The sequence below is a fragment of the Pantoea sp. Lu_F5_004 genome, from assembly GCF_051136245.1.
Taxonomy (GTDB): Bacteria; Pseudomonadota; Gammaproteobacteria; order Enterobacterales; family Enterobacteriaceae; genus Pantoea; species Pantoea agglomerans.
Genome location: NZ_CP194946.1, coordinates 1,086,450 through 1,144,120, shown reverse-complemented (window position 1 = coordinate 1,144,120; position 57,671 = coordinate 1,086,450). Strand labels below are relative to the sequence as shown.

At 56.7% G+C, this 57,671-nt stretch carries 54 protein-coding genes and 1 pseudogene (2 of these 55 cut by a window edge); 17 read left to right on the top strand and 38 right to left on the bottom strand.

Translation table 11 applies throughout. The features are described from left to right. Together dapE and ACR8BN_RS05415 are read left to right on the top strand one after the other, a co-directional pair. Positions 1-75, top strand: the final stretch of a protein-coding gene (dapE, locus tag ACR8BN_RS05420; protein WP_010671351.1) for a succinyl-diaminopimelate desuccinylase. The gene continues 1,053 nt to the left of window position 1, outside the view; 75 of the gene's 1,128 nt are visible here — the last part of the coding sequence; its start codon lies off the left edge, out of view; its stop codon occupies positions 73-75. Between the two features lie 22 nt (positions 76-97). Then, complete coding sequence (locus ACR8BN_RS05415) at positions 98-286, top strand: YpfN family protein (protein WP_003848800.1); 189 nt, start codon at positions 98-100, stop codon at positions 284-286. A 247-nt stretch (positions 287-533) separates the two neighbouring features. Here the strand turns inward: ACR8BN_RS05415 and ypfH are convergent, their stop codons facing one another. The 6 genes from ypfH to dapA all read right to left on the bottom strand — a co-directional run bounded on the left by ypfH (position 534) and on the right by dapA (position 7,068). Next, positions 534-1,214 (bottom strand): esterase, encoded by a 681-nt coding sequence (ypfH, locus tag ACR8BN_RS05410; protein WP_031592573.1) that lies wholly within the window; start codon positions 1,212-1,214, stop codon positions 534-536. Between the two features lie 73 nt (positions 1,215-1,287). Further along, positions 1,288-3,288 (bottom strand): tRNA(Met) cytidine acetyltransferase TmcA, encoded by a 2,001-nt coding sequence (locus ACR8BN_RS05405; protein WP_434747574.1) that lies wholly within the window; start codon positions 3,286-3,288, stop codon positions 1,288-1,290. Next, positions 3,288-4,154: a KPN_02809 family neutral zinc metallopeptidase gene (ypfJ, locus tag ACR8BN_RS05400; protein WP_010259999.1), complete on the bottom strand. Its 867-nt coding sequence runs from the start codon at positions 4,152-4,154 to the stop codon at positions 3,288-3,290. The genes ACR8BN_RS05405 and ypfJ overlap by 1 nt, the downstream gene beginning before the upstream one ends. 130 nt (positions 4,155-4,284) lie before the next feature. Further along, positions 4,285-4,998: a phosphoribosylaminoimidazolesuccinocarboxamide synthase gene (gene purC / locus ACR8BN_RS05395; RefSeq protein WP_010260002.1), complete on the bottom strand. Its 714-nt coding sequence runs from the start codon at positions 4,996-4,998 to the stop codon at positions 4,285-4,287. 145 nt (positions 4,999-5,143) lie between these two features. Beyond that, positions 5,144-6,175 (bottom strand): outer membrane protein assembly factor BamC, encoded by a 1,032-nt coding sequence (bamC, locus tag ACR8BN_RS05390; protein ID WP_434747386.1) that lies wholly within the window; start codon positions 6,173-6,175, stop codon positions 5,144-5,146. A gap of 14 nt (positions 6,176-6,189) precedes the next feature. Further along, positions 6,190-7,068: a 4-hydroxy-tetrahydrodipicolinate synthase gene (gene dapA / locus ACR8BN_RS05385; protein ID WP_115757922.1), complete on the bottom strand. Its 879-nt coding sequence runs from the start codon at positions 7,066-7,068 to the stop codon at positions 6,190-6,192. 143 nt (positions 7,069-7,211) lie between these two features. Between dapA and ACR8BN_RS05380 the strand changes: the two genes are divergently transcribed. Then, a complete protein-coding gene (locus ACR8BN_RS05380) occupies positions 7,212-7,793 on the top strand; it encodes a glycine cleavage system transcriptional repressor (RefSeq protein ID WP_010260011.1) in 582 nt (193 codons plus the stop codon). A 157-nt stretch (positions 7,794-7,950) separates the two neighbouring features. After that, positions 7,951-8,418, top strand: a complete 468-nt coding sequence (gene bcp, locus ACR8BN_RS05375; protein WP_010260016.1) for a thioredoxin-dependent thiol peroxidase — start codon at positions 7,951-7,953, stop codon at positions 8,416-8,418. A gap of 99 nt (positions 8,419-8,517) precedes the next feature. On the opposite strand, the gene ACR8BN_RS05370 is transcribed toward bcp, so the two are convergent. The 9 genes from ACR8BN_RS05370 to ACR8BN_RS05330 all read right to left on the bottom strand — a co-directional run bounded on the left by ACR8BN_RS05370 (position 8,518) and on the right by ACR8BN_RS05330 (position 17,154). Beyond that, positions 8,518-10,083 (bottom strand): sensor domain-containing diguanylate cyclase, encoded by a 1,566-nt coding sequence (locus ACR8BN_RS05370; RefSeq protein WP_031592571.1) that lies wholly within the window; start codon positions 10,081-10,083, stop codon positions 8,518-8,520. 161 nt (positions 10,084-10,244) lie between these two features. Then, the gene (locus ACR8BN_RS05365; RefSeq protein ID WP_193585843.1) at positions 10,245-11,075 is read right to left on the bottom strand and encodes a phosphodiesterase; all 831 of its coding nucleotides are present in this window, start codon (positions 11,073-11,075) and stop codon (positions 10,245-10,247) included. A 10-nt stretch (positions 11,076-11,085) separates the two neighbouring features. Then, positions 11,086-12,069 carry an ABC transporter ATP-binding protein gene (locus tag ACR8BN_RS05360; RefSeq protein WP_010260026.1) on the bottom strand — a complete coding sequence of 328 codons (984 nt, stop codon included), beginning with the start codon at positions 12,067-12,069 and terminating at the stop codon, positions 11,086-11,088. After that, positions 12,066-12,881 (bottom strand): ABC transporter permease, encoded by an 816-nt coding sequence (locus ACR8BN_RS05355; RefSeq protein ID WP_022624145.1) that lies wholly within the window; start codon positions 12,879-12,881, stop codon positions 12,066-12,068. The genes ACR8BN_RS05360 and ACR8BN_RS05355 overlap by 4 nt, the downstream gene beginning before the upstream one ends. Then, positions 12,878-13,753, bottom strand: a complete 876-nt coding sequence (locus ACR8BN_RS05350; RefSeq protein WP_134161065.1) for an ABC transporter permease — start codon at positions 13,751-13,753, stop codon at positions 12,878-12,880. Before ACR8BN_RS05350 ends, ACR8BN_RS05355 begins: the two co-directional genes overlap by 4 nt. Next, positions 13,753-14,775 carry an ABC transporter substrate-binding protein gene (locus ACR8BN_RS05345; RefSeq protein WP_039390818.1) on the bottom strand — a complete coding sequence of 341 codons (1,023 nt, stop codon included), beginning with the start codon at positions 14,773-14,775 and terminating at the stop codon, positions 13,753-13,755. The genes ACR8BN_RS05350 and ACR8BN_RS05345 overlap by 1 nt, the downstream gene beginning before the upstream one ends. Continuing rightward, positions 14,759-15,784, bottom strand: a complete 1,026-nt coding sequence (locus tag ACR8BN_RS05340; RefSeq protein ID WP_424998204.1) for a LacI family DNA-binding transcriptional regulator — start codon at positions 15,782-15,784, stop codon at positions 14,759-14,761. The genes ACR8BN_RS05345 and ACR8BN_RS05340 overlap by 17 nt, the downstream gene beginning before the upstream one ends. A 124-nt stretch (positions 15,785-15,908) precedes the next feature. Next, positions 15,909-16,517 carry a DsrE family protein gene (locus ACR8BN_RS05335; RefSeq protein ID WP_010671341.1) on the bottom strand — a complete coding sequence of 203 codons (609 nt, stop codon included), beginning with the start codon at positions 16,515-16,517 and terminating at the stop codon, positions 15,909-15,911. A gap of 31 nt (positions 16,518-16,548) precedes the next feature. Next, complete coding sequence (locus ACR8BN_RS05330) at positions 16,549-17,154, bottom strand: DsrE family protein (protein ID WP_434747385.1); 606 nt, start codon at positions 17,152-17,154, stop codon at positions 16,549-16,551. Between the two features lie 754 nt (positions 17,155-17,908). Here ACR8BN_RS05330 and ACR8BN_RS05325 point away from each other — a divergent pair. Further along, entirely contained in the window at positions 17,909-19,372 is a 1,464-nt protein-coding gene (locus tag ACR8BN_RS05325; RefSeq protein WP_039390812.1) for a beta-barrel assembly-enhancing protease, read from the top strand. A gap of 32 nt (positions 19,373-19,404) precedes the next feature. Next, positions 19,405-19,746 (top strand): arsenate reductase (glutaredoxin), encoded by a 342-nt coding sequence (gene arsC / locus ACR8BN_RS05320; protein ID WP_434747384.1) that lies wholly within the window; start codon positions 19,405-19,407, stop codon positions 19,744-19,746. Here arsC and hda read toward each other — a convergent pair. The 3 genes from hda to upp all read right to left on the bottom strand — a co-directional run bounded on the left by hda (position 19,743) and on the right by upp (position 22,608). Beyond that, positions 19,743-20,444 carry a DnaA inactivator Hda gene (gene hda, locus ACR8BN_RS05315; protein WP_195719715.1) on the bottom strand — a complete coding sequence of 234 codons (702 nt, stop codon included), beginning with the start codon at positions 20,442-20,444 and terminating at the stop codon, positions 19,743-19,745. The two genes, arsC and hda, sit on opposite strands and share 4 nt — an antisense overlap. 107 nt (positions 20,445-20,551) lie before the next feature. Further along, positions 20,552-21,835, bottom strand: coding sequence for a uracil permease (uraA, locus tag ACR8BN_RS05310; RefSeq protein WP_069025271.1), 1,284 nt, complete (start codon positions 21,833-21,835; stop codon positions 20,552-20,554). Between the two features lie 146 nt (positions 21,836-21,981). Continuing rightward, entirely contained in the window at positions 21,982-22,608 is a 627-nt protein-coding gene (upp, locus tag ACR8BN_RS05305) for a uracil phosphoribosyltransferase (protein ID WP_009088774.1), read from the bottom strand. Positions 22,609-22,837: 229 nt separating this feature from the next. Between upp and purM the strand changes: the two genes are divergently transcribed. Then, a complete protein-coding gene (gene purM, locus ACR8BN_RS05300) occupies positions 22,838-23,878 on the top strand; it encodes a phosphoribosylformylglycinamidine cyclo-ligase (RefSeq protein WP_031592563.1) in 1,041 nt (346 codons plus the stop codon). After that, positions 23,875-24,513, top strand: coding sequence for a phosphoribosylglycinamide formyltransferase (gene purN / locus ACR8BN_RS05295; RefSeq protein ID WP_064703337.1), 639 nt, complete (start codon positions 23,875-23,877; stop codon positions 24,511-24,513). The genes purM and purN overlap by 4 nt, the downstream gene beginning before the upstream one ends. A gap of 282 nt (positions 24,514-24,795) precedes the next feature. On the opposite strand, the gene pstB is transcribed toward purN, so the two are convergent. Genes pstB through ACR8BN_RS05280 form a run of 3 tightly spaced genes read right to left on the bottom strand, consistent with a single transcriptional unit; the run spans position 24,796 to position 29,294 of the window. Beyond that, the gene (gene pstB, locus ACR8BN_RS05290; RefSeq protein ID WP_010260068.1) at positions 24,796-25,563 is read right to left on the bottom strand and encodes a phosphate ABC transporter ATP-binding protein PstB; all 768 of its coding nucleotides are present in this window, start codon (positions 25,561-25,563) and stop codon (positions 24,796-24,798) included. 12 nt (positions 25,564-25,575) lie between these two features. Next, positions 25,576-27,210, bottom strand: a complete 1,635-nt coding sequence (gene pstA, locus ACR8BN_RS05285; RefSeq protein WP_307746574.1) for a phosphate ABC transporter permease PstA — start codon at positions 27,208-27,210, stop codon at positions 25,576-25,578. Continuing rightward, on the bottom strand, positions 27,207-29,294 hold the full coding sequence (locus tag ACR8BN_RS05280; protein WP_434747383.1) for an ABC transporter permease subunit: 2,088 nt from the start codon (positions 29,292-29,294) through the stop codon (positions 27,207-27,209). The genes pstA and ACR8BN_RS05280 overlap by 4 nt, the downstream gene beginning before the upstream one ends. A 150-nt stretch (positions 29,295-29,444) precedes the next feature. Here ACR8BN_RS05280 and ppk1 point away from each other — a divergent pair, with 150 nt between their 5' ends. The 5 genes from ppk1 to mgtE all read left to right on the top strand — a co-directional run bounded on the left by ppk1 (position 29,445) and on the right by mgtE (position 35,554). After that, on the top strand, positions 29,445-31,505 hold the full coding sequence (ppk1, locus tag ACR8BN_RS05275) for a polyphosphate kinase 1 (RefSeq protein ID WP_010260075.1): 2,061 nt from the start codon (positions 29,445-29,447) through the stop codon (positions 31,503-31,505). A 5-nt stretch (positions 31,506-31,510) separates the two neighbouring features. Then, positions 31,511-33,037 carry an exopolyphosphatase gene (ppx, locus tag ACR8BN_RS05270; RefSeq protein WP_010260078.1) on the top strand — a complete coding sequence of 509 codons (1,527 nt, stop codon included), beginning with the start codon at positions 31,511-31,513 and terminating at the stop codon, positions 33,035-33,037. Positions 33,038-33,078: 41 nt separating this feature from the next. After that, positions 33,079-33,693, top strand: coding sequence for a tellurite resistance methyltransferase TehB (gene tehB, locus ACR8BN_RS05265; protein ID WP_010671332.1), 615 nt, complete (start codon positions 33,079-33,081; stop codon positions 33,691-33,693). Positions 33,694-33,794: 101 nt separating this feature from the next. Further along, positions 33,795-33,980, top strand: a complete 186-nt coding sequence (locus ACR8BN_RS05260) for a YfgG family protein (protein ID WP_010671331.1) — start codon at positions 33,795-33,797, stop codon at positions 33,978-33,980. A 140-nt stretch (positions 33,981-34,120) separates the two neighbouring features. Beyond that, a complete protein-coding gene (gene mgtE, locus ACR8BN_RS05255; protein WP_010671330.1) occupies positions 34,121-35,554 on the top strand; it encodes a magnesium transporter in 1,434 nt (477 codons plus the stop codon). Between the two features lie 3 nt (positions 35,555-35,557). Here the strand turns inward: mgtE and ACR8BN_RS05250 are convergent, their stop codons facing one another. Next, positions 35,558-36,055, bottom strand: a complete 498-nt coding sequence (locus ACR8BN_RS05250) for a helix-turn-helix transcriptional regulator (protein ID WP_022624132.1) — start codon at positions 36,053-36,055, stop codon at positions 35,558-35,560. Between the two features lie 20 nt (positions 36,056-36,075). Continuing rightward, the gene (locus ACR8BN_RS05245) at positions 36,076-36,321 is read right to left on the bottom strand and encodes a hypothetical protein (RefSeq protein WP_434747382.1); all 246 of its coding nucleotides are present in this window, start codon (positions 36,319-36,321) and stop codon (positions 36,076-36,078) included. Between the two features lie 193 nt (positions 36,322-36,514). On the opposite strand from ACR8BN_RS05245, the gene ACR8BN_RS05240 reads away from it, so the two are divergent. Continuing rightward, positions 36,515-36,694 (top strand): hypothetical protein, encoded by a 180-nt coding sequence (locus ACR8BN_RS05240; RefSeq protein WP_022624131.1) that lies wholly within the window; start codon positions 36,515-36,517, stop codon positions 36,692-36,694. 30 nt (positions 36,695-36,724) lie between these two features. Here the strand turns inward: ACR8BN_RS05240 and ACR8BN_RS05235 are convergent, their stop codons facing one another. From ACR8BN_RS05235 to guaB, 3 genes are all read right to left on the bottom strand, one after another. Next, positions 36,725-37,498, bottom strand: coding sequence for a DUF3750 domain-containing protein (locus ACR8BN_RS05235; protein ID WP_434747381.1), 774 nt, complete (start codon positions 37,496-37,498; stop codon positions 36,725-36,727). A gap of 309 nt (positions 37,499-37,807) precedes the next feature. After that, on the bottom strand, positions 37,808-39,388 hold the full coding sequence (gene guaA, locus ACR8BN_RS05230; protein ID WP_275102832.1) for a glutamine-hydrolyzing GMP synthase: 1,581 nt from the start codon (positions 39,386-39,388) through the stop codon (positions 37,808-37,810). A gap of 68 nt (positions 39,389-39,456) precedes the next feature. Beyond that, a complete protein-coding gene (guaB, locus tag ACR8BN_RS05225; RefSeq protein ID WP_031594021.1) occupies positions 39,457-40,923 on the bottom strand; it encodes an IMP dehydrogenase in 1,467 nt (488 codons plus the stop codon). Between the two features lie 168 nt (positions 40,924-41,091). On the opposite strand from guaB, the gene xseA reads away from it, so the two are divergent. The 3 genes from xseA (at position 41,092) to ACR8BN_RS05210 (ending at position 43,919) form a co-directional block, all read left to right on the top strand. Next, on the top strand, positions 41,092-42,465 hold the full coding sequence (gene xseA, locus ACR8BN_RS05220; RefSeq protein ID WP_434747573.1) for an exodeoxyribonuclease VII large subunit: 1,374 nt from the start codon (positions 41,092-41,094) through the stop codon (positions 42,463-42,465). 111 nt (positions 42,466-42,576) lie between these two features. Then, positions 42,577-43,590 (top strand): M4 family metallopeptidase, encoded by a 1,014-nt coding sequence (locus tag ACR8BN_RS05215; RefSeq protein WP_010257519.1) that lies wholly within the window; start codon positions 42,577-42,579, stop codon positions 43,588-43,590. Next, entirely contained in the window at positions 43,587-43,919 is a 333-nt protein-coding gene (locus ACR8BN_RS05210) for a protealysin inhibitor emfourin (RefSeq protein ID WP_039390785.1), read from the top strand. Before ACR8BN_RS05215 ends, ACR8BN_RS05210 begins: the two co-directional genes overlap by 4 nt. Positions 43,920-44,192: 273 nt before the next feature. Here ACR8BN_RS05210 and ACR8BN_RS05205 read toward each other — a convergent pair whose 3' ends face one another. The 12 genes and pseudogenes from ACR8BN_RS05205 to pbpC all read right to left on the bottom strand — a co-directional run. Continuing rightward, positions 44,193-46,634: a glucose/quinate/shikimate family membrane-bound PQQ-dependent dehydrogenase gene (locus tag ACR8BN_RS05205; RefSeq protein ID WP_010257526.1), complete on the bottom strand. Its 2,442-nt coding sequence runs from the start codon at positions 46,632-46,634 to the stop codon at positions 44,193-44,195. A 312-nt stretch (positions 46,635-46,946) separates the two neighbouring features. Further along, on the bottom strand, positions 46,947-47,168 hold the full coding sequence (locus ACR8BN_RS05200) for a zinc ribbon domain-containing protein (RefSeq protein ID WP_083069229.1): 222 nt from the start codon (positions 47,166-47,168) through the stop codon (positions 46,947-46,949). A 61-nt stretch (positions 47,169-47,229) separates the two neighbouring features. Further along, positions 47,230-48,720, bottom strand: coding sequence for a ribosome biogenesis GTPase Der (gene der, locus ACR8BN_RS05195; RefSeq protein WP_010257536.1), 1,491 nt, complete (start codon positions 48,718-48,720; stop codon positions 47,230-47,232). Between the two features lie 174 nt (positions 48,721-48,894). Then, positions 48,895-50,076: an outer membrane protein assembly factor BamB gene (gene bamB / locus ACR8BN_RS05190; RefSeq protein ID WP_031594239.1), complete on the bottom strand. Its 1,182-nt coding sequence runs from the start codon at positions 50,074-50,076 to the stop codon at positions 48,895-48,897. 19 nt (positions 50,077-50,095) lie between these two features. After that, positions 50,096-50,713 carry a YfgM family protein gene (locus ACR8BN_RS05185; protein WP_039390780.1) on the bottom strand — a complete coding sequence of 206 codons (618 nt, stop codon included), beginning with the start codon at positions 50,711-50,713 and terminating at the stop codon, positions 50,096-50,098. Between the two features lie 39 nt (positions 50,714-50,752). Further along, a complete protein-coding gene (gene hisS, locus ACR8BN_RS05180) occupies positions 50,753-52,027 on the bottom strand; it encodes a histidine--tRNA ligase (RefSeq protein ID WP_010257545.1) in 1,275 nt (424 codons plus the stop codon). Positions 52,028-52,132: 105 nt separating this feature from the next. Beyond that, the gene (ispG, locus tag ACR8BN_RS05175; RefSeq protein WP_003848692.1) at positions 52,133-53,254 is read right to left on the bottom strand and encodes a flavodoxin-dependent (E)-4-hydroxy-3-methylbut-2-enyl-diphosphate synthase; all 1,122 of its coding nucleotides are present in this window, start codon (positions 53,252-53,254) and stop codon (positions 52,133-52,135) included. A 37-nt stretch (positions 53,255-53,291) separates the two neighbouring features. Next, positions 53,292-54,302 carry a cytoskeleton protein RodZ gene (gene rodZ, locus ACR8BN_RS05170; RefSeq protein WP_064703319.1) on the bottom strand — a complete coding sequence of 337 codons (1,011 nt, stop codon included), beginning with the start codon at positions 54,300-54,302 and terminating at the stop codon, positions 53,292-53,294. Then, complete coding sequence (gene pilW, locus ACR8BN_RS05165; RefSeq protein ID WP_434747380.1) at positions 54,292-55,026, bottom strand: type IV pilus biogenesis/stability protein PilW; 735 nt, start codon at positions 55,024-55,026, stop codon at positions 54,292-54,294. Before pilW ends, rodZ begins: the two co-directional genes overlap by 11 nt. Positions 55,027-55,106: 80 nt before the next feature. Beyond that, a complete protein-coding gene (locus ACR8BN_RS05160) occupies positions 55,107-56,276 on the bottom strand; it encodes a bifunctional tRNA (adenosine(37)-C2)-methyltransferase TrmG/ribosomal RNA large subunit methyltransferase RlmN (RefSeq protein WP_031594242.1) in 1,170 nt (389 codons plus the stop codon). A 187-nt stretch (positions 56,277-56,463) separates the two neighbouring features. Next, positions 56,464-56,895, bottom strand: a complete 432-nt coding sequence (gene ndk / locus ACR8BN_RS05155) for a nucleoside-diphosphate kinase (protein ID WP_003848684.1) — start codon at positions 56,893-56,895, stop codon at positions 56,464-56,466. A 175-nt stretch (positions 56,896-57,070) separates the two neighbouring features. Continuing rightward, a pseudogene (gene pbpC, locus ACR8BN_RS05150) lies at positions 57,071-57,671 on the bottom strand (peptidoglycan glycosyltransferase PbpC); it runs 1,738 nt beyond the window's last position.

Here is a 57,671-nt window from a genome sequence, read left to right as displayed (position 1 = left end):
GAGTGTGTGAAAGCCTCCGACCTGCAGATGCTGAGCCGGATGTACCAACGCATCATGGAACAACTGATCGCCTGACGGCGGTTCTAAGGAGCAGCAAATGGAATTTATTAAAGATTACTGGTGGATCCTGGTGATCCTGCTGATGGTTGGCGTGCTGATGAACGTTTATAAAGATCTGAAACGCATCGATCATAAAAAATTTATGGATAACAAACCTGACCTGCCGCCGCATCGTGATTTCAACGATAAATGGGATGACGACGACAACTGGCCGAAGAAAAAGTAAACGAAAAAGCCCCTGCATAGCAGGGGCTTTTTTATGGTTCTTCACAAAGTCAGCTCTCATCAGCGTTAAGATCGAGCTTGCGCAGAGAACACGGTCAGATCGGAAAGTCGCTAAAGCCATTCCCTGGCGCGGGACGCTTTCCTCCTCTGACCGTGTTCCCTGCGTGTTGAATTTATGCGTGGCGGTGGGATTACCCCGATTCGGCGTTGTCAGCAGTCTGAAATGCCCCTGCTACGCAGGGGCTTTTTTACATCATCACGATAACATCATCGTCACCCGGTTTTGCGCCGCTTAACGCCTCATCAAAATAGCGTTTTGGCACCGTATAACGCAGATGATTCAGCGCCAGCTCCATGCTGCGGTGATCGATGGCGTGCGCCAGATCGTCAACGATATCCAGGGTAACATCGCCACCGCAGGCGGTCAGCCGCTGCTCCGCCTGCTGCGCATGATGCAGCGGGATCTGCTCATCATAATCACCGTGGATCAGGTGAATGGTGGTGCGGGTACTGGCCTTTTCCGGCAGGGTGATAAACCGGCCATTAAACACCACCGCGCGGCCCGCCAGATCCGGATGCGCCTTAACCCCTTCCAGCACCATACTGCCGCCCTGCGAAAAGCCGATTAACGCTGTCGCTTCCGGCCGCACGCTGCTCTTTTTTTGCCAGTGGCGCACAGACTCAACAAACTGCGGCATGGCCGCATCAACCCGCTGCTGGACGGTCTGATCGTGCAGGTCGGTTTCGCCGAACCACTGACGACCCGCACCAGGCGAGCCGACGGACACCACCAGCGCGTCGGGAAACGTTCGGGCAAACCAGTTGCCAATCTCGCCCATTGAATCCGGATTATCGCCAACGCCATGGTAGAGCAGAAACAGCTGCGCTGTAGTGGCAGGCTGTTGAACGATTACATATTTCAGTGTCATGTTGACCTCCTGTATTCACTCTACGCCGCCTGGCACAAAATCATATAAGGATAATTTGAACCAGCTGGTCGAATTATTTCAACGGCAGGTGCAGCAAGGCCGCATCAACGCCCAGTGTCTGGAGGGCCGCTGCCGCCTGCTGACGCAGCTTAGCTATCAGCGCTTTGCGCCCGCTCACTCCCGCCTGCCGGGCCAGTTCGCCCAGGGCTGTGGGTGTGGCAACCGCCGCAGCCAGCAGCGGTAAAGAGGCTGAACTGGCCTGCACCAGACGCTGCAACACCGGCAGGCTCGCTTCCAGTGGCCGCTGCGCCCAGGCAAAACCCGCCGCCAGATGGATATCCTGCGCGGTCAATCCGTCGTCAGTAACCTGATCAAACTGCAGTTCCAGTGCGATATGCTGGCGCAACAGCGGCCAGTCTCGCGCCAGCTGTTCTGCCGCGCGGTGCTGCAATGCCTCACCCGCAGCAGAACAGGGCAACATGGCCATCGCCGCGTAGCAGCCGCTGCTGGCTTCGCGCTGACTGCCAATCCGCACCAGGCTAAAGCCACAGGCGCGCCAGAACGCCCAGAGAGATTCAGTGTAGCCGAAGCTGACGGAGAGGTAGTCATATCCGGCGGCCGCACTGGCCGCTGCCGCAACCAGTTGCTGTCCGGTTCCCAGACGACGTCGCTCCGCCGCCACGGCAATACGGCTGATGCGCAGCGAGCGCAATGTCGCCGCCTCAGCCAGACCGGCGTGGGCTGCCAGCGACTGCGCCACCAGATTCCCGCGGGGTCGCCGGGTGCCCGCCCAGACCGCCTGTGCCAGTGCAGGTTCAAGACCGCCCTCTTCCACCAGCCAGAGCGCGCCCTGTAACGCCGGCGCATCACCGGCCCGCCACAGCTGCATGCCCGGAGCATCCAGCAGGCGGCGCAGATCAAGTGGCGAGGTACGATAGTGCGCACTGGTCAGCAGACGATACGCGGCCTCCAGCGCACCGAAATCGTGGCGCTCAACACGATGAGGCGTTACAGGGCAATCGGGTGCGGGTGCGGCGGTATCGTCAAACAGCAGCGCCTGGTTCAGCCACTGCTCCAGCGGATCGAAACGCGACCAGCGCAGCGGCTCATCGAGCGTAAAATAGTGTGCATCAGGAAGCCCGGCGCAGAATTTAAGGATAAACCCGCGCCCGCTTCCTTCGTAGCCCTGTACGGTGGTGGTGAGCAATACGCGGGGATATCGACTGACCAGCGCCTGCAGCAGCGGTGTCGGGATCGCCGCCGCTTCATCCACAATCAGCCATTCCGCCTGCGGCGGCGTCTCCAGCGCCAGCAGCGCATCGGGTGCCATAAAGTGAAAAGCGTCAGCGGCAAAGGTGCTCAGCACCTCCGTTGAGGCTTTGGCCGGAGCCGTCACCAGACAATGTCCGTTCATTCGTGCCAGCATGCCCGCCAGCGCCGATTTACCGCGTCCGCGAGGCGCGGTCAGCACGGCAACCCCCGCTGGCAGCCTCATTAGCTGAGCGAGTATCGCCTGCTGCTGCTGCGGTGCCTGACAGTGCCACTGCGGCCAGTCCGGCTGCGCCGGAAACCGGCATGGCTGATGCTGCCGCTCCAGCAGCACCTGGTCATCCGCTAATATCAGCTGTTGCAGGTGGTGAACAAAATAAGGGGTGGCGATGGGTTCAGCGACATCGGCCCAGCGCAGGCTGTCGCTGTCAGGCTGCTGCGCCCACTGTTCCCAGGGCGGCACCAGCAGTAACAGCCAGCTACCGGCGGTGAGCGTGCCAGCCAGCGCAGCGAAAGCGTCGGCATGAAAGCCCTGACGGGCGTCAAACAGGGCATGACGAAATTCACGGCCAAGCAGCGTGCGCACCGCAGCAGGCTGTTTGTGCAGGACAGGCGTTTTATACTGACCCGGCCCTATATCTGAAGCAGAGAACAGCGGTTCCGGGCTCAACTCCAGCCAGTCTCCGGTCAGCGTTTCACGCCACGCCGCAGCCCGTAGTAAACACCAGGCCGGGTCGCCGCTGATCACCGCCAGACGACGCACACCGGCCTGCTGCATAAGCTGCGTAAGATGCTGCAGACTCATCAGTTGCTGGCGAAGGTGTTGCACTGTCCTGGATTGCCACCATCAAAACCGCGCTTGAACCAGGTGTAGCGCTGCTCAGACGTCCCGTGGGTGAAGCTGTCCGGCACCACGCGGCCCTGACCTTTCTGCTGCAGGCGGTCATCGCCAATTGCCTCGGCGGCATTCAGCGCTTCCTGCAGATCGCCCGCTTCAAGGATATTTTCCTGCTGCATATAGTGTCCCCAGACACCGGCAAAACAGTCCGCCTGCAGTTCCATTTTGACGGAGAGCTGATTGACCTGCGTCTGGCTGGCGCCCTGCTGCATCTCACGCACTTTCGGTTCAATGCCCAGCAGTTTCTGGACATGGTGGCCAACTTCATGCGCGACGACGTAGCCCTGGGCGAAGTCACCGTCCGCGCCGAGCTTGGTTTTCATCTCGTCATAAAAAGAGAGGTCGATGTAGACGGTCTGATCGGCAGGACAGTAGAACGGCCCCATGACTGACTGTCCGGTACCACAGCCGGTGCGGGTTGCGCCGCGATACATCACCAGCTTTGGTGCCACATACTGTTTGTTCATCTGCTGGAACAGTTTGCCCCAGGTGTCTTCCGTGGTGGCCAGGATCACCTTCGTGAATTTCGCAGCCTCATCATCATTGGCGCTGACGCTGCGCTGTTGCTGCTGGCTGGTCGGTGCAACTTCGCCACCTGTCAGCAGTGCGGTCAGGTCGTAACCGTAATAACCCGCGATAGCCACGACAATCAGCAGCACAATACCGCCTTTACCACGCGGCAGACGAATCTGGCGGCCTCCGCCGCCTAAACCGGACGATTGATCGCGACGGTCTTCTACATTGTCGCTTTCGCGACGCCCTTGCCAGCGCATGCTGTATTCCCTCAGTCATTTTTTCAGATGGCATGATTTTAGTTGTGTGAGGCAGCAATCACCAGCTTTACCCTGAAATGAAAAAAGGAGAGCCGGGGCTCTCCTTTTTCTTTCTGCGCGGCAGGCAAACTCAGTCGAGCTTCACGCCCAGCCGCTGTGCAACCGCTTCATAGGCTTCCACCACGCCGCCGAGGCTCTGGCGGAAACGGTCTTTATCCATTTTATCCAGCGTCTCTTTGTCCCACAGGCGCGCACCGTCTGGCGAAAACTCATCGCCCAGCGTCACTTCGCCGTTAAACAGACCAAACTCCAGTTTGAAGTCGACCAGAATCAGGCCCGCATCGTCGAACAGTTTGCTCAGCACCTCGTTGGCTTTAAAGGTCAGCTCCTGCATCCGCGCCAGGTTCTGTTTGCTGACCCAGCCAAAGGTTTCGCAGTAGGATTCGTTGACCATCGGGTCATGCTTTGCATCATCTTTCAGGAAAAGATCAAACAGCGGCGGATTGAGCACAATGCCCTCTTCCACGCCCAGACGTTTTACCAGCGAGCCTGCGGCGCGGTTACGTACCACGCACTCTACCGGCACCATCTCCAGCTTCTTCACCAGCGCTTCAGTATCTGACAGCAGCGCTTCCATCTGGGTCGGGATACCCGCTTCCTGCAATTTAGTCATGATAAAATGGTTAAACTTGTTGTTAACCATTCCCTTGCGATCAAATTGCTCGATTCGGGCGCCATCACCTGCTGATGTATCGTTGCGGAATTCGAGTATCAGCAGATCCGGGTTATCGGTGCTGTATACGGTTTTCGCTTTACCGCGATACAACTCAGCTCGCTTTTGCATCTTGTTCACTCCAGACTTGAAATAACGGGTGTTCAGCGGCCAGTGCCGCTGCGGCGATTGCCTTGACGCAATCGTTTACTTCGCCGCGCGCTATTATGCCAAAAACAAAATAAAAAGGCCGGAGAATCTCCGGCCTGGGGCAACTTTATTTGTTCAGCGCCGCCTGGAACACGGCCACCAGCGCATCATTCTGCGACTGGGTCAGCACATGCCCTTTCGGGTCGATGAATTGCAGACTGGTGCGGTTGTCGAGATCGCCGACCTGCACTTTGTAATCACCGTTTGGTAATTCCGGATCTTTCGCACCGACTGAATCCCAGTCGCTGCTGCTCAGTGACTTGTAGGTCACCTTCATGCTGCCGGTTGAGCGGGTAGTGTCGGTCACTTCCATCCCGACGCGTTTCATTGCATCGGGCAGACGCTGCCATGCCACGTTGTATGGCGTACGCAGGATCAGCAGTGGCAGGCCGGTATCATCTGCACCGCTCTGCACGTCAATGGACCCATTCACCCGACCAGAGGCCGCGTTTTCACTCGCCGTATCAATCTTGTCCATACCGGTGCTGATGTCATTCAGCATCTGCGCGGTGTAACGCTGGATCTGCACAGGCGAGGTAATGGTTTTACCGTCCTGCTGCAGCTCCAGCAGACGAACGGTTAACTGCTGCTGATAGCTCTGCGACTGCACGCTGATCTGGTAGCGGCCACGATACTGCTGATCTTCATCAGCACGGTTCCACTGCACCCAGTCCGTCGTCAGCTGCTGGCCTGCATCATTACGGGAGGCAATCGGGAATTTGTATGACTGCACCACGTTGACGACCTGCGACCAGACTGAACCGCGGCTGTTATCAATCATCAGCGCGCCGGTATTGTTGCTGAACTGAGCGCGGGTGCCGTTCATCAGCGCCAGCGGCTGGGCTGGCGGACGGATGTCGAGCTGCTTGCCGGTGGGTGCCTGACTGGTCGTGCGCGGCACGTCGAAATCACCACGCTGCACCGGCAGGATCATTCCGGCAGGCGCTTTCAGTTCATTTAACTGACTGGCTTCAAGATAAGATTCGTCACCGCTGACCTGGCGCTTATAACGCTGATCGCTTGAACAGGCCGACAACAGCATCAGGGTAGAAAGCCCCACCACTGTGGCTACTGTTGACCGCTTTACTGAGTAATTCATTCAAACTCCCTAAATTATCGCAAACCCGCTTTCACCAGCGCCTGCTCCACTTTCGGCTGGCCGGCTGCAGTCAGTGGCGTCATTGGCAGACGCAGCGTGTCGTTAGCGATTAATCCTAGCTGTTTCGCAGCCCATTTCACCGGGATAGGATTGGGTTCACAGAAAAGCGTCTGGTGCAGATGCATCAGACGCTGATTCAGGCGGCGTGCCCCGACGAAATTGCCCTGCTGTGCGAGTTGACACAGTTCGACCATTTCGCGCGCAGCCACGTTGGCCGTCACCGAAATGACGCCTTTGCCGCCCAGTTGCATAAAGTCCAGCGCAGTCGCGTCATCGCCACTCACCAGAATGAAATCTTCATTAACCAGCTCTTGGATCTGACTAACCCGCGATAAGTTCCCGGTTGCCTCTTTGATTCCGATAATATTTTTGATTTCGGCCAGGCGGGCAACGGTTTCCGGCAGCATGTCACAACCGGTACGCGAGGGAACGTTATACAGCATCTGTGGCAGGCTGGTGCTATTCGCAATCGCTTTAAAGTGCTGGAACAGCCCTTCCTGCGTCGGACGGTTGTAATATGGGGTCACGGTCAGGCAACCCACAACGCCGGAATTTTCAAAACGCTTAGTCAGAGAGATGCCTTCAGCGGTGGCGTTTGCCCCGGTTCCGGCAATCACCGGAATACGGCCATCGGCCAGCTCCAGGGTCAGCATCACCACATCACCATGTTCTTCATGGCTCAGGGTAGCAGATTCGCCTGTGGTGCCGACGGAAACGATCGCCGCGGTGCCGCTGGCGACGTGATAATCAATCAGTTTTTTCAGACTCGACCGGCAGACATTACCGCTGTCATCCATTGGCGTAACGAGTGCAACAATACTTCCCGTAAACATTGGCGATCCCCTCGACAAACAAGTGCTTCATGGTACGTTTTACACTTAGGGAAAAGCAAGCCAGCCACGCCATTCCCGCGCTTGTCAGCAGTTTTTTTTATGTTTACCTTATGGTTATTAGCGAAAGCAGAGGAAAAGCCATTTTGCCGCAATCTCAGCCCCATCATCTGGTGATCACCGCGCTCGGTGTTGACCGTCCGGGTATCGTCAACACCATTACCCGACACGTCAGCAGCTGCGGTTGCAATATTGAAGATAGCCGTCTTGCCATGCTTGGGGATGAGTTCACCTTTATCATGCTGTTGTCGGGCAGCTGGAACGCGATCACGCTGATTGAATCGACCCTGCCACTGAAAGGGGCAGAACTGGAACTGCTGATCGTCATGAAGCGCACCAATGCCCGGCTCCGTCCGCCGATGCCCGACACCGCGTTCATTCAGGTTGAGGTGGCTGATTCGCCGCATATTATTGAACGCTTTACCGATCTTATCGATAAGCATCAGATGAATGTGGCCGAACTGGTGTCGCGCATTACGCCAGCGCAACACAATTTGCCACCTACGCTCTATATTCAAATGACCGCTCACAGTCCGACGCGAACCAGTGGCACCCCGTTTGAGCAGGCGTTTAATACCCTGTGTCAGGAGCTGAATGCCCAGGGAACGCTGCGTCTTTACAGTGTGTCAGATGCCGACAGCAGCGAATCTGTAAGCGCGGTACGCTAAGCTTTGGTCAATTAACCGGAGTTATTTCTCCACATTACTGCCACTGAAAGGTGATCGGCTATGTGGTGAAATACCCCCTGATGGTAATTTTCCCTCTGGCCGTTTCTGACCGGATGGTGTATTACCCACAGCCTGAATAAGAAAATGGAGAGATGTGATGAATCCACTGAAAGCCGGAGATACTGCACCCGCATTTAGCCTGCCCGATCAGGACGGCGAACACGTGAATCTGACCGACTTCCAGGGACAGCGCGTTCTGGTGTACTTTTACCCGAAAGCGATGACACCAGGCTGCACCGTGCAGGCGTGCGGTCTGCGTGACAACATGGATGAGTTGAAAAAAGCGGGCGTGGAAGTGCTGGGCATCAGCACCGACAAACCGGAAAAACTGTCAAAGTTTGTCGAAAAAGAGCTGCTGAACTTTACCCTGCTCTCCGATGAAAACCATGAAGTCTGCCAGGCGTTTGGCGTCTGGGGTGAAAAAACGTTTATGGGGAAAACCTATGATGGCATTCATCGCATCAGCTTCCTGATAGATGCTGAGGGCAGGATCGAAAAAGTGTTTGATAACTTTAAGACCTCGAATCACCACGACATGGTGCTGGATTACGTCAAGTCAGCCTGATGTTGAGGGGCGCGGTAGCCTTAACGCCGCGCCCTGCTTAGCTGCCTCTTCCCCGCCCGTTTTTATCCTGCCGTTGCGAAATACTCTGAGTTCACGCGATTACGCGGCGGCCACGATAACGCAGTTGCGCCCGGCATTTTTCGCCTCATAGAGTGCCGCATCCGCCTGTTTTAAACTGCCTTCAAGCCCGGCATCCTGCGAACCATTCCAGGCCGCGACGCCGATAGACAAGGTAATGCGTCCCACGTCGGTGAGCCAGGCTTCTGCAATACCCAGTCGCACGCGCTCGGCGATAATCTGCGCCTCATCCAGCGCCGTTCCCGGCAGCAGCATCAGAAACTCCTCTCCGCCGTTGCGGCACACCACGTCAGACTGACGGGCGCTGGCACGCAGTGTGCTAGCGACCTGCTGAATTACCCGGTCACCCACATCGTGGCCCCAGCTATCGTTGACGTTTTTAAAGTGATCGATATCCAGCGCCAGCACCGAGAAAGGCTGGCGTAGCGTGCGGTAATACTCCAGTACCGCATTAAGACCACGCCGATTCAGCAACTGAGTCAGGGGATCGGTCTGGGCTTCCGAACTCAGACGACCGATCTTATCCTGCACCAGTCCGATGCCGGTGAGCAGCGCGCGCTTGACCTGCGCCGCCTCAAAATACCAGGCACTGATGCCGCCAATCTCTTTTGATACGCCCTGCGCATCCATCCGGCTGGCTTTGCGGGCCAGCTGGAACAGCGGGCGGGCAATCAGCCGTGCCAGCACCAACGCAACCAGCAGGGTCAGCAACGCGAACGGCACCGAGTTTTTCAGGACTTTCATTAACAGGCCTGAGAGCGGGTTCAGCGTGACGTTAATCGGCTTCAGCGCCACCACCGTCCAGCCGGTGGTCGGCACGACGGCATAGCCCGCCAGCTGCGTGGACTCACCTGCACCCGCAAGCATCAGCGAGCCATTGGTCTTCTCGTCACGCGGACTGACGATGGCGGGCAGAACTTTACCAATCAGCTGACGATTCTGGTGATACAACACCTCATTATTACTGTCGAGCACATAGACCGTGGTGCCATCACGGTAGAATTGTTCACCCAGTAACGCATTCAGAATGCTTTTTTTCTTCAGATAGATTGTGCCGCCGATGTAACCCAGATAGTCGCCATCGGGACTCCAGATTGGCCAGGAGACAAACACCAGCAGATTATTGGCTGCAGAAAGGGTCGGTTTACTGATGATCGGCTGCCGCAGCGTCAGCGCTTCGCGGGAGGCGTCACTGGTGACACGCATCCCTTTCAGCGTCAGGGATTCGGGCGAGATCGCTTTGATCGCGCCCTGCTCATCCACCACGGCCACCGAGTTGAAACTGGTGGTCTGCTCACGCAGACGATTGACTTCGCTATTCAGCAGCTCTTCATTATTAAAATCACGGCTTAGCTGGTTGGCGCTGTAGTGCAGCTGTGACTGCGCCAGCTGGAAAAAGATTTCACTGGTTGAGGCCAGCTTGGCGGCATAGGCCCGGTTAGCCTCAAGTGTGGTGTCAATCAGTACCTGGCGCTGCACCCGCCAGGTGGCGTAGAGCGTATTCGCGAGCGTGATAACAATGCTGACAATCACCAGCAGGGCGATCAGATTGCGCAAGTCGGCCTTGGGCCGAAAGAGCTTTAGCATGGCGTCGCCGCCCTGGAGAAGAGTGTCATGTCGTGAATGCCTGATTATTTTTTTAATGTGTGCCAGAAGCCCTGATAGCCGGGCTTAAGTCTACACTGTGTCGGCATTTTTGAGCAGCATTAAGACAAATATCACCCCGCTTAATACAGATTTAGCTGGCACTAATCGATTAACCCCTGACTATCGTAAAATGGCCAGGGTCCCGAAAAGTGGCCAATCGCGCACTGATGCGTGACCATTCCCTGCACTGGCTGCCAGCAATGGAGCAAAAAGCCAGGCGGCTCCAGAATAAAGTGAGCCGGCCCCTCCGGATGCAGATCCAGAGCCACCTGATGCGACACGCCTGGTGCGACACAGGCCAGGGTTCCGGCAAAGCGGGTCTGCAGGCTGCGATGCAGATGACCACAGAGCACCCGCTCAACCTGCGGATGGCGGGCAATGATCGCCTCAAGTGCCTCAGGATGGCGTAACCGTTGCCGATCCATATGCGCAATGCCAGAGGCAAAAGGGGGATGATGCAGCATCACCAGCGTGGGCTGATCCGCGGCCTCGCGCAGTGCCTGATCCAGCCATTGCAACTGTTGCTCATCCACCTCGCCCCACGGCTGTTGCGGTACGCTGGAGTCCAGGGCCAGCAGCCTGACGCCGCCCACGCTAAGCTGCCAGTTCAGGGTTGGTCCCGCCTGCAGGTAGGTGTGATCCGGGAAGGCAGCCCGCAGTGCCTGGCGATCGTCGTGATTGCCCGCCATCAGATAAAAGGGCAGCTGGAGGCGCTGCAGGGCTTCGCGCAGCGTCTGGTACTCTTCCGGCCTGCCAAAATCGACCAGGTCGCCGGTAATCACCACCACATCGGGGCGCGGCTGCAGCGCGTTAAGAGTATCGATAACCTGCAGTAAAGCGGCATGGGTATCCACCTGTTTATAAGAGAGACGACCAAAGGCCTTGATATGCAGATCGCTGATTTGAGCGATGACCGTGGGTTGAACAGACACAACAGACTCCTTAGCAACTAAATTCCAGCGCGGCCTGGCGGGTCAGCGACCAGCTGATGCGCTGTCCCGCCTGCCAGATTTCGCGGGCATGACGCTCGACCTGAATGGGGTTATCCAGCCCGATATCGATCAGTAAGCGCTGCGAGGCGCCAAGAAACGTACTGCCCACCACCACACCGCGCTGGGCATAGCGTGTGTCGTCGGCCAGCAGCACATCTTCCGGGCGGCAAAAACGCAGGGGATGACCGTCGGGATCGTGCGCAATGCAGTTAATGGCGCCCACAAAATCCGCCACAAAGCGGGAGGCCGGGCGCTGATAGATTCCCTGCGGAGTATCCAACTGCACCAGACGGCCCTGCTCCATCACCGCGATGCGATCGCCCAGCGCCATCGCCTCCTGCTGATCGTGGGTGACGTAAACCGCGGTAATCGCCAGCCGCTTGAGCAGCGCGCCGATCTCCAGTCGCAGCCGATCGCGCAGCCTGGCGTCAAGCGCCGCCAGCGGCTCATCGAACAACAGGACTTTGGGCCGGGCGGCCAGCGCACGTGCCAGCGCCACCCGCTGCTTCTGCCCGCCGGACAATTTATCAATCGCCCGGTGGGACAGATGTGTCAGGTCAACCAGTGCCAGCATCTCCGCGACCCGCGCGTCACGCTCGGCACGTGGCACGCCCTGCACCTTCAGTCCATAGGCGACGTTCTGCGCCACGTTGAGCGTCGGGAACAGCGCGTAGTTCTGAAACACCATGCCAACATTGCGTTTCTCAATCGGCAGCGCGGTGACGTTACGCTTGTCAAACCAGATCTCTCCCGGGGGATCGCTGCTATCCAGACCGCTGATAATACGCAGCAGCGTGGTTTTGCCACAGCCTGACGGCCCCAGCAGTACCAGTGTTTCACCGGCGTGAACCTGCAGGTCGAGCGGATGCAGCGCGACCTGCTGATTAAAGCGACGCGAGCAGTGGCGCAGCGTCACGTTGACGGCCTCATTCATACGGTTTCCTCTCTCTGCTGCCGCGAAGATTGCCGTTCCAGCCAGTGATTACAGGCGTTGAGCAACAGCAGCAGCGGTAAAATCATCATAATAAAGATCAGGGTATAGGCGGACCCGACTTCCAGCCGCATCGAGGTGTAGCTGTCGGCCAGACCAACCGGCAGGGTTTTGGTCAGTGGCGTGTGCAGCATCCAGGTAATGTTGAACTCCCCCACCGACAGGGTGATCACCATAAATGCGCCCGCCAGAATGCCGTTGCGGCAGTTCGGGACGACCACGGTAAAGAAGCGGCGCCAGAAGCCCGCCCCCAGGCTGGCGGCAGCTTCTTCAAGGCGCGGCAGATCAATCGCCTGCATCACCGACAGCACCGGTCGGATCATAAAGGGCAAGGTAAAGAGCACATGGCCGATAAGGATGAAGAGCCAGCTGTCGCGCAACGCGCTGAACTGACCATAAAGCAGAATGATGCCCAGAGCGGTGGCGAGGCCCGGCAATGCGACTGGCAGCATCAGGCACTCCTCAATGCGGCTGGCCCAGCGTGACGGTGATTTCAGTAAGCCCCAGGCGGCCGGCACGCCAGCGATAACCGTCACCGCCAGACAACTCAGAGCGATCAGCAGCGACAGCCAGAAGGTGTCGGCATACATCTGCCACACCTGTTCCACCCACTTCAGCGTCAGGCCGCTGCGCAGGCCAGTGAAATAGTTCTGCGTGACGCCCGCCAGCATCGAGAGCACAACCGGCACAATCATAAACAGCGCGGTGAGGCTGGTGATCACCACCTGCAGCCAGAACAGCCCCCGGCGCTTCATACCCTCTCCTTGCGGCGGGCAGCCAGTCCGTTCGCCAGCATCAGCGCCAGCCAGGCCACCGCCCCCATCACCACCGAAAGCGCCGCTGCGGTGGCAAAGTTGGCGTAATTAGTGAACTCGCCATAAATGGTCAGCGGCAGCACCGCGAGCTCTGTGCCAAGGGTAAATGCGGTGCCAAAGGCGCCCATGCTGGTGGCGAAACAGAGCGCGCCGCAGGAGAGCAGCGCCGGTTTCAGCCCAGGAATGATGACGTCAATGATGATGCGCCACTGGCTGGCACCCAGCGATCGGGCGGCCTCTTCCAGCGAACGGTCCAGCTTTTCACTGGCCGCCACCAGCGTCACGATGGCGCGCGGCAGCGAAAAATAGAGATAGCCAATAAATAAGCCGCTGAGCGAATAGGCCAGGATCCAGCGCTCATGAAACAGACTGAGACTGAGTTGCGCCAGAACCCCCTGACGCCCCGCCAGCATGACCATCAGAAATCCCACCACCACGCCCGGAAAGGCCAGCGGAAAGGTCAGCAGCGCCAGCAGAGTGCCTCGCCCGGTAAAGCGCTGCCGTGCCAGAAAGCAGCCCACCACCGCAGCAATCAGCAGCGTTACCAGTGTGACTGCCGCCGAGAGCAGCACGGTATTCAGCAGGCTTTGCAGATATTGCGGCTGGCTGATTACCGTCCAGTAGCCGCTGTGGTGAGTCGTGCGATCCTCCGTCATACCGATCTGCAACAGACGAGCAAACGGCAACAGCCAGAAGGCAGCAAAGAACAGCAGCGCAGGCAGCAGCATCCACGGCCAGTTTGCCCCCAGCGGCCGAAGGCGGTGGCGAACCGGGCCGCCAGCAGCAAACGGATTGATCTCTGAGAGTGACATCAGCGGATCTCGCTCAGATAACGGGCGGAGAAGCTCTTCTGCGCGTCGGCCATCTGTTGATAATCCACCGTGTGAGCGCGCGCATAGTCGCTGTCAGGCAGAAAATATTTCTTCGCTTCGGGTGACATCGCCCCCGCCCGGACCGGACGCAGCCAGGCATTAGCCCAGATCGCCTGACCAGCATCTGACAGCACGAAATCGATCACTTTCTTACCATTGGACGGATGCGGCGCGTTTTTCACCAGGCTGATGACGTAAGGCACCGTGACCGTCCCCTCGCTGGGGATCACAAATTCCACATTGGCGTGATCTTTATAGCGGGCGCGATAGGCATTGAAGTCGTAGTCGATCAGAATCGGGATTTCGCCTGAAATCAGCCGGGCATAGGCGGTCTGCTTAGGCACAATCGGCTGGTTGCGTTGCAGCGCTTTGAACCAGTTGATGGCCGGGGTGAAGTCATGCAGGTTGCCGCCTTTGGCCTGATTCACCGCGACGGCTGCAACGTAGCCCACAAAGGCGCTGGCCGGATCAAGATAGCCCACCATGCCTTTATATTCCGGCTTCAGAAGATCATCCCAGGAACGCGGCACCGGCGCGCCACCCAGCGCATCAACGTTGACCATAAAGCCCATGGTACCGGAGTGCAGCGCCACCCACTTACCAGCAGGATCTTTCATGCCTGCCGGGATCTGATCCCAGTTTGCCGGTTTGTAAGCGCTGACCACGTCTGCGCTGACTGCCTGAATGCCGAAGCTGACGCCGTAATAGACCACGTCGGCGACCGGGTTGCTTTTCTCGGCGACCAGTTGCGCCAGCGCCTGACCCGAATTTTTATTATCCTGCGGCACATGAATGCCCGTCGTTTTTTCGATCGCCTGGAGCTGTGTCGCCCAGTCGGCCCACTCTGGCGGGCAGTTGTAGCAGATAGCATTTTCTGCCGCCTGCGCCCACGATGAGGCAAGCGTGCATCCGGCCAGCAGCGCAGCGCTGGCGATAGGTTTGAAGTTAACGGTGAGTGACATGATGTTCCCCTGAAAAAGAGCCATGAAATGCCGGGGCGACACTCTCCCCGAGACGTAAATGATGAGCCAGCAGATGGGTTTTACCGCCGACGGGATTCAGAAGCAGGTCAATGGCGCGCGCGCCCATTAGCGCAATCGGCTGCACCACACTGGCCAGTGAAGGTGAAAGCTGTTCGCCCAGTTCAATGCCATCGAAGCCGATCACGGAGAGCTGATTCGGAACGCTGACGCCGGCACGCGCAGCGGCGCCCAGCAGGCTGATAGCCAGCAGATCGTTACTGCAAATCACCGCCGTCAGCGGCGAAGGTGCAGTAATCAGCGGCAGCAGCGGATGGAAATCGGACTGGATATGGCTGGGCATCTCAATCATCGCCTGCGGCGTCAGACCGGCCTGCTGCATGGCATCGCAGTAGCCGAGATAGCGCAGACGGGCGCGGTCAGATTGCTGCATAGGACCCGCAACCATCACGATGTGGCGGTGGCCCAGTGACACCAGATGGGCGGTCGCTTCGGCAATGGCTTTGCGGTTATCTACACACAGCGCGGGCCATTCGTGCTGTTGCGGAACGTTGTGGGTCAGCACGAAGGGCATCTTCGCCGCCGCCAGTGTTGGCAGCAGCGCACTGCTGTCGGCATCTGCCACCGTCAGTACCAGACCGGCGACACGCTGGTGCAGCATATGTTCGACAATGGCCGCTTCCCGCTCAGCCTGATAATCGCTGGTTGCCACCAGCAGGCCATATCCCGCCAGACGAGCCTGCTGCTCCATCGCCTGTAATTGCATGGCAAAAACCGGATTGAGCAGCGAAGGCAACAGGACGCCAAGCGTGGTGGAGTGCCGGGTGCGGAGCTGACGGGCAATATGATTCGGGCGGAAACCGATCTGTTCCGAGGCGGCAAGCACCTTTTGCAGCGTGCCAGGTTTTAGCAGATGAGGGTCAGAAAAGGCGCGCGCAGCGGTTGCGCGGGAGACCCCTGCCAGTCTGGCTACGCTGATTAAATCGGTCATGACTGCCTCGTTTATTGTCGATGAGATCGATCTCATTGCGACAACACTAGTGGCGTTCTATGACAGGGGCATCACAGCAATTTGACGGGCAGATGACAGCGGCAGTGACGCCGCTGTGGGGGAATTAAAGCATCAGGAAGGCGTAACCGCTGTTTTCCAGGGTGGCAACGGTGGTGCCGCTGGAGATGGTGTGAGTGACCATCGGGTCGATCCAGTTGCGCTCAAGCTGATGAAACGCCACTGACTGATCGCAGATAGTGACCTGAACGCCCGCTTTTTTCAGCTCGCTGATCAGCTTCAGGTTCGGGTTATCGACGCCGTAGGCTTTGCTGAACTGGTCATTATTCAGCGCTGATGAAACCGCGTCGCCGTTAATTGATACCACAAATTTCAGCTGGTCGAGAGGCACACCTGCCGCATAATAGAGGTTGGTGACGCGCGCTACGCGCTCCAGACCGAGATTCGGCTTACGAATATCCCCTTCACTGCGGTTGATCTGGAATACTATTTTATTACTCAGGCCCGCTGTCGTGCCGGGTTTAAATGCAGGCGTATCGACATAATGTATTTTGCCGTAGCCTTCAATCGCTGGCGTACTCCAGAAATCAGCAGGTTCGGATTTATTATCCGCCATTTTTCCGCTGACCTTATCGAATAATTCCGGCAACTGTAAAACATTGCCGCCGATAAATCCCGCTACGGCTGCCATCACCACTAAAGCTGCTGGACGCATTAACTCTTCTCCCAATCGTTTAAAATATTAATTACATTGCCAGCCACGCGTAGCCCTGGTTTTGCAGGGTTGATACTGTGGTCGGACTGGAAAGTGCATGGACTACAGATTTATCAATCCAGTTATTGGGATAGTGATGGAATGCCACGGACTGATCGCAGACCGAGACTTTCACTCCCGCCTGATTCAGCTCATTAATCAGCTTCAGGTTTGGATTTTCGATGCCATAAAACTTTTTAAAATGGGCGTTATCCAGCATGGCGGGGGTCGCGTCGCCGGTGACCGAAACAACAAACTTCAGCTGATCGGCCGGAATGCCGGAGGCGATATATAAATTCACCACGCGCGCCACACGCTCCAGTCCCAGATTGGGCGCGGTCATCGCGCCATCGCTTCGGGTAATCTGGAAAACAATTTTATTGCTCAGGCCCGCCACCGGTTTAAACGCGGCGTCGGGCTCATAATGAATTTTGCCGTAACCTTCAATCGCCAGTGTGCTCCAGAATCCCGGAGCTTCCTGAGGCTCGGTTGCAAAATGGCGTGTCACTTTGTCATAAATCTCGCCACTCTGAGTGACAGCCGCGCCAACGACTCCGCCAATAATGGCGATTAACGCGTATGAAACCACTGAACGCATAACACTTCTCTCCGGCAAATATGTCTGGCAGATTCAGGACAGAATCAGGTCGGCTATCTATATCACAGCGCAGGCATAATTCTCGCCTGTGTAAATTCAGGTCAGCGCGCGTCTGATAACTGCTGAACTTATTCGCCTTCCGAATTAATCGAAAATTTTCATTATGAGGAAAAAAATGTCTTAATCAGAATGGACCTGACTCTTTTAGCTCTTATCCCTTCCTGTGACATTAACAGAAATAAATAACAGCCAGGTATAGCTGGAATAAGCAGGATAAAGGCGGGGGTGACGATTTAATTTATCAATGGCGAAGAGGAGATTAACGGCTCAGAGATGGCTGTTTTTTCAGAGTAGACCTGGAAAAACTCATGCCATAGTCAGTTTTTTTGAGTGAATTTACATAACTTTAAAAAAATACGCTGACTGGCTAAATCTGCGCGGCAGCAGATTCTGCTTTATTCTGCCGAAGCGCATTGGGAATAAATGAATAAGGCGTCACTTAAACGCTCACAAACCCGGCGATACTCCGCCGGTTTCTATTCGTTTAGCTGCGGTTTACGTTGGCAGGATGTTCAATTTTTTTCGTCAAAATGGGCGATCTTGCACAAATCACGCCGGTCGTTTGCCAGAAAACGACATTTCATTCTTTTGATGCTCTGGTTAAGATAGTCACGAACCGTCGTTATCTGCGAAAAATGGAACATTCCCGCTGCGCACCTGTCCATTTTCAGGGCCTCTTCTACAGGATTAAGGCATGTTGAACCGGTTAAAGAAAACGCTGATCGCCGCGCTCCTTCCGACGCTCATTTTCACTACTCTGTCACCTGCTTACGCCGATGTCAGTGATTCACTTCCCGATATTGGCACTACGGCCGGTTCGACGCTGTCGATTAATCAGGAACTGCAGATGGGCGACTTTTATGTGCGCCAGCTGCGTGCCAGTGCGCCGCTGATCAACGATCCGCTGCTTAATCAGTATATTAATCAGCTGGGTCAGCGACTGGTGTCGCATGCCGACTCGGTGAAAACCCCGTTCCACTTCTTTCTGATTCAGAACGATGAGCTCAACGCCTTTGCCTTTTTTGGAGGCAACGTGGTGCTGCACTCAGCGCTGTTCCGCTATACCGAAAATGAAAGCCAGCTGGCGTCAGTGATGGCGCATGAGATTTCACACGTTACCCAGCGCCATCTGGCGCGTGCAATGGAAGATCAGAAGCGCAATGCGCCACTGACATGGGTCGGTGCGCTGGGCTCTATTCTGCTGGCGATGGCCAATCCGCAGGCGGGCATGGCAGCACTGACCGGCACCCTGGCGGGAACTCAGCAGGGAATTATCAGTTTTACCCAGGGTAATGAACAGGAAGCCGACCGCATCGGAATTCAGGTACTGCAGCGCGCCGGGTTTGATCCCCAGGCGATGCCGAACTTTCTGCAGAAGCTGGCCGATCAGAGCCGCTTCTCCTCGAAGCCACCTGAAATTCTGCTGACGCATCCCCTGCCCGACAGCCGTCTGGCGGATGCCCGTAACCGCGCTAACCAGATGCGGCCGGTGGTGGTGCAATCTACAGAAGATTTCTATCTGGCCAAGGTGCGTTCACTGGGCATGTACTCCACCGGGCGTAATCAGCTTACCGACGAACTGCTGAACCAGTATGCCAGCGGCAATTCTCGTGAGCAGCTGGCGTCACAATATGGCAAAGCCATACAGTTTTTGCAGGCGAAAAGTTTTGCCGATGCGAAGCGGATTATGACGCCGCTGCTGGCGAAACAGCCGAATAACGTCTGGTTCCTGGATCTTATGTCAGACATCGATATCGGCCTGAATCAGCCCCAACAGGCGATCGCCCTGCTCAGCGCCGCCACCAGTGCAAAAAACAGCCCGGTGGTGCAGCTCAACCTGGCCAACGCCTACGTTGAAGCGAAACAGTATGCCAACGCCAGCCGCATTCTGAATCGCTACACCTGGGCTAATAAAGATGATCCCAACGGCTGGGATTTGCTGGCCCAGGCGTCTGCACAGCAGGGACTGAATGATGAAGAGTTATCGGCGCGGGCAGAGAGTCTGGCGCTGAATGGCCAGCTCGATCAGGCGATCACCGCACTTGGCAGCGCCAGCGCACAGGTGCCGCTCGGCAGCCTGAAACAGGCGCGCTACGATGCCCGTATCGATCAGCTGCGCCAGTTACAACAGCGCTTTAAGCAATATCAGAAAGGCTGAGCATTCATGCTGCGAATAAAGGAGAGTCTGAGATGGTGACGATTTACCACAACCCGCTCTGCAGCAAGAGCCGCGAGACGCTGGCGCTGCTGAACGCCCGCGGGATAGAGCCGGAAGTGGTGCTCTATCTGCAAACGCCGCCCGATCGCGAGACGCTGCAAATCCTGTTACAGAAACTGGGAATGCAGAGCGCACAGCAGTTGATGCGGACTAAAGAGGCGATCTATAGCGAACTGGCACTCAGCGACAAAAGCGAAAGTGCGCTGCTGGATGCGCTGGTGGAACATCCGGTGCTGATTGAAAGGCCGATAGTGATCAATGGCGACAAGGCGCGGATCGGACGTCCGCCCGAAGCGGTGCTCGACCTGTTTTAAAGGCCGAGTGTCTCTTTCACAAACGGAATGGTGAGTTTACGCTGGGCACTGATCGAGGCGCGATCAAGCCGATCCAGCGTATCAAACAGGGTGCGCATTTCACGATCCAGTCGCTTCAGCAGGAAGCGTCCCACATCTTCCGGCAGCTCAAATCCGCGTAACCCGGCGCGCAGTTGCAGCGCCTGTAATTTGTCTTCGTCGGAGAGAGGCTGCAGGCGATAGATCTGCCCCCAGTCCAGCCGCGAGGCGAGATCGGGCAGTTGCAGATTAAGCTGGCGTGGTGGACGATCGCCGGTAATAAACAGGCGCGTATTGCCGGTTTCCAGAATACGGTTATAGAGATCGAAGATCGCCATTTCCCATTCAGGCTCGCCTGCAATGCACTCGATGTTATCGATGCAGACCAGTGACAGCTGCTCCATCCCTTCCAGTACTTCCGGTACAAACCAGGTGCGTTTATCCAGCGGAACGTAACCGACCGCTTCGCTGCGCGCTGACATCTCGGCGCACGCGGCGTGCAGCAAATGGCTCCGCCCTCCGCCCTCGCGTGACCAGAAGTAGAGATAGCTGCCATGTTGTTGGTTGAGAGCGCCTTTCAGCGCGGCAATCAGCGACGGGTTTTCCCCCGGCCAGAAGCTGGAGAAGGTTTCATCGTCAGGTAAATAGAGTGGCAATGACAATTGTGCCGGCGTGTTCAGAAGCACCTCAGCAAGAGAACAAGCAAAAAATCGGGGGAAGTCTAACACAGTTTTCAGAAAGAGATGAATGGAGCGTCCCTGCCCCGATCCTGTCAGGCTTGCTGCGATCACGGCTCGCGCGATTCTTCAGCCTCCAGCACCACTTCTTCCGGACGCAACAGCGAGATCACACGGAAGATCAGCGCTAATCCCACCCCCACGATCGTCGCCAGCGCCATGCCTTTCAGCTCCGCAGCACCGATATGCACTTTCGCACCGCTGACGCCGATGATCAGGATCACCGAAGTCAGGATCAGATTTTGCGCTTTGTTGTAATCGACTTTGGATTCGATCAACACCCGGATACCGGATGCGCCAATCACGCCATACAGCAGCAGCGACACGCCGCCCATTACCGGTACCGGGATCGCCTGAATCACCGCCGCCAGTTTGCCGACACAGGAGAGCAGGATTGCCAGAATCGCCGCGCCGCCAATCACCCAGGTACTGTAGACGCGGGTAATCGCCATCACACCGATGTTTTCACCGTAGGTGGTGTTAGGCGTTGAACCAAAGAAGCCGGAAATGACCGTTGATAAGCCGTTGGCGAACATCGAACGATGCAGGCCAGGGTCGCGAATCAGATCTTTCTTTACGATATTGGCGGTGACCACCAGATGACCGATATGCTCGGCAATCACCACCAGCGCCGCAGGCAGGATCGTCAGCATCGCCACCCACTCAAAGCGCGGGGTATAGAAAGTTGGCAGCGCAAACCAGGGGGCTTTAACCACGCCGCTCCAGTCAACGATGCCCATAAATGCAGAGAGCAGATAACCCGCCACCACCCCGACCAGAATCGGGATGATCGCCAGGAAGCCACGAAACAGCACGGAACCGAATACCGTCACTGCCAGCGTGACCAGCGAAATCAGCACGGTTGTACTGTCGGGCGTGCTGCCTTCCGCGGGCAGCAGCCCTGCCATATTGGCGGCTACCCCTGCCAGTTCCAGACCGATGACGGCGACAATCGCGCCCATCGCCGCCGGGGGAAACATCACATCGAGCCAGCCGGTGCCCGCGCGTTTGACAATCAGTGCCACGAGACAGAACAGCACGCCGCAGAGGATAAATCCGCCCAGCGCGACCTCATAACCCAGCGGCAGCAATAGCAGTACTGGCGAGATAAAGGCAAAACTGGAACCGAGGTAAGCGGGAATTTTGCCTTTACAGATAAAGAGGTAGATCAGCGTCCCAACGCCGTTGAATAACAGCACCGTCGCCGGGTTGATGTGGAACAGAATCGGTACCAGTACCGTGGCACCAAACATGGCGAACAGGTGTTGCAGGCTGAGTGGAATGGTTTGTAGTAACGGCGGTCGTTCACTGACGCCAATGGCGCGACGAGTCATCATTTATCCCCTTGTGTTATTTATCCCCCAGGGCGCGCGCCTCTGGCATAGCAGCAGGCACGCCGGTGAGCCTTGCAGCCACACCAAACCCGTTCGGGGATCTTTTTTTTGCCAAAAAAAAGCCGACTCTCTGGTCGGCTGTGCGATTATTTGGTTCCGAAAATCTTGTCCCCGGCATCGCCGAGCCCGGGAATGATGTAACCCTTCTCATTCAGTCCCTGATCCACTGACGCGGTGTAAAGCTCAACGTCAGGATGCGCTTTCTCCAGCGCGGCAATCCCTTCTGGTGCGGCAACCAGTACCAGCACTTTGATGCTGGTGCAGCCCGCTTTCTTCAGCAGGTCGATGGTGGCGATCATGGAACCGCCGGTCGCCAGCATAGGATCGACGACCAGCGCCAGGCGCTCCTCGATGTTAGAGACCAGCTTCTGGAAATAGGGAACCGGCTCCAGTGTCTCTTCATCGCGGTAAACACCCACCACGCTGATACGGGCGCTGGGAACGTGCTCCAGCACCCCTTCCATCATGCCAAGGCCGGCACGCAGAATCGGCACCACCGTGATTTTTTTGCCTTTGATCTGATCGATCTCTACCGGGCCGTTCCAGCCCTCAATGGTTACGCGCTCTGTTTCCAGATCGGCGGTCGCTTCGTAGGTCAGCAGGCTGCCCACTTCAGACGCCAGCTCGCGAAAACGCTTTGTACTGATATCATGCTCACGCATCAAGCCCAGTTTATGTTTGACCAGCGGGTGTCTGACTTCCACGATCTTCATTGGTGTTCTCCCGGAATGAGTTGAGCTAAAAAAAATCGCGGGATTATACCGCCTTTTGCGCTCCGCGCCACCTGCTCTTGCGCAAAGCCGCGGGTTTTACCGGGACAAATAGAGGATTAATGAAAATCGTCCGATGCGCAATCCCGGACTCGCAAACGTTTGCCTGCACTGATAGAATTGCCGCGCTTTATTTTAAACCACCAACCGCAACTCGCGTGGGGACCTCGCAGTGACCGACAAAACCTCTCTCAGTTACAAAGACGCCGGTGTTGATATTGATGCTGGTAACGCTCTGGTTGACCGTATTAAAGGCGTAGTGAAAAAGACGCGTCGCCCGGAAGTGATGGGTGGACTGGGCGGTTTTGGTGCGCTTTGCGCGCTGCCGCAAAAATACCGTGAACCGGTGCTGGTCTCCGGCACCGATGGCGTTGGCACCAAGCTGCGTCTGGCGATGGATCTCAAACGTCACGATGCCATTGGTGTTGACCTGGTGGCGATGTGCGTCAACGACCTGGTAGTACAGGGCGCCGAGCCCCTCTTCTTCCTCGACTACTACGCTACCGGCAAACTGGATGTGGATACTGCCTCTGCAGTCATCACCGGCATCGCCGAAGGTTGTCTGCAGTCGGGTTGTGCGCTGGTGGGCGGTGAAACCGCTGAGATGCCAGGCATGTATCACGGCGAAGATTACGACGTGGCCGGTTTCTGTGTTGGCGTGGTGGAAAAGTCAGAGATCATTGATGGCAGCAAGGTGCAGGATGGCGACGTACTGATTGCCCTCGGCTCCAGCGGCCCGCACTCCAACGGCTATTCGCTGGTGCGCAAGATTCTGGAAGTCAGCAACACCGATCCACAGACTGAACAGCTGGAAGGTAAACCGCTGGCCGATCATCTGCTGGAACCGACCCGCATCTACGTGAAAAATATTCTGAGCCTGATTGAGCAGGTCGATGTGCACGCTATCGCACACCTGACCGGCGGCGGCTTCTGGGAGAATATTCCGCGCGTGCTGCCCGACAATACTCAGGCCGTGATCGACGAGAAGAGCTGGCAGTGGCCGGCCGTCTTCAGCTGGTTACAGCAGGCGGGCAACGTCAGCCGTTTCGAGATGTACCGTACCTTTAACTGCGGTGTCGGCATGATCATCGCCCTGAGTCCGGCAGACGCGGATAACGCGATTGCGCTGATGCAGGCTGCGGGCGAGAAAGCCTGGAAGCTCGGCGTGATTAAAGCGTCTGATGCCGAAGAGCGTGTGGTCATCAACGGATGAAAAAGCTGGTTGTACTGATTTCCGGCAACGGAAGTAACCTTCAGTCCATCCTTGACGCCTGTGCAAGCGGGCGGATTCACGGCAGCGTGGCTGCCGTGTTCAGCAATCGTGCCGCCGCTTATGGCCTGACGCGGGCGCAGGAGGCGGGGATTCCCGCCCACTCGCTTGCCGCCAGCGACTTCGCCGACCGCGAAGCCTTCGATCGCCAGCTCATCGCTGAAATCGAAGCCTACACTCCAGACCTGATTGTGCTGGCCGGCTATATGCGCATTCTCAGCAGCGCGTTCGTGGCCCATTTTCACGATCGCCTGCTGAATATCCACCCTTCCCTGTTGCCGAAATATCCGGGTCTGCATACGCATCGTCAGGCGCTGGAAAATGGCGACAGCGAACATGGCACCTCCGTGCATTTCGTCACTGACGAGCTGGATGGGGGGCCGGTGATCCTGCAGGCAAAAGTCCCGGTATTTCCCGGCGACAGCGAAGCGGAGATTACGGAGCGGGTGCAGCATCAGGAGCATGCCATCTATCCGATGGTAATCGGCTGGTTTGTGGAGGGCCGTCTGGCGATGCGTGACGGCCAGGCCTGGCTGGATGGCGAACCGCTGCCGCCGCAGGGTTATGCTAACGACTGACGCTTCAGAAGCCGTTGCGGGTTTTCCCACAGACGGCTAAAAAAATCAAAACGATGGGAGCCTGTACCCGTAGTAAAGCATCGCGGGCCATGGACAAAAACGTCGGGAGCGTTTTTGAACAACGCAAAGCGTTGGCCCGGCTACGGGCGCACCTCAGGGATGAGGTGCGTAATCGCCCGCGCTGAGCCGCCAAAGATGGCGTTTTTGCGTCTTTACGAAGGGTACAGGCTCCCTGAGCCGGTGCTTCATTCCCACCTCACGAAAGCCTGCTTTTCCCCTTCCTCAGCCGTAGCGCCCCGTAATGTAATCTTCGGTGCGTCGCTGTTTTGGCGCGGTAAAGATACGGTCAGTCTCATCAAACTCCACTAACGCGCCCTGATGCATAAACGCGGTGTAATCTGACACGCGAGAAGCCTGCTGCATGTTGTGCGTCACCAGCACCAGCGTGAAATGCTGCTTGAGCGTGGTCATCAGCTCTTCAATCACCAGCGTGGAGATGGGATCCAGCGCGGAAGTCGGCTCATCCAGCAGCAGAACTTCCGGTTCAATCGCAATGGCGCGGGCAATCACCAGCCGCTGCTGCTGTCCGGTCGAGAGCGTCAGCGCATTCTGTGACAGCTGATCTTTGACCTCACTCCACAGCGCCGCCGCGCGCAGCGCACGTTCACAGGCTTCGTTCAGCACCCGCCGATCGCGTACACCCTGTAAGCGCAGCCCGTAGACCACATTTTCATAGATCGATTTTGGAAAAGGATTGGGGCGCTGAAACACCATGCCGACCCGACGACGCAGCGCCGAGAGATCCTGTTCAGGTCGCAGGATCGGCTGCGATCCCAGCAACACCTCACCCTCGACCCGGCAATGATCAATCACATCATTCATGCGATTAAAACAGCGCAGCAGCGTCGATTTGCCACAGCCGGAGGGGCCAATCAGCGCGGTAATCTTGTTTTTCGGCACCTGCAGCGAAATAGCCTGCAGCGCCTGGCGCTCGCCATACCACAGCGACAGCTGGTTAACGGTCAGCGCGATATCCGTGTCGGACGTCATAGTCATAGCCTGTTATTGAGTCATAAGGCGATAGCGTTCACGCAGACGGTGACGCAGGCCCATCGCCAGCAGATTAAGCGACAGAATAATCAGCACCAGCAGCAGCGCGGTGGCGAACACCAGCGGCCGGTCAGCTTCAATATTCGGACTCTGAAACGCCAGATCGTAAATCTGGAAGCCCAGATGCATAAACTTGCGGTCCAGATGCAGATAAGGAAACACCGCGTCGACAGGCAGTTCCGGCACCATTTTTACCACGCCAACCAGCATCAGCGGCGCGGTTTCACCGGCGGCACGCGCCACCGCCAGAATCAGGCCGGTCAGCATGGCAGGCACCGCCATCGGCAGCACCACGTTCCACAGGGTTTCCGCCTGAGTCGCGCCCAGCGCCAGCGAACCCTGCCGCAGGCTGTTGGGAATGCGGGATAATCCCTCTTCGGTCGCCACAATCACCACCGGCAGCGTTAATAACGCCAGAGTCAGCGACGCCCACAGCAAACCAGGTGTCCCAAAGGTAGGATTGGGCAGCGCGCTGGCGAAGAAGAGCTGGTCTATCGTGCCGCCCACCAGCCAGACAAAGAAGCCCAGACCAAATACGCCATAGACGATTGAAGGGACGCCTGCCAGATTGACCACCGCGATGCGCACCAGTCTTGTCAGCGCATTGCGTCCGGCATATTCATGCAGCCAGATGGCGGCGATGACACCCAGCGGCATCACGACCACCGACATCAGCAGCACCATCAGCACGGTGCCAAAGATCGCCGGGAACGCCCCGGACTCACTCTCGCCTTCAGCGGGTGAATCACTGACGAAACGCCACAGCTGATCCAGGAAATGCAGCGTTTTGCCGGTCAGCTTCATCGCGTTCGGCTTCCAGCTGTCAACGATTTCGGTCAGCGGGATCGCATGTTCGGTGCCATGCACATCCCGCAGGATTAACAGATCGCGCTGACTCTGCTGTTGCAGCGAAGCCAGTGTCTCGCTCAGCTGATTAAAACGGCGCTGTAAAGCGGCCTGATTGGCCTGATATTCTGACTCGGCCTGCAGATCAAAGCGCCCGGCAGCACGGTTTGTGGTCGCCTGCTCATCAAGCTGCTCACGCTGGCTGTTGAGGCGCGCCATATCGACCCGGCGAATCTGATTAGCCTGCCGCACCAGCATCTGCACCTGTCCGAGCCGCTGATGCAGCAGTGCATCGGGATCCTGCGCAGTTAGCTCTTCATTATCTTCACGCAGGCCGACAAACCAGCCGTATGCCTGACCGTGGCTGCGGCGCTGCAGCACCATGACGTCCGCGGGCTGGCTGACCTGCGCCGCCGTGCGACTGTAAACCACCCGGAAATCGGGTGCGTCCCAGTCACGGTTACCGGTTTTGATCAGATAGCGATTAACCTGTCCGCCGCTGTTGCCCTGCTCATCTGCCGGGGCCGGAAAGCGCCTCTGATGTTCCAGGGTTTCACCCAGCAGCCGCGTCTCGCCCCCTTCAGGCTGGCTAAACGTGTAGAGATCGACGCGCTGCGGCCAGAAAGCGCGCACGCCCTGCCAGGCCAGTAACCCAATCAGCAGCGTAAAGGCCAGCAGGCAGACGGCTACGGCACCGGCGGTTAGCCAGCGCCAGCGATCGTTCTGTTGCATCGCTTTCATGCCTGCTCCTCGTGCTGGCTGTAGCGCTGGCGCAGCCGCTGACGGATCAGCTCGGCAACCGTGTTGATCACCAGCGTAAACAGCAGCAGCATCAGGGCGCTAAGAAACAGCACGCGATAATGGGCACTCCCCGCCGCCGCTTCCGGCATCTCAATGGCGATATTGGCGGACAGCGCGCGCAGGCCGCTGAACAGGCCACCTTCACTTTGCGGCGTGTTGCCGGTCGCCATCAGCAAAATCATGGTTTCTCCTACGGCACGCCCCAGACCAATCATCAGAGCGGCAAAAATACCGGCGGAAGCACCCGGCAGCACGACGCGGGTCAGGGTTTGCCACGGCGTCGCGCCCAGTGCCAGCGAGCCCTGCCCTAACGCTGCGGGCACGCTGAACAGCGCATCCTCAGAGAGGGTAAAGATCAGCGGTACCAGCGCAAAGCCCATCGCCAGCGCGGCCACCAGCAGATTGCGCTGTTCGTAATGCGGCAGCCAGTCGCCCGCATCCGGTATCAACAGCGTGGGCAGCCACAGCGTCAGCAGCGTGACCAGCAGCAACAGCGGCAGCAGAATCAGCACTTCACGACCCGGCTGACGCCAGCGCGGCGGTAAACGCGCGCTGAATACGCCGCACAGCAGCAGCGTGCCCGCCAGCGTCAGCGGCAGCAGCAGCACACCCACCAGCGCCTGACCAATATGCGGCGCGAGCCAGATCCCGGCAATCAGCCCCACGACCACGCTTGGCAGCGCACCCATCATCTCAATGGCCGGTTTGACCCAGCGTCGCAGGCCTGGCGCCATGAACCAGGCGGTGTACATCGCCGCCGCCAGCGCCAGCGGTGTGGCAAACATCAGCGCTAAACTCGCCGCTTTCAGCGTACCCATCACCATCGGCATCAGGCTGAACTTGGCCTGATAACTGTCACCCGCCGCGGTCGATTGCCAGATCCAGTCCGGTCCGGGGTAATTTTCATACCAGATTTTTTGCCAGAAATTGCGCCAGGTGACGTCCGGCCACGGATTATCAAGCCGCAGGGTCTGCCAGCTTCCCGCCCGTTCAATCAGCAGGCTGTCGCCACGTGGCGAAAACTGCGCCTGCACAATGCCAGGTTCCAGCTGACGCTGCAGTATCGGGCCATTCTGCTTGCTGGCAAACAGCCGCAGCATCCCCTGTTTGCTGAGCGTCGCAAACACGCGGCGTTGTGATTCCGTCACCAGAATGGTCTCGCCGTCGCTGCTGGCAAAGGTACGAATGCGCTGCAGGCGCGGCCCCTGGTCGCTGGCGATAGCAAACCACTGCGTGACACCGCTGCGATCCTGGATCAGCAGGCTTCTGCCGCCCACCAGCAGATGCAGACTTATTGGCTGATGCGGCAGGGTGTGCGTTTCGCGCAATAGTGCACGGTCATCATCAAGTTGCCAGACCCGCAGCAGATTGCCTTCGGTGGTGTAGAGCAGATCGCCGGACGGCGAGAGCGCCAGCAGATCCAGCTGGCGTTGCGGCAGCGGGATAACCGAGGCCTGGCGATCGGTCCCAAGCGTCAGCACCCGGAGTCCGGCCTCAGTGAGTGCGGCTATACGCCACTGACCCGCATGGCGCGTCGCCAGCGCCATCTTCGTCACTGCGCCATCGGGCAGATGAAACGGTTTGTCGCCCAGCGGAAAACGCCACTGCTGGTCGGCCGTGGGCTGCATCAGTGTCAGCGCACCCTGCATATTCAGTAGTAGCGTCTGCTCATCGGCACTCCGCACTATCTCGCCGGGCGGCGGGGTCAGGGCCAGTGCCGGTTCCGCAGGCTGACCATCCAGCGGGATAAAACGCGCCGCACCGCGCTCGCTGATGCGCCAGCCGACCTTCCCCTGATTGCCAATCGCTAAGGCTGGCGCACGATCCCAGAGTTGCTGGCTGGCCGCGATCTGCAGGCCCGGCGCATTAAACAGCGGTAATACCACGCCAATCAGCCAGCAGAAGAGCAGCAGCATCAATAGCAGGATCGCCACGCCACAGCAGGTGACCAGCCGCCGCGTCAGACGGTCAACGGCACCACGCTTACGATCGCTGAATTGGACAGGAATGTGGTTTGCGCTCATGCGGTTCCGCTAGCAGGCCAAAATAAGCCGCTATGTTGCCCGTAGCCGATTGATAAGACAACTCCTGGCGTTGGACAACGCTGCCATACTCTCGCCATAATGTTGGTGGATACTGGATCTTCAGTCCTGCAACCGCTAAATGGAGTGAGAATGGGTCAGGTAAAGCTTTATATTGAAAAAGAATTAAGCTGGTTATCCTTTAATGAACGGGTTTTGCAGGAAGCAGCAGACAAAAGCAATCCACTGATTGAGCGGATGCGCTTTCTGGGTATCTACTCCAATAATCTCGACGAATTCTATAAAGTGCGTTTCGCCGACCTCAAACGCCGCATTCTGATTGGTGAAGAGCAGGGTTCCGCCAGTACGCCACGCCATCTGTTTAAGAAAATTCAGCAGCGGGTGATGAAGTCCGATCAGGAGTTTGATGCGCTATATAACGATCTGCTGCTGGAGATGGCACGTAACCAGATCTTCCTGATCAACGAACGTCAGCTCTCATCCAATCAGCAGGCGTGGCTGCGCCACTACTTCAAGCACGAGCTGCGTCAGCATATCTCGCCGATTCTGATCACCCATGAAACGGATCTGACCGAATTCCTTAAAGATGACTACACCTATCTGGCGGTAGAGATAATTCGCGGTGACAATATTCAGTATGCGCTGCTGGAAATTCCGTCCGACAAAGTCCCGCGTTTCATCAATTTACCGGCTGAGCCACCGCGCCGCCGTAAGCCAATGATCCTGCTGGATAACATCTTGCGCTACTGCCTGGATGACATTTTTAAAGGTTTCTACGACTACGACGCGCTCAACGCCTATTCAATGAAAATGACGCGTGACGCCGAGTACGACCTGGTCACGGAGATGGAGTCGAGCCTGCTGGAGCTGATGTCCTCCAGCCTGAAGCAGCGACTGACGGCGGAACCGGTGCGTTTCGTCTACCAGCGCGATATGCCCGACACGATGGTGTCGCTGCTGTGCCACAAGCTTTCTATCTCAAACCTGGACTCTATCCTGCCAGGCGGTCGCTACCACAACTTCAAAGACTTTATCGGCTTCCCGAACGTCGGCAAAAACAACCTGGTAAACCGCCCGCTGCCGCAGATTCGCCACATCGGCTTTGATGGTTTCCGCAACGGCTTCGATGCGATTCGCAATCGCGACGTACTGCTCTACTACCCGTACCACACCTTTGAGCATGTGCTGGAGCTGCTGCGTCAGGCGTCGTTCGACCCCAGCGTGCTGGCGATCAAAATCAACATCTACCGCGTTGCTAAACATTCCCGCATCATGGATGCGATGATCCATGCCGCTTATAACGGTAAAAAAGTCACGGTGGTGGTGGAACTGCAGGCGCGCTTCGATGAAGAAGCCAATATTTACTGGGCGAAACGCCTGACTGAAGCGGGCGTGCATGTCATTTTCTCCGCACCAGGCCTGAAGATCCACGCCAAGCTGTTCCTGATTTCACGCCGCGAAGGCGAAGAGATTGTGCGCTACGCGCATATCGGTACCGGCAATTTTAACGAGAAAACCGCGCGTCTCTATACGGACTATTCGTTGCTGACCGCGGATGCGCGTATCACCAATGAAGTGCGTCGGGTGTTCAACTTTATTGAGAATCCCTATCGACCCGTGACGTTCGATCATCTGATGGTCTCGCCGCAGAACTCGCGCCGGATGCTGTATGAGCTAATCGATACCGAAATTGCTAATGCGCAGCAGAATAAGCCCTGCGGCATTACTCTGAAAATCAACAATCTGGTGGACAAAGGTCTGGTTGATCGGCTTTATACAGCCTCCAGCGTAGGGGTGAAGGTCAATCTTCTGGTGCGCGGAATGTGCTCATTAATCCCTGACTTGCCCGGGATCAGTGAAAATATTCGTGTCATCAGTATTGTTGACCGTTATCTGGAACACGATCGCGTCTATATTTTTGAGAATGGCGGCGATAAGAAGGTGTTCCTCTCCTCCGCTGACTGGATGACACGTAACATTGATTACCGTATCGAAGTGGCAGTGGCGATTCTCGATCCCCACATCCGGCAGCGCATACTCGACATTATTGCTATTCAGTTGAGTGATACGGTGAAAGCCCGCATCGTCGATAAAGAGTTGAGTAACCATTACGTCCAGCGCGGCAATCGTCGTAAAGTGCGATCGCAGCTGGCCATTTATGATTACATCAAGAAACTGGAACAACCTGAATAAATCCTATGCCAATTTCTCATAAAAGTACGCCAAAACCCCAGGAGTTTGCGGCGATTGACCTGGGCTCGAACAGTTTCCATATGGTGATTGCGCGGGTTGTCGATGGTGCGATGCAGGTACTGGGCCGCCTTAAGCAGCGCGTCCATCTGGCTGACGGGCTGGATGCCCGGCACAACCTCAGCGAGGAAGCGATGGAGCGGGGGTTAGCCTGCCTGGCCCTGTTCGCCGAGCGCCTGCAGGGGTTCAGTCCGAGCAACGTGACGATTGTCGGTACCCATACGCTGCGCGAGGCGGTCAACGCCGAAACCTTCCTGCAACGTGCGGCCGAGGTGATCCCCTATCCGATAGAGGTGATTTCGGGCCATGAAGAGGCTCGCCTGATCTTTATGGGCGTTGAACATACCCAGCCGGAGAAAGGCCGCAAGCTGGTGATCGATATCGGCGGCGGATCAACCGAGCTGGTCATTGGCGAGGATTTTGAACCGCAACTGGTTGAGAGCCGACGCATGGGTTGCGTCAGTTTCGCCCAGCTCTATTTCCCGAAAGGTGAAATCAGCCGTGAAAACTTCCGTCGCGCCCGTTTAGCGGCCGCGCAGAAGCTGGAAACGCTGGCGTGGCAATATCGTCTGCATGGCTGGCAATATGCGCTGGGCGCGTCCGGCACCATCAAAGCCGCCTGCGAAGTGCTGCTGGCGATGGATGAAAAAGAGAAGCTGATTACGCCTGAGCGCCTCGAAAAGCTCTATGACGAGGTGATGAAACACAAATCCTTTGCTGCACTCAGCCTGCCGGGTCTGTCGGAAGAGCGTAAAGGCGTGTTTGTACCCGGGCTGGCGATTCTGTGCGGCGTCTTTGATGCGCTGGCCATTCGCGAATTGCGCCTCTCCGACGGTGCGCTGCGTGAAGGTGTGCTCTATGAGATGGAGGGCCGTTTCCGCCATCAGGATATTCGCAGCCGTACGGCACAGAGTCTGGCGAACCATTACGCTATCGACAGCGATCAGGCACGACGTGTGCTCGACACCACCGAGCAGCTTTATCTGCAGTGGCGCGAGCAGAATCAGAAACTGGCGAATCCACAACTAGCCGCACTGCTGAAATGGGCGGCGATGCTGCACGAAGTGGGCCTGACCATCAATCACAGCGGCCTGCAACGCCATTCAGCCTATATTCTGCAAAACACCAACCTGCCGGGCTTCAATCAGGATCAGCAGATGCTGCTGGCGGCGCTGGTCAGATTCCATCGTAAAGCGATAAAGCTTGATGAGCTGCCGCGCGTGACGCTGTTCAAGAAAAAGCAGTTTGTGCCGCTGATTTTCCTGCTGCGCCTGGGTACCCTGCTGAATAATCAGCGACAGGCCACCACGCGTCCGGAGGCGTTAACCCTGAAATGCGATGACGGCCACTGGACGCTGACCTTCCCGGCGGGCTACTTCACGCAGAACAACCTGGTTCAGCTCGATCTTGAACGGGAGCAGGTTTACTGGAATGACGTCACGGGATGGAAACTAATCCTCGAAGAAGAAGTCTGACAACCCGTGCGCCTGGCGCCCGTTTAACTGAATTGATGAATATGACACAACCAACCGCACCACTTTCAGGCGAAAACTATTTTGCCGAAACCTATGGTTTAACGCCGCCCCACTCCGAAGTGGTTGCGGCGCTGCCCCAGCTCAACGTCGGCAAGGCGCTTGACCTTGGCTGTGGCGTGGGACGCAATACGCTGTTTCTGAATCAGCACGGTTTTGACGTCACGGCGTGGGATCATAACCCGCAAAGCCTGGCGCGCCTGCAGGAAATTATTGCGCAGGAAAATCTCAGCGGCATTCATACCGAGCAGCGCGACCTGAACAACACGCGCTTTAATGGCGGCTTCAACTTTGTGCTGTCGACCGTGGTGATGATGTTCCTTCAGCCGCAGACTATTCCGCAGCTGATTGCCGACATGCAGGCCTGTACGGTCAGAGACGGTTTTAACCTGATCGTGGCGGCGATGAACACGGACGATATGCCCTGCCCGGCTGATTTCTCCTTTGCGTTTAAATCAGGTGAGCTCAGCCACTACTACCGCAACTGGCACATCGTGAAGTACAACGAGCACCCCGGTCAGCTGCATCGCACAGATGAAAATGGCAACCGCATCACCTGTCGGTTTGCGACGCTGCTGGCGCAAAAAGCGAGTTACTGATCTTTATCTGCTGTTTTTTTCAACAGCGATTGATTTCATCAGGCGACTGTGACTAAATATTGCAGTCGCCCCAGATGGGGTCATTACAGGAACCACCCCGCGTGAACAGCGCTATTTCTCCCCGAAGACGTCAAAAAACCGGCACCATGACCCGCATTGTGCTGCTGATTAGTTTTATCATTCTTTTTAGTCGCCTGATTTTTATCCTGCCTGCTGCCTTCGAGCATCATCAGCAACAGAAAGCTATTCCTGAACCGGTTGCCATAACATCAGGCGATACGCGATAGCGAATAACCAATAACGACATTTCGCCTGAAACGCACCTGAAACTTAAACGTTATCCAGATAACTGGACTCTTTTTTGCATCCCTTTTTCAGGCGAAACGCTACACTTCGTGCTGGTGCTTTCAGACTTAAGGGATCCAATGTGTCTGCCTCTCACTCTCAACGTTTAAGTGAAATACGTCATCGCATTCTGACGCTGCTGCTCAGCGAGCACGATCTGGTTGATGCCCTGCTGGAGAAATCGGGCGATCTCAATCCTGAACAGCAACGTGAAAATGCGGCCCAGCGTGACGCGCTGGAACAGGACATTCTGCAACTGCATGCCGCTGACCTCGCGGATATTCTCGAAGCCCTGCCCGAGGAAGAACGTCAGGCGCTGTGGCGGCTGGTGCCGAACGAGCGGCGCGGCCATGTGCTGGTTGAAGCGTCTGAAACGGTCTGGGCCAGCCTCACCGAAGAGATGAGCGACCGCGATATCCTGCGCGCTATCCAGCCGCTGGATATCGACGATCAGGTCTGGCTGGCGCGTTATCTGCCACGTGACCTGACCGGACGCCTGCTGGCAACTGTGGAGCCCGCCCTGCGCGCCCGCATGCTCGATATGGTGCAGCTTGACCGTGACCGCGTGGGCCGGGTGATGGATTTTAATATCCTTACGGTGCGTGAAGATGTCACGCTTGCAACAGTGCAACGCTTTCTGCGCAAGCGCAAAAGCATGCCGGGCGGTACCGATAAACTCTTTATCACCAATAAAGATAATCAGCTGCTGGGCGAGCTGCTGCTGACGGACATCCTGCTTAACAAACCCAAAACCCTGGTGAGCGACGTGATGAACGCCCGCCCTACCACCTTCCAGCTTAACGATAAGGCCGAAGACGCAGCCAGCGCCTTTGAACGTTATAACCTCATTTCTGCCGCCGTCACCGACGCCAAAGGCAAGCTGATTGGCCGCGTGACCATTGAAGACATCATCGACCTGGTGAATGCCGAAAACGAAAGCAACATCCGTAAAATGGGGGGGATCAGTCAGGAAGAGGATGTGTTTGCGCCGGTGCGTAAATCGGTACGTAAACGCTGGGCCTGGCTGGCGATTAACCTCTGCACCGCCTTTGTCGCCTCACGGGTTATCGGGCTGTTTGAAGGGACGATTTCGCAAATCGTGGCGCTGGCCACGCTGATGCCGATCGTCGCGGGTATAGGCGGCAATACCGGTAATCAGACCATCACCATGATTGTGCGGGCGCTGGCCTTACATCAGGTTGAACCGGGCAACTTTTCGTTTTTGATCGTCCGCGAACTTGGCGTGGCGCTGATCAACGGCCTGTTCTGGGGCGGCATCATGGGCGGTATCACCTGGCTGATGTATGACAATATGGCGCTGGGCGGCGTTATGATGCTGGCCATGGCGCTGAATCTGCTGCTGGCCGCGCTGATGGGCGTGCTGGTGCCGCTGGTCATGACTAAAATGAATCGCGATCCCGCCGTCGGATCCAGCGTATTGATCACCGCCCTTACCGACACCGGCGGCTTCTTTATTTTCCTGGGGCTGGCGACGATTTTCCTGCTGCCGCACTGATCGTCAGGCTTGCAGGCCGTAACGTTGCAGCGACCCGTTAAGATTGCGCTGCCGCGTTACCTGTGCCAGCTCTCGGGTCGCCGCAGGCAGCGTATAGTTACCACGCTGACTCAGCCACTCCAGCACATCCGCTAAGTGCCAGATGGCGGTTTTACCGTCATGCACCGGTAGCGGAAACGGCGGGCGGTGGCTGAGCATCAGCTTACGCATATTCTGACGCGTCATGCCGATGATCTCCGCCACATCCGTCAATCCCACAAAATCGGGTGCGGCTTCCACCAGCGTGGCTCCCGGTATCGCACGCAGCACATCCTCTTCTGCCTGCTTCAATACATCCGTTGCGGAGTCAGACTCGCGGGTGAACTCCAGTGCAATTCTGCCCGGCATGCCCAGGCCGATTAGCGCATCATCACAGCCTGCCGCTGCCAGCGTTTCCAGCAGTTCATCCACCGGCGCGTGCCCTTCCGGCAGGCTGAACCGTAATGTGAAACAATATTCCATATGCTTCTCCTTGTGCTGCATCAGGACTTCCGATAGTGACAGTTGTCGACCACGCGCCGCAGCGCACGGGCATTCTGATGTGCGTTTTTTGGTGTGCTCCAGATACAGGTCAGACAAAACTCCCCACATCGGCACATCAACAGATTTTTCGGACAGTACATTTTGCCCCAGGCGTGATGGCCTCCCGTGACGACCAGCCAGCCATGGGATTCGCCGTAACGTAACGCCGTTTCGATCTCTTTGTTGGGATGCCGCTTCCTTGCCATGTTTTTCCCTATCCTGACGCTGAATTGATAAGTTGTCAACTGACAACCCGATGAAATTATCTTAGTGCAGCTCAGCATGCGCAGACTTTTTCTCGCAGTAAAACAGTCAGGGTATAAACTGGAAAACGTCACACAAAAAACGATCAGCGCCAGAAGTCATCTGGCAGCAGAAACGATTAACAACGGAGGCAATATGTTTAAAGCAGAGGATTTTGTTCAGTCGAAAACCGGCGGCCCGAAAATGCAGGTGCTGCGCGTCGAAGGTGACACCTTATGGTGTGCACGCGTTGATGATGCAGCGAAAAAAGAGATCGAAGTGAAAGCAGAGAGCGTCAATCTCTATCACGAAGAGGGTGACTTTGGCGTGTGCTGAGGTGAAACGGCCCCTGACGGGGCCAGACTGTCAGGGCTTATCCTGCTGAAGGTTGTCACTTCCCAGGCCGCCAATAAACGGCAGACGCAGCCGGAACGGTGTGAAATCGACTCCCATATTCAGGCCCAGCAGATTTACTTCAAATCCCTCTTCTGCACCCAGCGTCACTCCCACCACGCCCAGAATCGACACCTGCAGGCCGCGCCCGGATGGCGGCAGCCCGACCGGACGCCACAGTGGCCGGTAATCTTTACCCAGCGCATTAGCGGGCAGATCAAGCCTTAAAGCGGGTACTTCGCGGCCAATATGCGCCAGGAAGGTGTTGCTGTTCGGTCCTGGCCAGGCGCGGTAGGTTGTCGGCCACGGATAGGATTGAATGGCGGCTTCAATCTGCGGGATCATCGCTTCTGCTTCCGGTCCGCGATGTTCCACCAGCAGCCGCGGTTTTGCGCCATACCAGTAGCCATCAGGCAGGTTGGTGTTGCGCCGGACTTTATCGCCGCTGCCCCAGCTAATCACTTCGTAGCGAGTGAAACGCGTTTCACCTGCGCGCTTGAAGATGATCCACGGATGCACCGCCACCGCCCCTTTCCAGCCATAGGTCGGCGCAGCATAGACCTGTACAATAGCCAAGCTATATAAAGCGCGCGGGTCGGGTGCTATCCCGGACGAATCACGTCGGGCGGTCGCCCAGCCGCCCGGCTCTGCGGTTTCGCTGTGACGCGTCGCCTGCGCAATGCTGGCTCCCAGCGATAGCAGCAGTACGGCAACAAAAAACAGGCTGAACACTTTAAGTGAGAGCATGACAACATTCCTGGTGACGTAAGAATCGCGAATCGCCTGTTCAGCAGGCGGTTTCAGTAAGCGGCGGCTTTGGGATACGGACGATCGATGAAAGCGGCGGGTAAGAGCGGGACACAACTGACGTCAGTTGCGGGCTTTTACTGCATGGAGGATAGCGTAATTCACAGTAAAGTGAACATGAAAACACCAGCGATGGACCTGGATGCGCTGAAAGGTTAAAACAGCGAGTCTGCGCACGGTCAGAGCAATAAAAAAGCCCGCTGGGGAGCGGGCTTCAGAATTATCAGGGCTTAACTGGCTGAGGCCAGGTTATTCCCACTCAATCGTCGCTGGTGGCTTACCGCTGATGTCATACACCACGCGGGAGATGCCGTCGACTTCATTGATGATGCGGTTAGAGACACGACCCAGGAACTCATACGGCAGGTGGGCCCAGTGTGCGGTCATAAAGTCGATGGTTTCCACCGCACGCAGCGAGACAACCCAGTCATATTTGCGGCCATCGCCCATCACGCCGACTGAACGTACCGGCAGGAAGACGGTGAACGCCTGGCTGACTTTGTTATAGAGATCCGCTTTATGCAGCTCTTCAATGAAGATGGCATCGGCACGGCGCAGCAGGTCGCAATACTCTTTCTTCACTTCGCCCAGCACGCGCACGCCCAGACCTGGACCCGGGAACGGATGGCGATAGAGCATGTCGTAAGGCAGGCCCAGCTCCAGACCAATCTTACGCACTTCATCTTTGAACAGCTCACGCAGCGGCTCAACCAGGCCCATCTTCATCTCTTTCGGCAGGCCGCCGACGTTGTGATGCGATTTGATGACGTGCGCCTTACCGGTTGCAGAGGCCGCAGACTCAATGACATCCGGATAGATGGTGCCCTGTGCCAGCCACTTAACGTCCTGCAGCTTCAGCGCTTCTTCGTCGAAGACTTCCACAAAGACGCGACCGATAATTTTACGTTTCGCTTCCGGCTCATTCTCACCTGCCAGCGCGTCGAGGAAGCGCGCTTCGCCTTCAACGTGAATAATGTTGAGGCCGAAGTGGTCGCCAAACATATCCATAACCTGTTGTGCTTCGTTCAGGCGCAGCAGGCCGTTATCCACGAACACGCAGGTCAGTCGGTCGCCAATGGCGCGATGCAGCAGCATTGCCGTCACGGAGGAGTCAACACCACCTGACAGGCCGAGGATCACTTTGTCGCTGCCGACCTGCACACGCAGGCGTTCAACCGCATCTTCAATGATTTTGGCTGGCGTCCACAGGGCTTCACATTCACAGATGTCGATAACGAAGCGCTCAAGCATCCGCAGGCCCTGGCGGGTATGGGTCACTTCCGGGTGGAACTGCACGCCGTAGAAACGCTTCTCTTCGTTAGCCATGATGGCGAACGGACAGGTTTCTGTGCTGGCAACGGTCACGAAGTCAGCCGGGATCGCCGTGACTTTGTCGCCGTGGCTCATCCAGACATCCAGCAGCGGTTTGCCAGCGGCGCTGATCGCATCTTCAATATCGCGAACCAGGGCGCTTGGCGTCGTCACTTCAACCTGCGCATAACCAAACTCGCGCTCGGTTGAGCCAGCAACGGTGCCGCCCAGCTGCATCGCCATCGTCTGCATACCGTAGCAGACACCCAGCACCGGCACGCCAGCGCTGAAGACATATTCAGGCGCACGCGGGCTGTTCAGTTCGGTGGTGCTCTCCGGGCCACCGGAAAGGATGATGCCGCTTGGATTGAACTGGCGAATCTGCTCTTCGGTGACATCCCATGCCCAGAGTTCACAGTAAACGCCCAGCTCGCGCACGCGACGTGCAACCAGCTGAGTATATTGTGAGCCGAAATCGAGAATCAGAATGCGATGCTTATGGATATTTTCCGTCGTCATTGAGGGTTTTCCAGAACGGTGACTTAATCAATAAAAGCGCCCGGCTGAAGCCGGGCGAGAAATCGGGATTATGAACCCATGCGGTAGTTCGGTGACTCTTTGGTGATGGTCACATCATGCACGTGGCTCTCATTGATGCCGGCGCCGCTGATGCGGACAAACTCCGCCTTAGTGCGCAGGTCATCAATGGTCGGGCAACCGGTCAGGCCCATGCACGAGCGCAGTCCGCCCATCTGCTGATGCACGATCTCTTTCAGACGGCCTTTATAGGCCACGCGACCTTCGATACCTTCCGGTACCAGTTTGTCAGCGGCGTTATCAGTCTGGAAGTAGCGGTCAGAAGAGCCTTTAGACATCGCGCCCAGTGAACCCATACCGCGATAGGATTTGAACGAACGGCCCTGATAGAGTTCGATCTCGCCCGGTGACTCTTCGGTCCCCGCCAGCATCGAACCGACCATGACACAGGACGCACCGGCGGCGATCGCTTTCGCGATGTCACCGGAGAAACGGATACCGCCATCGGCAATCACCGGAATACCGGTGCCTTCCAGCGCGGTAACTGCGTCAGAGACGGCAGTGATCTGCGGAACGCCCACGCCGGTCACGATACGGGTAGTACAAATAGAGCCCGGGCCGATACCCACTTTAACGGCGCTGACACCTGCCGCCACCAGCGCCAGTGCGCCAGCACCAGTGGCTACGTTGCCGCCAACGATTTCAAGGTCCGGGTATTTGGCACGGGTTTCACGGATACGTGACAGCACGCCTTCAGAATGGCCGTGTGAAGAGTCAATCAGCAGCACGTCAACGCCCGCTGCAACCAGCGCATCGATACGCTCTTCGTTACCTGCACCGGCGCCAACTGCCGCACCGACACGCAGACGACCCTGCGCATCTTTACAGGCGTTAGGTTTACGTTCGGCTTTCTGGAAATCTTTAACGGTGATCATGCCCAGCAGATGGAAGCTGTCATCCACCACCAGCGCTTTCTCAACGCGCTTTTCATGCATCCTGTGCAACACGACATCGCGCGCTTCGCCCTCTTTTACCGTAACCAGACGATCTTTCGGGGTCATGACTGCAGAGACAGGCTGTGAAAGGTCAGTGACAAAGCGCACGTCACGACCGGTGATGATACCCACCAGTTCGTTGTCGCGGTTAACCACCGGATAGCCCGCAAAGCCGTTGCGCTCGGTCAGCGCTTTAACGTCAGCCAGTGGGGTGGTTGGCAGGACGGTCTGTGGTTCAGTCACCACGCCGCTTTCATGTTTCTTCACCTTGCGCACTTCGTCCGCCTGGCGTTCGATTGACATATTTTTATGGATGAAGCCAAGGCCGCCTTCCTGTGCCAGCGCAATCGCCAGACCCGACTCGGTCACGGTGTCCATAGCAGCGGAGAGCATAGGAATATTTAAACGGATATTTTTGGTCAGCTGGGTGCTGAGATCGGCCGTATTCGGCAGGACGGTGGAGTGTGCAGGGACGAGCAGAACGTCGTCAAAAGTGAGTGCTTCTTTAGCGATTCTTAACATGGCAATACTCCACCTCGGGTGATTGAGAATAGATAAAATATTGCCGCGGCATTATACAGGCCGTAATCGATTGCCTCCAGCATTATTTACGAAAAACTCTTGATCCGCACTGACAGCCCTGTAGTATCGATGAATTAACCTGCTGATTTGGAATTTGATCTTCGTCACATGTCGCTGCCACCCATCGCCAATATTTTTACCGTCAGCCGTCTCAATACGACAGTGCGTCAGCTGCTGGAGAAAGAGATGGGCCTGGTCTGGATCAGCGCCGAGATCTCCAACTTCACGCAACCGGCATCCGGTCACTGGTACTTCACGCTGAAAGATGATGGCGCTCAGGTTCGCTGTGCTATGTTCCGCAACAGCAACCGACGCGTCACCTTCCGTCCGCAGCATGGTCAGCAGGTGCTGGTGCGCGCCAACATCACTCTCTATGAGCCACGCGGTGACTATCAGCTGATAGCCGAAAGTATGCATCCGGCGGGTGAAGGCTTGCTGCAGCAGCAGTTTGAACTGCTGAAAGCAAAACTGACCACCGAAGGACTGTTTGATCCGCAGCATAAGCAACCGCTGCCGGAACCGGCGCGTCAGGTCGGGGTAATCACCTCTTCCACCGGCGCGGCGCTGCACGATGTGTTACGCGTGCTGCATCGCCGTGATCCCTCTCTGCCCGTGGTCATCTATCCGACCGTGGTTCAGGGCGTCGATGCGCCAGCGGCTATCGTCCGCGCAATTGAAATCGCCAACCTGCGCAACGAGTGCGACGTATTAATTGTCGGACGCGGCGGCGGTTCGCTGGAAGATTTGTGGGGCTTTAACGATGAACGCGTGGCGCGCGCCATTTTTGCCAGCCGCATTCCCATCGTCAGCGCGGTGGGTCATGAAACCGATGTCACCATTGCCGACTTCGTCGCCGATTTACGTGCACCCACCCCTTCCGCCGCGGCTGAAATTGTCAGCCGTAACCAGCTGGAGTTGCTGCGTCAGTTGCAGTCACAGCAACAGCGGCTGGAGATGGCGATGGATTACTACCTGGCACGTCAGCAGCGGCTTTACTCCCGCCTTGAACATCGTCTGCAACAGCAGCATCCGCAGCTGCGTCTGGCCCGTCAGCAGACCGCCCTGTTCCGCCTGCAGCAGCGACTGGGTGAAGCGATGGAAAACCGCCTGCGTCACTCTACGCGTCAGCAGGATCGCCTGTCGCATCGACTCAACGCCCAGCAGCCTCAGCAGCGGCTGTTCGATGCGCAAAAACAGCTGCAAAGCTGGCACTACCGCCTGCAGCAGAGCATGACAAAACAGCTGAGCACCAGCAAACAGCACTTTGGTCAGTTGGTGGCGCAGCTGGAAGGCGTCAGCCCGCTGGCGACGCTGGCGCGTGGTTTTAGCGTGACCACCGACACCGCCGGACAGGTGGTGAAGAAAACCGCACAGCTCCAGAGCGGCGACCTGCTCCGTACCCGTCTTGATGATGGCTGGGTTGAAAGCCAGGTGACGCAGTTACTGCCTGAGAAAAAGCGCCGCCGCAAAACCGCCTCCTGACTCTGCCCATCAGCTCACACTTTTACACTTAACGCTGGCCTCACTAATGAGGTCTAACCCGCCTGACGGGTCTATACTTTCTGGTACATTCCTAATGCCAAGGAGTTTCAGATGGCTTATTGCGTTATTCCTCCCTATATCCTTCGCAAAATCATCGCGCACGGTTCCGGCCACCAGCAGGAGCAGGCGCGTCGCACCCTGACACACGTCCAGCACCTGATGGCGGAACACTGGCAAAAGCAGCCGGTGGCAAAAACCGCGGCAGGCGGCCACGTGGATCGTGAAATTTATGATGCGCAAAGTCAGCAGACCCTGCCAGGTAAGCTGATTCGTCAGGAGGGCCAGCCCGGCAATGACGACGTGGCGGCTGAGGAAGCCTGGAACTATCTTGGCGTAACCTATGACTTCTTCTGGCAGGCTTATCAGCGTAACTCGCTGGATAATCAGGGGCTGAAGTTGCTCGGTACCGTGCACTACGGTGACAAGTACCAGAACGCCTTCTGGAACGGTCAGCAAATGGTATTTGGTGATGGTGACGGCGAAATCTTTAATCGCTTCACCATCGCGATTGACGTTGTGGCGCACGAACTGGCGCATGGCGTGACGGAAAATGAAGCCGGCTTGATCTACTTTGAGCAGGCTGGTGCACTGAACGAGTCGCTGTCAGATGTGTTTGGCTCGCTGGTGAAACAGTTCAGTAAAAAACAGCGTGCCGATGAGGCGGACTGGATTATCGGCGAAGGCCTGCTGGCAAGCGGCATCAATGGGCGTGGTCTGCGCTCAATGTCTGAACCTGGTTCCGCCTATGATGACCCGATGCTGGGCAAAGATCCGCAACCGGCGCACATGGATCACTACGTGAAGACACGCGAAGATAATGGCGGGGTTCATATCAATTCCGGTATTCCTAACCGGGCTTTTTATCTGGCAGCAACAGCGCTGGGTGGTTATGCGTGGGAACAGGCGGGATATGCCTGGTATGACACGGTGTGTGACGACGAACTGCCACAGGATGCTGACTTTAAGACCTTTGCCCGCTTCACCGTTCAGCATGGTAAAAAACGGTTCAATGAATCGGTTGGCAGTGCCATTGAACAGGCGTGGAAGGAGGTTGGCGTGCTATGAGTGACCTGCCCGAACTCACTGATGACGCCACCATCATCGTCGCGCGTGAAGGCGGCATGGCTTTTATTCCGGGGCTACGCGCCGAACGACGCTTTATGCTGGGCGATCTGCCGCCGCCAGAAAGAGAGCGCGTCTGCCATGCGCTGCAGCAGGCGATGCCGCTGGGCGAACCGGAGGAGAAAGCCGCGCAGGTGGGCAGTGGCGACCAGCGCTATTTTCGCATCCAGATTCAGTATGCCACCCGCCGCGAGGTTGGCACCATTGTGTTGTTGATTCCGGAACAGGTGGCGCCGCCTGAGTTGCAGGCGCTGTGGCGCGACGGCAAATAAGCAAAAAAAAGGCCGACTATTATGTCGGCCCTCAGACTGCTGATAATCCGATGTTCATCTGTTAGCGACAAATGAGCTTAAAGCGAAGGTAACACGTTCAGAGGAGGAAAGCGTCCCGCGCCATGGACGGCGTGGGCCGAGCAGTCATGGATGACGATTTTGCGACTTTCCGATCTGACCGTGTTCCCTGAGCATGCTCGGGCTTACAGCAAACCAGGCAAGACTTTTCCGTAAAAAAGGGCCGACAATGTCGGCCCTTTTCATTAAGCGTTGTTACTTGCTGTCTGGCAGCGCGTAAGCAATCACATAATCACCACGGTCCGGTGACTGACGTGCGCCACCTGCCGAGATCAGGATGTACTGCTTTCCATCTTTCGGTGAGACGTAGCTCATCGGGCCACCCTGACTGCCCACCGGCAGACGTGCTTTCCACACCTCTTTACCGGTTGAAGAGTCAAAGGCGCGCAGATAGTAATCCTGCGTACCCGCGATGAACACCAGGCCGCCCTGCGTGGCCAGCGTACCGCCCAGCGTTGGCATGCCAACCGGCATTTTCACGCGCATCTTGATACCGAATGGTCCGGTATCCTGCACCGTGCCGACCGGCACCTGCCAGACGATTTTCTGCGTTTTCATGTCAATCGCCGACAGCGTACCAAATGGCGGTTTCTGACATGGGATACCCAGCGGTGACATAAAGCGATTTTTATTCACAGCATATGGCGTACCTTTCAGCGGAACGGCACCCATACCGGTGTTGATCGCTTCGCCGCCGTTGCTGCCGCGCGCAATATTGCTGGTATCAGCCGGGATCATCTGAACCCACAGACCCAGACGCATATCATTGACGAACAACAGGTGGTTGTTCGGATCGACCGACATGCTGCCCCAGTTCATACCGCCCAGCGAACCCGGGAAGCTCAGAGACTTGTCGGTGTCCGGCACGGTGAACAGGCCGTCATAGCGCATGGATTTGAAGCCAATGCGGCAGGCCAGCTGATCAAACGGCGTGGCACCCCACATGTCAGACTCTTTCAGCGTCTGGTTGCCAATCTGCGGCATCCCGGTCGAATGTGGCTGCGTTTTGGTGTACTGCTCGTTCGGGATATGACCCTGCGGCATCGGCAGTTCTTCGACTTTAGTCAGCGGCTTGCCGGTCATACGGTCAAGAACGAAGATCATGCCGGTTTTGCCGCCAATCACTACCGCTGGTGTGGTAGTGCCATCTTTTTGCGGAAAGTCGATCAGGCTTGGCTGCATCGGCAGGTCAAAGTCCCACAGATCGTTATGCACGGTCTGATAGACCCACTTCTCTTTACCGGTCGTGGCATCCAGCGCCAGAACCGATGCGCCATATTTATGATCCAGTTCAGTACGGTTCGCACCCCAGAGGTCAACCGACGAACTGCCCATTGGAATGAACACGGTGTTCATTGCCGGGTCGTAAGACATCGGTGCCCATGAATTTGGCGTACTGCGGGTATAATCTTTACCCGGCATCAATATCGCATTCGGGTCAACATTGCCTGGGTCAAACGCCCAGCGCATCTGGCCGGTGATAACGTCAAAGCCACGCAACACGCCACCCGGCATATCCGTCTGCACGTTATCCGCTACGCGACCGCCGACCACCACAGTGGTGCCAGCCAGGGTTGGCGCTGAGGTCAGCTGATATTGCGGATCCGGTGCCTTGCCCATGCCCGCTTTGAGATCAACGATGCCGTGATCGCCAAAGTTTTCACAGAACTCACCGTTGTCAGCATTGATCGCAATCAGACGCGCGTCGATGGTGTTCATCAGAATACGACGCTGACAGCTGTCACCGGCTGGCAACACTGCGGCAGTCACAGGTGAAGACCCCGGCTTATCTGGCTGCTGCAGCGGTTTCGTGGCGTCAAAGTAAGCCAGACCACGACAGCGCGGCCAGACTTCCGCTTTGGCATTGATTTCACGTTTCCAGATCTGCTTACCGCTGTTGGCTTCAACGGCGATGACGTTGTTGTGCGGTGTGCAGAGATAAAGGGTATTGCCAATCTGCAACGGTGTCTGCTGATCTTCTGCGCCGTTGCCGGTCGGGCTGACAGGGGTATCACCGGTGCGGAAGGTCCAGGCCACCTGCAGATCTTTCACGTTGTCGCGGGTGATTTGATCCAGCGCCACAAAGCGGCTGCCCTGCGGGGTATTACCGTAGTTATCCCAGTCTTTCTGCTGTTTCGCTTTATCTACCGGGATCAGCGGCAGCTCTTCGCCCGTGCCTGCAACGGTAGGATGTGGCTGGAACATCTGCACCAGCGTAACAACCATGCCTGCCGCCAGCAGCGCAGAGAACGCATAAGAGGGTTTTGCCAGTGAGTGCTTACCTTCATGCTTACGCAGTGAAGGCCAGATCAGGAAGGCAAGCAGCATCAGTCCGGCAGGCACCATCAGGCGTGATACCAGCGGCCAGAACTCCAGGCCCGCGTCGAACAGCGACCAGATCAGGGTGCCGACAAAGACCAGCAGGAACAGAACCACTGCCGAGGATTTGCGACGGAAGAACTGAATTGCGGAGAGTACAGTGACGATACCCGCAATTAAAAAGTACCCGCTGCCACCAAGTGCAACCAGTTTGCCGCCGCCAATTGCAAAAAACAGACCGGTGGCAAGCAGCACCAGTCCGAGCAGCACGGATGCTATTCCCAGCCCCTTTCCGGAGCGGGAGGATGTTTCAGCCATAATACTTACTCTCCTGAATAAACAGAGCGCCCGGACAGATGCCATCCGGACGCCGGCGCGTTAAGTCAGTCCGCGCCGGGCACCGCTCGGTTTCAAATCAAATATAAACAGACCCGCGTCCGTGAGATCGATGGGCCGGAAGAACACGGATGTGGCTGGCCCCTCCCACGACGCGGCAGGATTGTACCACCTGGTACATTACAGAGTGAACATCTACAACCCATTTGTTACGGCGCAATAGCATTTTTGCTACAAAATAAGCCAGTCGTCGCTCTGCACTCTCAGACGTTTTAAGCGTAGCTGAAAGCGACGTCAGTGACCTGGCGGCTGGAAAAGGACGCGCTTGCGGGAGATGAGGCCATGTCCGTTCCGGCAAAAATAGTCCACCGCGCCGCAGGCTTTAAGCACCTCAAGCGGCTGATGACACTCCGGACAGCAGGGTTGTGCGGGGTAATGCGTACCGCAGGTAATACAGATAAATTCACCATCGCTGAGCGACAGCGGTTGCTGACATTTTTCGCAAATAGTAGTCACTATTTTCTCCCTGCTCCGGTTTATTCAGGGCAAAAAAAGAGGGCCAGATGGCCCTCTATTCTTAACGCTTGTTCTTTTTCATATGCGCCAGCAGACGCTTACGTTTACGCTGCTGCGTTGGCGTCAGCAGGTTACGTTTGCCTTCATAAGGGTTATCACCCTCTTTGAACTGAATACGAATTGGCGTTCCCATCACGTTGAGTGATTTACGGAAATAGTTCATCAGGTAGCGTTTGTAAGAATCGGGCAGATCCTTAACCTGATTACCGTGGATTACCACGATAGGCGGGTTATAACCACCGGCATGCGCGTATTTAAGCTTAACGCGACGACTGCGCACCAGCGGTGGCTGGTGATCGTCTGCCGCCATATTCATGATGCGGGTCAGCAGCGAGGTGTTTACGCGCTTCGTCGAACAGTCATAGGCTTCAGTGATCGACTCAAACAGATTGCCGACGCCGCTGCCGTGCAGCGCAGAGATAAAGTGGATGCGAGCGAAGTCGATAAAGCCCAGACGGTAGTCCAGTGTCTCTTTCACTTCATCGCGAACTTCCTGCGACAGGCCATCCCATTTGTTGACCACAATCACCAGCGAACGACCACTGTTGAGAATGAAGCCAAGCAGCGACAGATCCTGATCGGAAATACCGGCATGGGCATCAATGACCAGCATCACCACGTTGGCATCTTCAATCGCCTGCAGCGTCTTGATCACCGAGAATTTCTCTACGGTGTCAGAGATTTTGGCACGCTTACGCACGCCCGCCGTGTCGATCAGAACGTATTCACGTCCATCACGCTCCATCGGAATATAGATGCTGTCGCGGGTGGTGCCCGGCATATCGTAGACCACCACGCGGTCTTCACCGAGAATACGGTTAGTAAGCGTTGACTTACCTACGTTAGGACGGCCAACAATCGCCAGTTTGATTGGCAGGCCCGTCGGGTCGAAGTTTTCTTCTTCCTCGGCGGCTTCCTGCTCAGCAATCTCGTCAGCTTCAAGCGCAGCCCAGTACGCCTGATTCTCTTCTTCTTCCGTGAGCTCGACCGTCTCAACTTTGTCCATCCATGGCAGCAATGCCTCTTCTATCAGGCTGCTGACACCACGACCATGCGATGCCGCAATGGCGTGAATCTCGCCCAGGCCCAGTGAATAGAAGTCCACAACCGCCTGATCAGGATCCATCCCGTCAGTTTTGTTGGCCACTAGGAAAGTCGCTTTCTGGCGGGAACGGAGATGCTTAGCGATTTGCTGATCGGCGGCCATCATGCCCGCACGCGCATCGACCATAAACAGCACGACATCCGCTTCTTCAATCGCCAGCAGTGACTGCTCGGCCATCCGCGTTTCAACACCCTCTTCGGTGCCGTCGATACCACCGGTATCAATAACAATAAATTCGCGCCCTTCCACTTCGGCGCGACCATATTTGCGATCGCGAGTCAGTCCAGGAAAATCCGCTACCAGCGCATCACGTGTGCGGGTTAAGCGGTTAAATAGCGTAGATTTTCCCACATTGGGACGCCCAACCAGCGCGACCACAGGTACCATAACAAAATGCCTCAATAAATAATTAATCGCCCGAATGGCGTGATTATAACGGCTCTGGCCGTCAAGTTCAGGCTTAAGGCGCAAAGAATACCATGCCTGACTAAAAACGAAACGGCCCCTGATTAAATCAGGAGCCGTCGGAACGGAGGATTTCACCTGCCAGACGTTTACCCGTTAACGGGTAATCGCATAAACCTCACCATCTTTCGACTGGATCAGCAGCTTATCGCTGGCGACCACCGGCTCGGTCTGGAAGCCGGAGCTATCCAGTTCCTGCTGCGCAACAAAACGACCATCCGTGGTGTTCAGCCAGTGCAGATAACCTTCGCTGTCGCCGACAACCAGATAGCCGTTGTAGAGCACCGGCGAAGTCAGGTTGCGATGCAGCAGATCGCTTTGACGCCAGATGGCGACACCGCCGTCAGCGTTAAGCGCAATCACACGATCGTCCTGATCGACCAGATAGATGCGGCCGGCATCAACAATCAGATCTTTCACACCGCCAATTTCGCGTTTCCACAAAATCTGGCCGGAACGCAGATCCAGTGCTGTCAGATTGCCATTGTACGCCAGCGCGTAAACCACGCCATTGACGATAACCGGTGTGGTATCGACATCGTTCAGACGATCGATCTCAGTGGCACCGCTGACCTGGGAAATACGCTGCTGCCAGATCAGTTGTCCCTGGTTCAGCACCACGGCACTGACACGACCGTTGTCGCCCCCGACAATCGCGCCACCAAAAGCGACAGCCGGAGCAGATTCACCGCGCAGAGACAACGCTGGCATATCCAGGTTGACGCTCCACTTCACGGCACCGCTGCTCTGATCCAGACCCTGCAACATGCCGTTGCTGGTATGAACCAGCACCAGACCATCGCTGACTACCGGACGTGACAGGGCTTCACCGGCGACTTTCGTCTGCCACGCCAGGCTGCCATCACTGCTGTTAAGGGCATAAACCTGGCCGCGCTCGCTGCCAACATAGACCCGATCGCCATCAGCCGTCAGGCCACCTGATAACATGGCTGAGCGGTTTTTAGAGAAGAAGCCGGTTTTCTCAGAGAGATCGACTTTCCATTTTTCTTTACCGTCTGCGGCATCCAGCGCTTTGACGATACCAAAGCGGTCGGCAGCATAAACCGTATTATCCTGCCAGGCAGGATGCAGATTTGAGTAGAAATCACCGACACCATCGCCTACTGAGGTGCTCCACACTTTCTGTGGCGTGAACTGATTTTCCACCTTCGGCAACGGGGCCATTTTTACTACATCTTCTTCGCCGCTAAACAGCGAACAACCGCTGAGCAAAGTGACTGAAATCAGTCCCGGCAGCAGGTATTTACGTAATTCCATGCGCTCTCTCTTGACTGGCTTAGCTTAAGTTATTCATCTTCATCTGCATCATTTGCTTCAATGCCGGAGAGGCGTCAGATTCAACCCCTTTACTCCATGCATCGCGCGCGCCCTGCTTGTCACCTTTGGTCAGCAGCGCTTCGCCGCGAATATCGGCCACAATGGCTGTCCAGCCATCACCCTTCACACCGTCAAGGGTTTTAAGCGCCGCATCCGCTTGATTCTGTTGCAGTTGAATGCGTGCCAGGCGCAGGTTAATCACCGCCTGCAGATTGGCATCTTTGGTATCTTTCAGTCCGTTTTGCAGCAGCGTCGCGGCTTTATCAAGCTGACCGGCGTCAACATACTGCTTCGCCAGATCCATTGCAGCCAGCGCACCGTAGGTGTTGCTGTTTTCACTGGCAAAACGGTCTACCGCTTCCAGCGTCTCCGGTTTGCCGGCCTGCATGGCGCTGGTGAGCTGCTGATACTGCGCTGATACTGTCTTCGCCGTATCGTCCTGATGACTGCTCCAGTAACGCCAGCCGCCCAGCGCAGCAATGCCGATCACCACGCCAATAGCTAACGCTTTGCCATTGTTGGCAAAAAAGTTGCGCAGCGCGTCGGTCTGCTCGTTCTCATTGCTATACACTTCCACGCAATCCCTCTCCTTTCTATGGTTGGTGCTGTGTCACGCTTACTGTAACAGCGAGCGCAAGACAGCAGCAGCCTCTGCCTGATCCAGCGTTTGCTGCTCGCCACGGCGCAGATCTTTAATGACGACCTGACCGGCTTTGACCTCATCCTCGCCTAACACCAGTGCGACGCGAGCGCCCCACTTGTCAGCACGGGCAAATTGTTTCTTGAAGTTGCCGCCACCAAAGTTGGTCATCAGCCTCAGTTCTGGCGCTTCATCACGCAATTTCTCAGCCAGCTGCATTGCTGCAGACTGCACGCCCTGACCTGAAGCGATAACATAGACATCCACATTGCTCGTCGGTTCAAATTCAGGATTAACCGCCTGAACCAGCAGCACCAGACGCTCCATCCCCATGGCAAAGCCAACGGCAGGTGTTGCGCGCCCACCGAGCTGCTCAACCAGGCCATCATAGCGACCACCACCACATACCGTGCCCTGTGAACCCAGGCTATCGGTGACCCACTCAATCACGGTGCGATTGTAATAATCAAGCCCGCGTACCAGACGCTGATTGACGGTGTAGCTGATCCCGGCGTCATCCAGCAGGGCACACAGGCCGCTGAAATGTTCGCGTGATTCGTCATCAAGATAGTCGCCAAGCTGTGGCGCATCATTCAGTAACTGCTGAATATCGGGATTTTTAGTGTCGAGAACGCGCATCGGATTGGTGTACATGCGGCGTTTGCAATCCTCATCCAGCACCTCTTTGTGCTGTTCAAGGAAGGCGACCAGCGCGTCGCGGTAATGCGCGCGTGCTTCCAGCGAACCGATAGAGTTGAGTTCCAGACGAACGTGCTCAGAGATACCCAGGGCTTTCCACCAGCGGGCGTTCAGCATGATCAGTTCAGCATCAATGTCCGGTCCCTGCAGACCAAACACTTCCACGCCAATCTGGTAGAACTGACGATAGCGGCCTTTCTGCGGACGCTCATAGCGGAACATCGGGCCCATATACCACAGGCGCTGCTCCTGGTTGTAGAGTAAACCGTGTTCAATACCGGCTCGCACGCAACCTGCAGTGCCTTCCGGACGCAGCGTCAGGCTTTCACCGTTGCGGTCTTCGAAGGTATACATCTCTTTTTCAACCACGTCGGTGACTTCACCGATGGCGCGTTTAAACAGTGGGGTTTGTTCCACCAGCGGTAAGCGAATTTCGCTGTAACCGTAGCTCGCCAGCGTCTGCTTGAGAACGCCTTCAATCCGTTGCCAGAGGGCGGTATCCGCAGGCAGGTAGTCGTTCATCCCGCGAATCGCCTGAATATTCTTCGCCACGTTAGAATCTCTTAATGCAAAAAAACCTGTCCGGCATCATACCTTATGAGGATGAAACCGCACAGGTTCAGTCAAAAAAGTCACGCACGCAGACCGCGTACGCCATTATTTTTCCAGATGCTGCACATCAATACGGCGACTGGCATCCAGCATCGACGCTTTAGCACGAATGCGCGCTTCCAGCTGATCGATCATGTCATTGTTGTCGAGACGATCGCGCTGACGCACACCATCCTCATAGAAACCACTCTTCTTGCTGCCGCCGGTTACGCCCAGCGTAGAGAGGGTCGCCTCGCCGGGTCCGTTGACCACGCAGCCGATAATGGAGACATCCATCGGGGTGATCAGGTCTTCCAGACGCTGCTCCAGCGCGTTGACCGTGCCGATAACGTCGAACTCCTGACGTGAGCAGGTCGGACAGGCGATGAAGTTGATGCCACGAGAACGGATGCGCAGTGACTTCAGGATATCGAAACCGACTTTGACTTCTTCTACCGGATCGGCGGCCAGCGAGATACGCAGCGTATCGCCGATCCCTTCTGACAGCAGCAGACCCAGTCCAATCGCCGATTTCACTGCGCCTGCCCGCGCGCCGCCCGCTTCGGTGATACCGAGATGCAGTGGCTGTTCAATCTGTTTCGCCAGCAGACGATAAGATTCAACCGCGAGGAAGACGTCAGAGGCTTTGACGCTGACTTTGAATTGATCGAAGTTAAGACGGTCGAGATGATCGACATGGCGCATGGCAGATTCCAGCAGCGCCTGCGGCGTCGGCTCGCCATACTTTTCCTGCAGATCTTTTTCCAGCGAACCGGCGTTCACGCCAATTCGAATCGGAATATTGTTGTCGCGCGCGCAGTCGACCACCATGCGGATGCGCTCATTGTTCCCGATATTACCGGGATTGATGCGCAGGCAGTCGACGCCATACTCGGCGACTTTCAGGGCGATGCGGTAGTCAAAATGAATATCTGCAACCAGCGGGACGTTTACCTGCTGTTTGATCAGTCTGAATGCTTCTGCGGCATCCATGGTAGGCACCGAGATACGAACGATGTCGACACCGACTCGCTCAAGGGCTTTGATCTGATTTACCGTCGCCTCCACGTCAGTGGTGCGGGTGTTGGTCATCGACTGGACAGCGATGGGTGCGCCGTCACCGACCGGCACCTTGCCGACGTAAATGCGTTTGGATTTACGACGGATAATGGGTGCTTCGTTATGCATATTTCTTCTCCACAATTGCCCGGTACGCGATACGCTGTTATTGCGCACCCAACGTCAGGCGAGCAACCTGGTTATTACGGATAAAACGACTTAAATCAACGGGCTGATTCTGATATTGCACCTGAACAGCGGAAGGCGCGCCAATTTTCAGACGATACGGAGGCGTTCCTGCGAGGCTGAGTTTACCACCACTGCGCTGAATGCCGCTGAACAGTTTTTTGCCGGTGGCATCGCTCACTTCCAGCCAGCAGTCGGCGTTAAAGGTCATCACCACCGCATTAGGATCAGCAGCCGGTTCACTGACCGCCGCTGCACCTACTGGCATCTGAGGTGCCGTGCTGGTATTGGTATTCGTGGCCGCAGGTGCAGCCGCTGAGTTGTCTACGGGCGCCTGGCTCGGCGAAACCACGGCATTGCTGGTGGTATCTGGCTGTGCGGTGGTCGCGCTATTGCTGGCGCTGGCGGCCGGAGCCGCACTCGCTGGCGCACTGGCTGCGCTGTTGTCACTGGTGGTATTGCTTTCGTCAGGCGCGGCAGGTGCCGCGCTGTCACCGCTGGATTCACCCAGCGGAATCGACTGGCCGCTATCACCGCTGCTGCTCTGATCGGTCATCGGCACCAGATCATCCTGCGACGCTTTATGATTCTGCCACCACCATGCACCGGTCAGACCCACCACCACAAACACCACCAGCCAGGTGAAAATCATCAACCAGCCGTCGCGTTTCTTGCGGCGTTTGCCCAGTGAGAAACTTTGCATCGGCTCGATCTTTGAAGCCCGAATCGGTGTCTGTTTCGCCATCATCGGCAGCAGTTCCTCTTCAGGAATGTGCACCAGACGCGCGTAGGAGCGAATGTATCCGCGCAGGAACGTGGAGGCCAGATCGGCAGGCGATTTGTCTTCCTCGATATCACGCACGGTAGAAAGTTTCAGGCACAGGCGTTCAGCGACGTTCTGCTGCGTCAGCCCCATCTGCTCACGGGCCAGACGCAGGCGTTCACCTGTTGAATGTAATGCAGAGTTTTCTTGAGTGGCTTCAGTATTCATTAGCTAAATAACGCTGGTACTGTATCGATTGCGGAAAACGTCGCGCTAACTGGTCGCCATAACGTGAAACGTCAGCGGCATCTCCCTGTAGCGCGGCGAAACGTAAGTGTAACGCCAGACTTCGTGCCGTTGCGGGCAGCTGTTGCTGGTAAACATCAAGCAAAACCTGCACCTTCGCCAGATGGTTATCTGCCATCTGCTTTTCAGCTTCCGACAGCAGCGAATCAGCTTTGCGTCTGTCAGCCTCAATGGCCTGGCGTAGTGTCCTGCGGGCAGCGGCAATATCGCCAGCCTGCAGATAACAAAACCCTGCCAGTTCAAGCGCGTCATTGCGTGCATCAAACTGCGGTGCTGCGCTTGCCCGACTAAACTGTTGATGCGCTTCGCCATACTGCCTTAAAGCGCAGAGAAACGCACCGTAATTGTTAGCAACAAAACCATTATCCGGGGCATGCTGCTGTGCCAGTATAAACCGTGCCTGCGCCGCTGTCTGATTACCCTGCTTCTGCGCCAGTCGAGCCAGCGCAAGCGAGACCCGGTAATCCTCTGGCGCGGCGGCCTGTGCCCGCAGAAAGTTTCGCTCAGCTGCGGCATAGTCGCCACCCGCCAGATAGTGCATCCCTAACTGCAGACGCACCTCTTCTGCTCCGGGTTCGTGATGCTGGCTGACACACCCGCTTACAACAAACAGCGCCAGTAAAACTGCAGGTAATCCGTTACGCATAATCGTTTCCATCCGGTTGACGTTGACAGGCTGCAGCCTGCCACGCGTCATCACTTCAGGAAACGCTCTGAGTCACTCTTCTAGAGAGCCTTCACAGAGATGGCTTCACCCGCCATTTTTTTACGCATCGTACGCTTGGTACGGTCGATCACCTCACCGGCTAACTGACCACAGGCGGCATCGATATCATCGCCACGGGTTTTACGCACGATGGTAGTAAAACCATAGTCCATCAGGACTTTGGAAAAACGATCGATGCGGCTGTTGGAGCTACGGCCATAAGGCGCGCCCGGGAAGGGGTTCCAGGGGATCAGGTTGATTTTACACGGTGTTTCTTTCAGTAATGCGGCGAGTTCATGCGCATCATCTGTACTGTCATTGACGTGATCCAGCAACACGTACTCGATGGTCACGCGTCCCTGATTGGCGTTGGATTTGCCAATGTAGCGTTTCACCGCCGCCAGGAAGGTTTCGATATTGTACTTTTTGTTGATCGGGACAATATCATCACGCAGCTTATCGTTAGGCGCGTGCAGGGAAATCGCCAGCGCGACGTCGATCATATCGCCCAGTTTATCCAGCGCAGGCACCACGCCCGAGGTGGAGAGGGTCACGCGACGCTTCGACAGACCAAAACCGAAGTCATCCAGCATGATCTCCATCGCCGGGACCACGTTATTGAGGTTGAGCAGCGGCTCGCCCATGCCCATCATCACCACGTTGGTGATAGGACGCTGGCCGGTGATTTTCGCTGCGCCGACAATTTTCGCCGCACGCCACACCTGACCAATAATTTCTGACACCCGCAGGTTACGGTTAAAGCCCTGCTGTGCGGTCGAACAGAATTTACACTCCAGCGCACAACCCACCTGTGAAGAGACACAGAGCGTGGCGCGGTCTCCTTCCGGGATATAGACCGTTTCCACCAGCTGGTCGCCCACGCGAATGGCCCATTTGATGGTGCCGTCGGTGGAGCGCATCTCTTCTGCCACTTCTGGCGCGCGGATCTCCGTCAGCTCCATCAGTCGGTTACGCAGCTTTTTGTTGATGTCGGTCATCTGCTCGAAGTCATCGCAGCAGTAGTGATAAATCCACTTCATGACCTGATCGGCGCGGAAAGGCTTTTCTCCCAGCGACAGGAAGAATTCGCGCATCTGCTGACGGTTGAGATCCAGCAGGTTTATTTTCTGGCTTTTGGGGGAGACGATAATAGGGGATGCGGACGCGGACGTCACAATCTGTTCGGACATAATATTCTCTGGCCTCGTTGTTACACGTTATGGCGCTGTTCAGGGATAGGTGAAAAAAATTGCGCCTTCATTAAGCTGAGTCAATGAAGGCGCAATATTGTACAACATCTGCAGCCTGATAACAGGCGGGAGTGACCTCCCCTACGCAGATTTTTGTAAAGCCGACGTAACGTTTATCGCCAGGCGATTAACGGGTACGTGGGCAGATTTCGTTTTCGCCAAAGAAATAAGCGATTTCGCGGGCAGCGGATTCAGCAGAATCTGAACCGTGCGTGGCGTTTTCGGTGAAGCTGTCAGCGTAGTCAGCACGCAGTGTGCCAGCCAGTGCGTTTGCCGGGTTAGTGGCACCCATCAGGTCACGGTGACGCTGAACGGCATTTTCACCTTCCAGCACGGAAACAACAACCGGGCCAGAGGTCATGAATTCAACCAGACCATCGAAGAATGGCTTGCCCTGGTGCTCAGCGTAAAAACCTTCAGCCTGCTCTTTGCTCAGCTGCAGCATTTTTGCGCCAACGATTTTGAAGCCAGCGCTTTCAAAACGGTTGTAGATAGCACCAATCACATTTTTAGCGACGGCGTTTGGCTTGATGATAGAAAAAGTACGTTCGATTGCCATGATGACCTCTGTCTTGACGTTCTGAAGAAACCGGTGGCGTCCGCCCCGGTTAAGAAACGGCGCCGATTATAGGGGCTGAGTCCGGCGTTGCCTATCAGAGATCCCTAATTTGATGAAAAATCTTGATCTGAGTCGAAGCAGACGCGCCATAGTTATGATTTAGCGCAAAAAAGCGTCAGCCCCGGCTGAAGGTGACCGAGAAAAGTTGCCCCTCTTCATCCATCACCACCAGCTGATACTCGCCCGGATGATCGAGCTGCAGCGACAGGGTGTCTGCGGCATTCTGCGTCATCAGAGGCTCACCATTCAGGAACCACCAGCGCTGCGCGCCCTGCCCTCCCTGCACCGCGACCGGGATCGTCAGCGCGCTCCTGCCCGGCAGCGGTCTGACGATTTGCCCCTCAATCACGCCGGTAACGATCAGCGGCGCGCTGCTGCCCTGCTGTAACGGCGGACACCGGGCATCAACAGGAGGCAGGCGTTGCGCCCGCCGCTCCTGAGGCTGCAGCCAGGCTTCCAGCGGCAGCGGCCAGACCAGCCGTTCATGGCGGGTGGCGCCGGGGCAATCAGCTGCGACGCGCAGTCCCTGCGCATTCTGCCAGTAGCCCTGACGTAATCCGCTGAGGCTCTCCTGGCCGGGAGCCAGCAGTGTCGGCGGCAGCGTGTCGGCGGCGACCCAGCTTTGCCGCCGCTGGCGACAGTTTTCGTCTCCGGCGGGCAACGGCTGACCGCCAGGCCAGCAAATGCTCGCCATCGTCACCGAGGCCGGGCGCGGA

Coding starts and splice junctions, on each gene's coding strand:
- ACR8BN_RS05215 (WP_010257519.1), top strand. CDS start 42,577: ATGGCTTATTGCGTTATTCCTCCCTATATCCTTCGCAAAATCATCGCG.
- dapA (WP_115757922.1), bottom strand. CDS start 7,068: ATGTTTACGGGAAGTATTGTTGCACTCGTTACGCCAATGGATGACAGC.
- bamB (WP_031594239.1), bottom strand. CDS start 50,076: ATGGAATTACGTAAATACCTGCTGCCGGGACTGATTTCAGTCACTTTG.
- tehB (WP_010671332.1), top strand. CDS start 33,079: ATGACACAACCAACCGCACCACTTTCAGGCGAAAACTATTTTGCCGAA.
- ppx (WP_010260078.1), top strand. CDS start 31,511: ATGCCAATTTCTCATAAAAGTACGCCAAAACCCCAGGAGTTTGCGGCG.
- rodZ (WP_064703319.1), bottom strand. CDS start 54,302: ATGAATACTGAAGCCACTCAAGAAAACTCTGCATTACATTCAACAGGT.
- ppk1 (WP_010260075.1), top strand. CDS start 29,445: ATGGGTCAGGTAAAGCTTTATATTGAAAAAGAATTAAGCTGGTTATCC.
- guaA (WP_275102832.1), bottom strand. CDS start 39,388: ATGACGACGGAAAATATCCATAAGCATCGCATTCTGATTCTCGATTTC.
- ypfJ (WP_010259999.1), bottom strand. CDS start 4,154: ATGCGCTGGCAAGGGCGTCGCGAAAGCGACAATGTAGAAGACCGTCGC.
- ACR8BN_RS05240 (WP_022624131.1), top strand. CDS start 36,515: ATGTTTAAAGCAGAGGATTTTGTTCAGTCGAAAACCGGCGGCCCGAAA.
- ACR8BN_RS05250 (WP_022624132.1), bottom strand. CDS start 36,055: ATGGAATATTGTTTCACATTACGGTTCAGCCTGCCGGAAGGGCACGCG.
- ACR8BN_RS05205 (WP_010257526.1), bottom strand. CDS start 46,634: ATGGCTGAAACATCCTCCCGCTCCGGAAAGGGGCTGGGAATAGCATCC.
- ACR8BN_RS05405 (WP_434747574.1), bottom strand. CDS start 3,288: ATGAGTCTGCAGCATCTTACGCAGCTTATGCAGCAGGCCGGTGTGCGT.
- pstB (WP_010260068.1), bottom strand. CDS start 25,563: ATGACGTCCGACACGGATATCGCGCTGACCGTTAACCAGCTGTCGCTG.
- ACR8BN_RS05245 (WP_434747382.1), bottom strand. CDS start 36,321: ATGGCAAGGAAGCGGCATCCCAACAAAGAGATCGAAACGGCGTTACGT.
- ACR8BN_RS05360 (WP_010260026.1), bottom strand. CDS start 12,069: ATGAATGAGGCCGTCAACGTGACGCTGCGCCACTGCTCGCGTCGCTTT.
- ACR8BN_RS05370 (WP_031592571.1), bottom strand. CDS start 10,083: ATGCTAAAGCTCTTTCGGCCCAAGGCCGACTTGCGCAATCTGATCGCC.
- ndk (WP_003848684.1), bottom strand. CDS start 56,895: ATGGCAATCGAACGTACTTTTTCTATCATCAAGCCAAACGCCGTCGCT.
- purC (WP_010260002.1), bottom strand. CDS start 4,998: ATGCAAAAGCGAGCTGAGTTGTATCGCGGTAAAGCGAAAACCGTATAC.
- upp (WP_009088774.1), bottom strand. CDS start 22,608: ATGAAGATCGTGGAAGTCAGACACCCGCTGGTCAAACATAAACTGGGC.
- guaB (WP_031594021.1), bottom strand. CDS start 40,923: ATGTTAAGAATCGCTAAAGAAGCACTCACTTTTGACGACGTTCTGCTC.
- ACR8BN_RS05280 (WP_434747383.1), bottom strand. CDS start 29,294: ATGAGCGCAAACCACATTCCTGTCCAATTCAGCGATCGTAAGCGTGGT.
- ispG (WP_003848692.1), bottom strand. CDS start 53,254: ATGCATAACGAAGCACCCATTATCCGTCGTAAATCCAAACGCATTTAC.
- purN (WP_064703337.1), top strand. CDS start 23,875: ATGAAAAAGCTGGTTGTACTGATTTCCGGCAACGGAAGTAACCTTCAG.
- bamC (WP_434747386.1), bottom strand. CDS start 6,175: ATGAATTACTCAGTAAAGCGGTCAACAGTAGCCACAGTGGTGGGGCTT.
- ACR8BN_RS05340 (WP_424998204.1), bottom strand. CDS start 15,784: ATGACCGATTTAATCAGCGTAGCCAGACTGGCAGGGGTCTCCCGCGCA.
- der (WP_010257536.1), bottom strand. CDS start 48,720: ATGGTACCTGTGGTCGCGCTGGTTGGGCGTCCCAATGTGGGAAAATCT.
- ACR8BN_RS05355 (WP_022624145.1), bottom strand. CDS start 12,881: ATGAAGCGCCGGGGGCTGTTCTGGCTGCAGGTGGTGATCACCAGCCTC.
- uraA (WP_069025271.1), bottom strand. CDS start 21,835: ATGACTCGTCGCGCCATTGGCGTCAGTGAACGACCGCCGTTACTACAA.
- pilW (WP_434747380.1), bottom strand. CDS start 55,026: ATGCGTAACGGATTACCTGCAGTTTTACTGGCGCTGTTTGTTGTAAGC.
- ACR8BN_RS05235 (WP_434747381.1), bottom strand. CDS start 37,498: ATGCTCTCACTTAAAGTGTTCAGCCTGTTTTTTGTTGCCGTACTGCTG.
- pstA (WP_307746574.1), bottom strand. CDS start 27,210: ATGAAAGCGATGCAACAGAACGATCGCTGGCGCTGGCTAACCGCCGGT.
- ACR8BN_RS05345 (WP_039390818.1), bottom strand. CDS start 14,775: ATGTCACTCACCGTTAACTTCAAACCTATCGCCAGCGCTGCGCTGCTG.
- ACR8BN_RS05330 (WP_434747385.1), bottom strand. CDS start 17,154: ATGCGTTCAGTGGTTTCATACGCGTTAATCGCCATTATTGGCGGAGTC.
- ACR8BN_RS05325 (WP_039390812.1), top strand. CDS start 17,909: ATGTTGAACCGGTTAAAGAAAACGCTGATCGCCGCGCTCCTTCCGACG.
- ACR8BN_RS05160 (WP_031594242.1), bottom strand. CDS start 56,276: ATGTCCGAACAGATTGTGACGTCCGCGTCCGCATCCCCTATTATCGTC.
- ACR8BN_RS05210 (WP_039390785.1), top strand. CDS start 43,587: ATGAGTGACCTGCCCGAACTCACTGATGACGCCACCATCATCGTCGCG.
- ypfH (WP_031592573.1), bottom strand. CDS start 1,214: ATGACACTGAAATATGTAATCGTTCAACAGCCTGCCACTACAGCGCAG.
- ACR8BN_RS05335 (WP_010671341.1), bottom strand. CDS start 16,517: ATGCGTCCAGCAGCTTTAGTGGTGATGGCAGCCGTAGCGGGATTTATC.
- xseA (WP_434747573.1), top strand. CDS start 41,092: ATGTCGCTGCCACCCATCGCCAATATTTTTACCGTCAGCCGTCTCAAT.
- ACR8BN_RS05350 (WP_134161065.1), bottom strand. CDS start 13,753: ATGTCACTCTCAGAGATCAATCCGTTTGCTGCTGGCGGCCCGGTTCGC.
- ACR8BN_RS05415 (WP_003848800.1), top strand. CDS start 98: ATGGAATTTATTAAAGATTACTGGTGGATCCTGGTGATCCTGCTGATG.
- bcp (WP_010260016.1), top strand. CDS start 7,951: ATGAATCCACTGAAAGCCGGAGATACTGCACCCGCATTTAGCCTGCCC.
- arsC (WP_434747384.1), top strand. CDS start 19,405: ATGGTGACGATTTACCACAACCCGCTCTGCAGCAAGAGCCGCGAGACG.